The organism is Gordonia jinghuaiqii, assembly GCF_014041935.1.
GTDB classification, from domain to species: domain Bacteria; phylum Actinomycetota; class Actinomycetes; order Mycobacteriales; family Mycobacteriaceae; genus Gordonia; species Gordonia jinghuaiqii.
The window spans coordinates 1-57,671 of the sequence record NZ_CP059491.1 but is presented as its reverse complement, the minus strand read 5'-3'; the positions used below and the strand labels follow the sequence as shown (position 1 = coordinate 57,671).

47 protein-coding genes, 3 tRNA genes and 4 pseudogenes are annotated in these 57,671 nt (G+C 67.7%); 27 read left to right on the top strand and 27 right to left on the bottom strand.

From position 1 onward, the window contains the following. Positions 1-20 precede the first annotated feature (20 nt). The 4 genes and pseudogenes from H1R19_RS00275 to H1R19_RS00260 all read right to left on the bottom strand — a co-directional run bounded on the left by H1R19_RS00275 (position 21) and on the right by H1R19_RS00260 (position 3,905). Positions 21-1,784, bottom strand: a complete 1,764-nt coding sequence (locus tag H1R19_RS00275) for a CocE/NonD family hydrolase (RefSeq protein WP_244970817.1) — start codon at positions 1,782-1,784, stop codon at positions 21-23. A gap of 165 nt (positions 1,785-1,949) precedes the next feature. Then, entirely contained in the window at positions 1,950-2,393 is a 444-nt protein-coding gene (locus H1R19_RS00270; RefSeq protein ID WP_257865681.1) for an aldolase/citrate lyase family protein, read from the bottom strand. Between the two features lie 91 nt (positions 2,394-2,484). Continuing rightward, positions 2,485-2,754 (bottom strand): annotated as a pseudogene (locus H1R19_RS00265) (hypothetical protein); the annotation flags it as partial. 398 nt (positions 2,755-3,152) lie between these two features. After that, positions 3,153-3,905 (bottom strand): DUF72 domain-containing protein, encoded by a 753-nt coding sequence (locus H1R19_RS00260; protein WP_219850293.1) that lies wholly within the window; start codon positions 3,903-3,905, stop codon positions 3,153-3,155. 365 nt (positions 3,906-4,270) lie between these two features. On the opposite strand from H1R19_RS00260, the gene H1R19_RS00255 reads away from it, so the two are divergent. The 4 genes and pseudogenes from H1R19_RS00255 to H1R19_RS00240 all read left to right on the top strand — a co-directional run bounded on the left by H1R19_RS00255 (position 4,271) and on the right by H1R19_RS00240 (position 7,951). Continuing rightward, positions 4,271-4,708 carry a nitroreductase/quinone reductase family protein gene (locus H1R19_RS00255; RefSeq protein ID WP_219850292.1) on the top strand — a complete coding sequence of 146 codons (438 nt, stop codon included), beginning with the start codon at positions 4,271-4,273 and terminating at the stop codon, positions 4,706-4,708. Positions 4,709-4,811: 103 nt separating this feature from the next. Next, positions 4,812-5,359, top strand: a pseudogene (locus tag H1R19_RS00250) (dihydrofolate reductase family protein). A 335-nt stretch (positions 5,360-5,694) separates the two neighbouring features. Next, entirely contained in the window at positions 5,695-6,186 is a 492-nt protein-coding gene (locus tag H1R19_RS00245; protein ID WP_219850291.1) for an FBP domain-containing protein, read from the top strand. 175 nt (positions 6,187-6,361) lie between these two features. Further along, on the top strand, positions 6,362-7,951 hold the full coding sequence (locus tag H1R19_RS00240) for a serine/threonine-protein kinase (RefSeq protein WP_219850290.1): 1,590 nt from the start codon (positions 6,362-6,364) through the stop codon (positions 7,949-7,951). A gap of 90 nt (positions 7,952-8,041) precedes the next feature. On the opposite strand, the gene H1R19_RS00235 is transcribed toward H1R19_RS00240, so the two are convergent. Beyond that, positions 8,042-8,479 (bottom strand): DUF309 domain-containing protein, encoded by a 438-nt coding sequence (locus H1R19_RS00235; RefSeq protein WP_219850289.1) that lies wholly within the window; start codon positions 8,477-8,479, stop codon positions 8,042-8,044. Positions 8,480-8,611: 132 nt separating this feature from the next. Continuing rightward, positions 8,612-8,697, bottom strand: a tRNA-Leu gene (locus tag H1R19_RS00230). A gap of 276 nt (positions 8,698-8,973) precedes the next feature. Here H1R19_RS00230 and H1R19_RS00225 point away from each other — a divergent pair. From H1R19_RS00225 to pknB, 7 genes are all read left to right on the top strand, one after another. Beyond that, entirely contained in the window at positions 8,974-10,434 is a 1,461-nt protein-coding gene (locus tag H1R19_RS00225) for an FhaA domain-containing protein (RefSeq protein ID WP_244970815.1), read from the top strand. A 229-nt stretch (positions 10,435-10,663) separates the two neighbouring features. Further along, the gene (locus H1R19_RS00220; protein WP_188330640.1) at positions 10,664-11,128 is read left to right on the top strand and encodes an FHA domain-containing protein FhaB/FipA; all 465 of its coding nucleotides are present in this window, start codon (positions 10,664-10,666) and stop codon (positions 11,126-11,128) included. After that, positions 11,125-12,633 (top strand): PP2C family protein-serine/threonine phosphatase, encoded by a 1,509-nt coding sequence (locus H1R19_RS00215; protein WP_219850287.1) that lies wholly within the window; start codon positions 11,125-11,127, stop codon positions 12,631-12,633. Before H1R19_RS00220 ends, H1R19_RS00215 begins: the two co-directional genes overlap by 4 nt. Next, on the top strand, positions 12,630-14,063 hold the full coding sequence (locus tag H1R19_RS00210; RefSeq protein WP_188330638.1) for an FtsW/RodA/SpoVE family cell cycle protein: 1,434 nt from the start codon (positions 12,630-12,632) through the stop codon (positions 14,061-14,063). The genes H1R19_RS00215 and H1R19_RS00210 overlap by 4 nt, the downstream gene beginning before the upstream one ends. After that, the gene (locus tag H1R19_RS00205) at positions 14,060-15,559 is read left to right on the top strand and encodes a peptidoglycan D,D-transpeptidase FtsI family protein (RefSeq protein ID WP_188330637.1); all 1,500 of its coding nucleotides are present in this window, start codon (positions 14,060-14,062) and stop codon (positions 15,557-15,559) included. The genes H1R19_RS00210 and H1R19_RS00205 overlap by 4 nt, the downstream gene beginning before the upstream one ends. After that, entirely contained in the window at positions 15,556-16,941 is a 1,386-nt protein-coding gene (locus tag H1R19_RS00200; protein ID WP_219850286.1) for a protein kinase domain-containing protein, read from the top strand. Before H1R19_RS00205 ends, H1R19_RS00200 begins: the two co-directional genes overlap by 4 nt. A 126-nt stretch (positions 16,942-17,067) precedes the next feature. Then, the gene (gene pknB, locus H1R19_RS00195; protein WP_219850285.1) at positions 17,068-19,014 is read left to right on the top strand and encodes a Stk1 family PASTA domain-containing Ser/Thr kinase; all 1,947 of its coding nucleotides are present in this window, start codon (positions 17,068-17,070) and stop codon (positions 19,012-19,014) included. A 10-nt stretch (positions 19,015-19,024) separates the two neighbouring features. Here the strand turns inward: pknB and H1R19_RS00190 are convergent, their stop codons facing one another. Then, positions 19,025-19,684: an aminodeoxychorismate/anthranilate synthase component II gene (locus tag H1R19_RS00190; RefSeq protein WP_219850284.1), complete on the bottom strand. Its 660-nt coding sequence runs from the start codon at positions 19,682-19,684 to the stop codon at positions 19,025-19,027. Between the two features lie 150 nt (positions 19,685-19,834). On the opposite strand from H1R19_RS00190, the gene crgA reads away from it, so the two are divergent. Both crgA and H1R19_RS00180 read left to right on the top strand, forming a co-directional pair. Next, positions 19,835-20,125: a cell division protein CrgA gene (gene crgA / locus H1R19_RS00185; protein ID WP_188330633.1), complete on the top strand. Its 291-nt coding sequence runs from the start codon at positions 19,835-19,837 to the stop codon at positions 20,123-20,125. A gap of 120 nt (positions 20,126-20,245) precedes the next feature. After that, positions 20,246-20,746 carry a PH domain-containing protein gene (locus H1R19_RS00180; protein WP_219850283.1) on the top strand — a complete coding sequence of 167 codons (501 nt, stop codon included), beginning with the start codon at positions 20,246-20,248 and terminating at the stop codon, positions 20,744-20,746. Positions 20,747-20,764: 18 nt separating this feature from the next. Here the strand turns inward: H1R19_RS00180 and H1R19_RS00175 are convergent, their stop codons facing one another. Then, the gene (locus H1R19_RS00175) at positions 20,765-21,478 is read right to left on the bottom strand and encodes a rhomboid family intramembrane serine protease (RefSeq protein WP_188330631.1); all 714 of its coding nucleotides are present in this window, start codon (positions 21,476-21,478) and stop codon (positions 20,765-20,767) included. Positions 21,479-21,690: 212 nt separating this feature from the next. After that, positions 21,691-22,212 (bottom strand): peptidylprolyl isomerase, encoded by a 522-nt coding sequence (locus H1R19_RS00170; protein WP_188330630.1) that lies wholly within the window; start codon positions 22,210-22,212, stop codon positions 21,691-21,693. Positions 22,213-22,323: 111 nt separating this feature from the next. Between H1R19_RS00170 and H1R19_RS00165 the strand changes: the two genes are divergently transcribed. The 6 genes and pseudogenes from H1R19_RS00165 to H1R19_RS00135 all read left to right on the top strand — a co-directional run bounded on the left by H1R19_RS00165 (position 22,324) and on the right by H1R19_RS00135 (position 26,535). Then, positions 22,324-22,503, top strand: a complete 180-nt coding sequence (locus H1R19_RS00165) for a hypothetical protein (protein ID WP_188330629.1) — start codon at positions 22,324-22,326, stop codon at positions 22,501-22,503. Positions 22,504-23,121: 618 nt separating this feature from the next. After that, the gene (locus H1R19_RS23095) at positions 23,122-23,715 is read left to right on the top strand and encodes a DUF4190 domain-containing protein (RefSeq protein ID WP_223205450.1); all 594 of its coding nucleotides are present in this window, start codon (positions 23,122-23,124) and stop codon (positions 23,713-23,715) included. A gap of 499 nt (positions 23,716-24,214) precedes the next feature. After that, positions 24,215-24,484 (top strand): annotated as a pseudogene (locus H1R19_RS00150) (ABC transporter ATP-binding protein); the annotation flags it as partial. 69 nt (positions 24,485-24,553) lie between these two features. Next, the gene (locus H1R19_RS00145; RefSeq protein WP_219850282.1) at positions 24,554-24,793 is read left to right on the top strand and encodes a hypothetical protein; all 240 of its coding nucleotides are present in this window, start codon (positions 24,554-24,556) and stop codon (positions 24,791-24,793) included. A 64-nt stretch (positions 24,794-24,857) separates the two neighbouring features. Further along, complete coding sequence (locus H1R19_RS00140) at positions 24,858-25,691, top strand: SDR family NAD(P)-dependent oxidoreductase (protein WP_219850281.1); 834 nt, start codon at positions 24,858-24,860, stop codon at positions 25,689-25,691. Positions 25,692-25,830: 139 nt separating this feature from the next. Beyond that, on the top strand, positions 25,831-26,535 hold the full coding sequence (locus H1R19_RS00135; protein ID WP_219850280.1) for a type 1 glutamine amidotransferase domain-containing protein: 705 nt from the start codon (positions 25,831-25,833) through the stop codon (positions 26,533-26,535). A gap of 24 nt (positions 26,536-26,559) precedes the next feature. Here the strand turns inward: H1R19_RS00135 and H1R19_RS00130 are convergent, their stop codons facing one another. After that, entirely contained in the window at positions 26,560-27,129 is a 570-nt protein-coding gene (locus H1R19_RS00130; RefSeq protein WP_219850279.1) for a TetR/AcrR family transcriptional regulator, read from the bottom strand. Between the two features lie 74 nt (positions 27,130-27,203). Here H1R19_RS00130 and H1R19_RS00125 point away from each other — a divergent pair, with 74 nt between their 5' ends. Then, the gene (locus tag H1R19_RS00125; protein ID WP_219850278.1) at positions 27,204-27,770 is read left to right on the top strand and encodes a dihydrofolate reductase family protein; all 567 of its coding nucleotides are present in this window, start codon (positions 27,204-27,206) and stop codon (positions 27,768-27,770) included. Between the two features lie 70 nt (positions 27,771-27,840). Here the strand turns inward: H1R19_RS00125 and H1R19_RS00120 are convergent, their stop codons facing one another. After that, on the bottom strand, positions 27,841-28,272 hold the full coding sequence (locus H1R19_RS00120) for a universal stress protein (RefSeq protein WP_188330623.1): 432 nt from the start codon (positions 28,270-28,272) through the stop codon (positions 27,841-27,843). A gap of 119 nt (positions 28,273-28,391) precedes the next feature. Here H1R19_RS00120 and H1R19_RS00115 point away from each other — a divergent pair, with 119 nt between their 5' ends. The 4 genes from H1R19_RS00115 to H1R19_RS00100 all read left to right on the top strand — a co-directional run bounded on the left by H1R19_RS00115 (position 28,392) and on the right by H1R19_RS00100 (position 31,728). Further along, positions 28,392-29,180 carry an enoyl-CoA hydratase/isomerase family protein gene (locus H1R19_RS00115; RefSeq protein WP_219850277.1) on the top strand — a complete coding sequence of 263 codons (789 nt, stop codon included), beginning with the start codon at positions 28,392-28,394 and terminating at the stop codon, positions 29,178-29,180. Positions 29,181-29,268: 88 nt separating this feature from the next. Then, positions 29,269-30,009, top strand: coding sequence for a 3-oxoacyl-ACP reductase FabG (fabG, locus tag H1R19_RS00110; RefSeq protein WP_219850276.1), 741 nt, complete (start codon positions 29,269-29,271; stop codon positions 30,007-30,009). 40 nt (positions 30,010-30,049) lie between these two features. Further along, the gene (locus H1R19_RS00105) at positions 30,050-31,261 is read left to right on the top strand and encodes an acetyl-CoA C-acetyltransferase (RefSeq protein ID WP_188330620.1); all 1,212 of its coding nucleotides are present in this window, start codon (positions 30,050-30,052) and stop codon (positions 31,259-31,261) included. Next, the gene (locus H1R19_RS00100) at positions 31,258-31,728 is read left to right on the top strand and encodes a MaoC family dehydratase (RefSeq protein WP_223205418.1); all 471 of its coding nucleotides are present in this window, start codon (positions 31,258-31,260) and stop codon (positions 31,726-31,728) included. The genes H1R19_RS00105 and H1R19_RS00100 overlap by 4 nt, the downstream gene beginning before the upstream one ends. Before the next feature lie 83 nt (positions 31,729-31,811). On the opposite strand, the gene H1R19_RS00095 is transcribed toward H1R19_RS00100, so the two are convergent. The 7 genes from H1R19_RS00095 to H1R19_RS00065 all read right to left on the bottom strand — a co-directional run bounded on the left by H1R19_RS00095 (position 31,812) and on the right by H1R19_RS00065 (position 42,042). Next, entirely contained in the window at positions 31,812-32,957 is a 1,146-nt protein-coding gene (locus H1R19_RS00095) for an ABC transporter substrate-binding protein (protein WP_219850275.1), read from the bottom strand. 41 nt (positions 32,958-32,998) lie between these two features. Then, positions 32,999-34,753 (bottom strand): ABC transporter permease, encoded by a 1,755-nt coding sequence (locus H1R19_RS00090; RefSeq protein WP_244970813.1) that lies wholly within the window; start codon positions 34,751-34,753, stop codon positions 32,999-33,001. Position 34,754: 1 nt separating this feature from the next. Next, positions 34,755-35,873, bottom strand: a complete 1,119-nt coding sequence (locus tag H1R19_RS00085; RefSeq protein WP_188330617.1) for an ABC transporter ATP-binding protein — start codon at positions 35,871-35,873, stop codon at positions 34,755-34,757. Between the two features lie 93 nt (positions 35,874-35,966). Then, the gene (locus H1R19_RS00080; protein WP_219850274.1) at positions 35,967-38,108 is read right to left on the bottom strand and encodes an acetate--CoA ligase family protein; all 2,142 of its coding nucleotides are present in this window, start codon (positions 38,106-38,108) and stop codon (positions 35,967-35,969) included. After that, positions 38,105-39,517 (bottom strand): MmgE/PrpD family protein, encoded by a 1,413-nt coding sequence (locus H1R19_RS00075; protein ID WP_219850273.1) that lies wholly within the window; start codon positions 39,515-39,517, stop codon positions 38,105-38,107. The genes H1R19_RS00080 and H1R19_RS00075 overlap by 4 nt, the downstream gene beginning before the upstream one ends. Further along, entirely contained in the window at positions 39,514-40,665 is a 1,152-nt protein-coding gene (locus tag H1R19_RS00070) for an acyl-CoA dehydrogenase family protein (RefSeq protein ID WP_188330614.1), read from the bottom strand. The genes H1R19_RS00075 and H1R19_RS00070 overlap by 4 nt, the downstream gene beginning before the upstream one ends. A 45-nt stretch (positions 40,666-40,710) precedes the next feature. Next, entirely contained in the window at positions 40,711-42,042 is a 1,332-nt protein-coding gene (locus H1R19_RS00065; RefSeq protein ID WP_219850272.1) for an MmgE/PrpD family protein, read from the bottom strand. A gap of 220 nt (positions 42,043-42,262) precedes the next feature. Here H1R19_RS00065 and H1R19_RS00060 point away from each other — a divergent pair, with 220 nt between their 5' ends. The 3 genes from H1R19_RS00060 to H1R19_RS00050 are packed head-to-tail and all read left to right on the top strand — an operon-like array spanning position 42,263 to position 45,482. Continuing rightward, positions 42,263-43,024 (top strand): GntR family transcriptional regulator, encoded by a 762-nt coding sequence (locus tag H1R19_RS00060; protein WP_188330612.1) that lies wholly within the window; start codon positions 42,263-42,265, stop codon positions 43,022-43,024. Between the two features lie 7 nt (positions 43,025-43,031). After that, positions 43,032-44,222 carry an MFS transporter gene (locus H1R19_RS00055; protein ID WP_219851868.1) on the top strand — a complete coding sequence of 397 codons (1,191 nt, stop codon included), beginning with the start codon at positions 43,032-43,034 and terminating at the stop codon, positions 44,220-44,222. Positions 44,223-44,282: 60 nt separating this feature from the next. Next, positions 44,283-45,482, top strand: coding sequence for an acyl-CoA dehydrogenase family protein (locus tag H1R19_RS00050; RefSeq protein WP_188330611.1), 1,200 nt, complete (start codon positions 44,283-44,285; stop codon positions 45,480-45,482). Positions 45,483-45,552: 70 nt separating this feature from the next. Here H1R19_RS00050 and H1R19_RS00045 read toward each other — a convergent pair. From H1R19_RS00045 to dnaA, 9 genes and pseudogenes are all read right to left on the bottom strand, one after another. Further along, positions 45,553-45,628 (bottom strand) — tRNA-Ala (locus H1R19_RS00045). A gap of 61 nt (positions 45,629-45,689) precedes the next feature. Further along, a tRNA-Ile gene (locus tag H1R19_RS00040) sits at positions 45,690-45,763 on the bottom strand. Positions 45,764-45,830: 67 nt separating this feature from the next. After that, the gene (locus tag H1R19_RS00035) at positions 45,831-46,835 is read right to left on the bottom strand and encodes a DUF3566 domain-containing protein (RefSeq protein ID WP_219850271.1); all 1,005 of its coding nucleotides are present in this window, start codon (positions 46,833-46,835) and stop codon (positions 45,831-45,833) included. 103 nt (positions 46,836-46,938) lie between these two features. Further along, a complete protein-coding gene (gene gyrA / locus H1R19_RS00030; protein ID WP_188330609.1) occupies positions 46,939-49,428 on the bottom strand; it encodes a DNA gyrase subunit A in 2,490 nt (829 codons plus the stop codon). 35 nt (positions 49,429-49,463) lie between these two features. Further along, positions 49,464-51,530, bottom strand: coding sequence for a DNA topoisomerase (ATP-hydrolyzing) subunit B (gene gyrB / locus H1R19_RS00025; protein ID WP_188330608.1), 2,067 nt, complete (start codon positions 51,528-51,530; stop codon positions 49,464-49,466). Positions 51,531-51,873: 343 nt separating this feature from the next. Beyond that, a complete protein-coding gene (locus H1R19_RS00020) occupies positions 51,874-52,461 on the bottom strand; it encodes a DUF721 family protein (RefSeq protein WP_219850270.1) in 588 nt (195 codons plus the stop codon). A 181-nt stretch (positions 52,462-52,642) separates the two neighbouring features. Further along, positions 52,643-53,815: pseudogene (gene recF / locus H1R19_RS00015) on the bottom strand (DNA replication/repair protein RecF); the annotation flags it as partial. A 35-nt stretch (positions 53,816-53,850) separates the two neighbouring features. Next, on the bottom strand, positions 53,851-55,020 hold the full coding sequence (dnaN, locus tag H1R19_RS00010; RefSeq protein ID WP_188330606.1) for a DNA polymerase III subunit beta: 1,170 nt from the start codon (positions 55,018-55,020) through the stop codon (positions 53,851-53,853). 881 nt (positions 55,021-55,901) lie between these two features. Next, on the bottom strand, positions 55,902-57,422 hold the full coding sequence (gene dnaA / locus H1R19_RS00005) for a chromosomal replication initiator protein DnaA (protein WP_188330605.1): 1,521 nt from the start codon (positions 57,420-57,422) through the stop codon (positions 55,902-55,904). Between the last annotated feature and the right edge of the window lie 249 nt (positions 57,423-57,671).

Here is a 57,671-nt window from a genome sequence, read left to right as displayed (position 1 = left end):
TGCGTCGCGGTCGGGCCCGGTCAGGGTCGAGTACCGTCCCCCTCGCCGAGAACCGGGAGCCGCAACCGCGACGAGCTGCCGACGGTGTTGACGCTGGCCGCGCCGAACTGGCCGTGCCGGAACCCGAGGATGGTCGGCGCGTCGTCGATTCTGTCCGAACTCGTGAGCACCAGCCGTAGGCGGTGGCCCACACGCAGGCGACGGGCATTGGCGACCAGCGGGATTCGATAGGTGGTCGGTTCACCCGCGTGCACCAGTGTCGGTGTGGTCCTGGGCAGTACCGGGTGGCCCGGGGTACTCGACGACTCGTCGATCTCCCGTAGCGCTGCACGCAGCCAACCGCCGGTGATGGGTGTCCCGGTCCCATCGGGTGCGACGTCGTAGAGCACCGTGATCCATGCGGTGTCGGAGGTCGTGATCGTGGCGTCCAGAGCGAGTTCGAGGTGGCCGGCGAACTCGAGCGCCGACGAGAACGGCTCGGTCTCCCAGATCAGACGATCCGGGAGGTCCGGCGGGTTGGCGTTGGGCAGCGACTCCACGTATGGCGGCTGGAAGAGGTAGGCGCGCGTTCCCGGTTCTCCCTCCTCGCGGGCGAGGACACCGTCTGCCCGCAGCGCGTAGTCGACGATCGCACTCTCCGCGGGCGGCCATTCCGCGGCCGTGCGCCAGTCGTCGGCCCCGGGCAGGTGGTACCGGATGGGCGGGCCGTCGATGATCCCGGTGTCGCGGCCCTTGAGCCAGTGGTCATACCAGGCGAGAGCCTCGATGTGCATCGACTCCCACGGCCAGTTGAGTCCACCGGGCGGCAACAGCGTCATCCGCACATTCGGGTTGTGGCGCAACGCCTCCCAGGTTGAGAAGGTGCCGGGCAGATGCATGATCGAGTTGTCCCAGTCGCAGCCCAGATACACGGGGATCCGCACCTGCGCCAACGCCTTCGTGACATCACGATCGGCCCAGAAGTCGTCGTGGACCGGATGTTCGATGGTCGCCTGCCGCCACAACCGGCCGAACGGCTCTTGGGGATGGCGGGCTCTCATCACCGACTTGAGAGCACTCGCCATCGCTTCGCCGTTGAGATGCGCCAATCGGCGGTGCACCGGGGCGGCGGACAGGATGCCGGTGAGGATGCGGAGCGCACGACCGCGCCAGAAACCGTCGTCCTTGCTGCCGAGTCCACCGACGGCGGCGATCCACGGCCCGATGAACGACTCGCTGAGCAACCCGTTGTGCCAGACGACGTCGAAGACACTCTCGTTGGTGCCGAAGGGGAACACCGCTTTGAGAGCCCGTGGCGCGGTGACCGCCGCAGCCAGCTGCGCCATCGCGAAGTAGCTGATGCCGAGCATCCCGACCGCACCGGCGCACCATCGTTGCGCCGCGACCCATTCGATGGTGTCGTGGAGATCGTTCCGCTCGGTGCTGTCGAGCAGACTCCACGTTCCGCCGGAACCACCGGTCCCGCGGGCGTTGACGATCACATGGACGTACCCGCGCGGCACGAAGAAGTCGCTCGACCCGGCCTCCACGAAACCCAGTGGGGCCCGGGTGTTCTGGATCTGGCGGGGGTACGGGGAGAAGGACACCAGCGCAGGCGCCGCCCCCACTCCTTCCGGGCGGTAGATGTCGGCGAGCAGGGTCGTGCCGTCTCGCATCGGCACCTCGACGTTGATCGATGCCGCCATCTCGTACACCGGCTCGCTCAGATCACGGAACTCGCGGCCACTGGTCTGGATGCCGTTCAGGCGACGCTGCCCCTTGTCCACTCCGGACACTCGTGTCACCGGCACACCCCTCGTCAGCTCTCGGTTCCGTCGCCACCCGGTGGCGGGTCGCCTCGGACTTCACGTGTGTTGCCGATCTCGTGCACACGAACGAGCTGAAAGTAACACCGAACCAGAAGCCGAGTCGCCGGTCGCGACAAGTTCGGTACGAGGGTCAGCGACAGGTCACGCCGAAGCACCGGACAGACGCGTGAGGGTCCGGCGTGCGATCCGCGCGACCGCCTCGTCGATGAGCCGGCCCGCGCTGTCGGTCGCGGCGGCACCGCCCGCGGCGTCGAAGGCGGCCAGCACATCGCGTGCGGCGTCGACCTCGGCATTCGTCGGGGCCATCCCCTCGCGTGCCGGTGCGATCTGACGCGGATGAATGCAGGCCCGGCCGAAGAAGCCGAGGCCGGTCAGCTGCCGGGTCTTGACGGCGAAAGCCTTCGGAGCGTCTATCACCGGTGAGGCGGCCGCGAGCGGCGGCCGGATACGTGCGGCGGCGCAGGCGGCCACCACTTGCGCACGTGCCCAGAGCAATTCATTTCCGACGACGGGCGTCACACCCAGGTCGGCGGCCAGGTCGACCTCGCCGATCTGCACGAACTCCACCCGCGGACCCGCCGCGATCGCGGCGGCGCGACGATGTCGCCAGGGACGTCACCCGATCTCGCTGCTCCGATCGGGCCGGCGGTAACGTTGCGCGGTCATGCGGACGCGATCATGCCGACCGCCTGCGGAACGTTCGGCGGTCGGACTCGTCGGCCTCGTGGATGGCGATCCGCAGCAGTTCCGCGAAACGCTGCCAGAAGGCTTCTTCTTCTTCACAGAACCGGACGGCGGCCGGGTCACCCGCAGCAACCCGGACCTCCGCGGCGTTGCCGCGCCACTCACGCCACTGACGTTCACACACCTCGAGATACCGAGTGAGGGTGGCGACGTCGTAGTGACAGAGTTCGGCAATCCTGCTCGGCATCGGAGTCCCCTCGTGGTCACGATCAGCCCGGGCGGGCTGGGCGTCGGCGTCGAAATCGGCGGTCCGGAACGAAGCGGCGAGCCGCGCTCACCCTCCCCCACAGGCTATGGCACGGGTACGACAGGCGAGTCGTCCCGCTCGGCCTGTCGGCGGAATTCGATTGTGATATAGGATTTTTCGAGTTCATGCATCGTCCGACTGCAGTCCTGGGAGACTCTGAGATGTCGCCGACGATGGCAATCTCCCGGGACAACGCGACGAACGTATGTTCGAGTGTACCCGAGTCGGGGCCCTCGCATGCGCCGGACCCGAAATGATGTCGCGCGCGACCTCACTCCGCATGCGCGACCCCGATCGAAGTCTCTTCGCCGGATCGATGTCGGCTGCGACATCAATCCGGCGGCCGTCCCGGGTCACTCTCCGACGGTCTTCACCGACATTCCCAGCCTCTTCGCTCGACGAATCATGGTGAGCGCGTTGTCGATCGCCGCGCACCCGGGATCGTTGTTGAAGTACACGTAGACATCGCGCGAGTCGTCGTAGGCGTCGGCGAGGCAGCGCAGCCAGCTGTCGATGGCCCTGACCCCGTAACTCATCGGGCGCCGGGAAGTCCCGTCGTGCAGGCGCAGGTACCCGAAGTCGGCTGTCACCCACAGCGGGGTGAGTGCCCGGCTCTTCCGGTCAGCCCAGCACAGCGCCGCGTTGTTCTTCTCGAGTACCTCACGGACCTCGTCGGTCCACCACGAATCGTGGCGGGGTTCGACGGCGACCTGGACGCTGCTCGGGAAGAGTTGCAGCGTCTCCGCGAGTGCGTCGGGTTGAGCCTTGAGGTTTGGTGGCAGCTGGAGAAGCACCGGGCCCAGCCGCGCACCGAGGCCGGATGACCGGTCGAGGAAACGCTGGACCGGCTCGGCCGGCTCGTTGAGACGCTTGATGTGGGTCAGATACCTGCTCATCTTCGCCGCCATGCGGAAGTCCGGCGGCACTGCCTCGGCCCAGTGCTCGAACGCCGTCTTCTCGGGCAGCCGGTAGAAGGTGTTGTTCACCTCGGCGGTCGAGAACCGCTCCGCGTAGTGGTTGAGCCACAGCCGTTGCGGGAGCTTCTCGGGATAGAACGCTCCCCGCCAGTCCTTGTACTGCCAGCCGGAGGTGCCGATGTAGAGCACGGACCGCGCCTATCGGCCGTCGACGGGTGTCCCCGTCCGGTCCGGGCACCACGTCCGCAGCGGGTGTCCGCGCGTCGGGTCGTGTCGATTCACGACGGGCGGATACCCGGGCGCGGCACGCGCCAATCACCCGAAGACGGCATCATAACGCTCACGTCTTCCGTTCGCGCTCACCTTTTCCGCGTGAGCGCGAACGGATCGCGTGAGCGAACGACCCCGGGCTCGTGCGGGTCGGGCGCGCGCGGGTCAGGGCGGGAAGATCTTCTCGGCCTGGTACGCCTCGGATATCGCGGCAATGAACGGACACGCGTCGACGCGGAACCTTGCGCCGGTCTATTCGGTCGACCATCGGCGATAGTGGATCGATGACGTCGCTGTTCATCCGAACTCTCCAGACCCACCAATGGCTCTACGAACACTCCGGCGGTCTCATCGGACATCGGCTGCTGTTGGGCAACCCCACCCTACTGTTGCGCACGATCGGCCGGCGGACAGGTGAGGCGAGATGCAACGCACTCACCTACGCCCGCGACGGCGAGGCCTACCTGGTGGTTGCATCGAACGGCGGTTCGCCGCGGCCACCGGGATGGCTGGCGAACCTGAAGACGCAGCCGCACTGCGAGATCCAGGTCGGTCGCCACCGGATGCCGGTCACGGCCCGCGCGACCTACCCCGACGACCCGGACTACGCCCGACGATTGACACTCCTCGACGAGGTGAACAATGGCCGGTACGCCGGCTACCAGAAAAGGACGTCGCGTCCTCTCGCCATCGTGGAGCTGACGCCGCAACACCGCCCCTGATCGGCTGCCCCTCCCTGACCCGCTGCTCCCCGCCCCTGCTCCGATGACAAACGTCCGGCTCGTCGGTCGGTACCTGTGTGGCCCGACGAACCCGAGGAGAAGCATGCGGACGCTCGCGATCACCCAGAACGTGACGCTCGACGGCGCGATCGAGATGTTGACCGACTGGTTCGACCCGACCGTCGAGGCACCCGACCTGATCGAGGAATCACATCGGCAGGACGCCGACGCCGATGCACTGCTCGTAGGAAGACGGACTTTCGAGGATTTCCGCAGCTTCTGGCCGCACCAGATCGACGACGCCACCGGGGTCACCGACTATCTCAACAAGGTCGACAAGTATGTGGTGTCGCACACGATGACCGACCCGGGCTGGCAGCACTCCACTGTGCTCTCCGGTGACGTGGTCGACGAGGTGACCGCATTGAAGAACGCCGACGGCAAGGACATCGTCGTGACGGGCAGCATCAGCCTGTGTCACACGCTGATCGGCGCCGGACTCGTCGACGAGTACCGACTGTTCGTCTACCCGACCGTGCAGGGATCGGGCCGCGGATTGTTCCCGGCAGGCCTGGAGATCCGAGGCTCCGCCTGGTCGAGACCAAGAGCTTCGACATCGGTGTCTCGCTGCTGCGTTATCGGACCCGGTGACGTCGGCGTCAGTTCGCCGGGCACTCGCGCGTGAGCGCGGTCGACGCTCACAACATCCGTTCCCGCTCACGCATTTCTCGTGAGCGGGAACGGAACGAGTGAGCGTGACCGGCCACGACTCGCGGATATCGCGTTGACATACCGGCCATCGGGAACCACCATCGTTTCTCGTGTCCACATCGGTGTCGCCCTCCGGGCGTGAGGAGGTCGTCGGCGTCGTGCGCGCCGACGGTTGAGCACCCCGCCCCGATCGGTGCGTGTCCCCTGTGGTGAGGACCGCGCCGGTTGCCGTGTGCCTTCTCCGATTCCCTCCGACACCAGAGGTGTGGACACCCATGTATTCGTTGACCGAATCCCAGATCCGCTCGTCGTTCGTCAACGCGACCCTGCGCGAACGCAAGGCGCTGACATTGCCATCCGATTTCGCCGAATTCAACTGGGACAAACTGGATTTCGCCGGATGGCGTGATCCCGGACTGCCGATGGTCGGCTACCTCATCATTCCGGCGGATGACGACATCGTCGGAATCATGCTGCGGCTGGGTGGTCGTCAACCCCGGAACCGCCCGCTGTGCTCGTTCTGCGCCGATCTGCAACTGCCCAACGACGTCGCCTTCTTCAGTGCGAAACTCGCCGGACCCGCCGGACGCAAGGGCGACACCGTCGGGACGTTGATCTGCTCGAACTTCGAGTGCTCGGCGAACGTCCGCGCCAAGCCGTCCGCCATCTACTCCACCGACGATCCCGAAACCGTTCGGCAGATCCGGATCTCGACGCTGCGCACCCATCTCACCGGTTTTGCCCAGCGAGTGCGCAACGGCACCTGACGGTTCGACGGGAGCCGTCGCCCGCGATCGGCGATAGTGGACCGATGACGTCGTCGTTCATCCGTACTCTGCAGACCCATCAGTGGCAGACCCATCAGGGGCCGAACTGCGAGCTCCAGGTCGGACGGCGACGTCTACCGGTGACCGCCACACCCATCGTCGAACTCCTACCGCGATGAGAGGTCTGGTCCCCGGCGATGTGATCGCCGGCTACACGGTGGTCCGGGTTCTCGGGTCAGGTGGCATGGGCACCGTCTACCTCGCGCAGCATCCGCGGTTGCCCCGGCATCAGGCACTCAAGGTGCTGGCGTCGGCACTGGGCGCCGACCCCTCGTTTCGCGAACGGTTCCGGCGAGAAGCCGAACTGGCGTCACGGCTGGACCACCCGAACATCGTCTCGGTGCAGGATGCCGGTGTCGACGAGGACCTCATGTGGATCGCCATGCAGTACGTCGACGGCACCGACACCGCCGCGATGGTGCGCGATGCGCACGGTCCGCTGCACCCCGCACTGATCATCGACATCATCGGTCAGGTCGCGTCGGCCCTGGACTACGCGCACGCACAGGGCACGCTGCATCGGGACGTCAAACCCGCGAACATCCTGACCACTGCCGGGCATTCGCCGGGGACGCGGCGAGCGCTGATCGGCGACTTCGGAGTGGCGCGTCTCCTCAGCGAATCGACCGGCCTCACCGGTACCGGCACGATGATCGGAACCCTCGCCTACGCCGCGCCGGAACTGTTCAGCGGTGAACCACTGACCCCGGCCGTCGACGTCTACGCCCTCGGCTGCACCTTCTACGAATTACTCACCGGCGCCCCGGTCTTCCCACGGAGCGACCAGCTCGCGATGATGAGCGCCCACCTGCACGCCCCGGTGCCGCGACTGACCGACTCGCGGCCCGACCTGCCCAGCGCATTCGACGACGTCATCTACCGTGTCCTGGCCAAACGCCCGCAGGACCGGTTCGCCACGTGTGGGGAGCTCGCGGCCGCAGCTTCTGCGGCGTTGTACGAGAACCCTGCACGGACCGGGAGCGGACGGACGGTGGCCGGACCCACGGTGATGGCCCCGACTCCACAGCCGCCGCAACCGCATTCAATGCCGGACCATCAGCCGACGGTGTCCGCGCAGGCCTTCCCGAGGCGATCCGGGCGGCCGGCCACCGCCGCAGGTTCCACACCGGGGATCTCGGGACCCCACCCGGCACAGCTGAATCCTGTACCAGCCCGGCGCAGTGCCGTCGGATGGATCACCGCGGCGATCGTCGGAGTGGTGGTACTGGCGGTGGTCGCCATATCGGCAATCCTGCTGGTCGGCAAGGGCGACACCGCCACGCCGGTCGCCAGCCGGGCGTCGGAGACCCCGGTGGCCGAGCGCACTCCCGAACCCTCATCGTCGGATACCTCACCTTCGGCAGGCGCGTCACCGCCGACGACGCCGGCGAACCTGATCGGAACCTGGCGCGGCGCGGTCACCGGCGACCAGACGGGATTCGACGTCGTGGCCGACATCTCATCGGTGTATCCGGTGCGCGCGACGGTGAGCTATCCACAGATCGGTTGCAGCGGGACGTGGACAGAACAACTGCCACGGCGGGGCGGCATCATCGTGAACGAGAACATCACGCGCGGAACCTGTGTCACGTCGCAGATCTCGCTGACCCCGGGCTCCGACGGAACACTCCGGTACTCGTCGACCTACTTCTCCCGGTCCCAGAACCGGGACTTCGTCATCACGGCCACGTTGCGCAGGGGGTGACCGGCCCGACGAGCCGTCGGCCAACCGACGAGCGGCGTGGGCGAATCGACGCGGAGTCTCATCGATGTCGATGACACAGGGAGCGGCGCGTCACGGCGCACCGGACCCACGGATCTCCTCACGCGCCCGGTCGCGGATCGCCTGGAGGTCCATTCCGTACGTCACTCCCCCGGACTGCTCATAGTCGACGAGACGCGCTGCGGCACGGTCGTAGAGGCGCTGCGCGCCGACGACGTTGCCCCGACGGTGATGCGTCAGCCCGACGCAGAGTTGAGCGAGCCCCTGCCACAGGGGACGTTCCGCCGGCGGACACGATTTCCACCGTGTCTCGAACACCTCGTGCGCGGAGAAAGGCCTACCGTCTTCGAGCAGTCGCTCCGCCAGCGCGATCGTCTCGTCGGGAGGCAACGGCACCTCAGGCACCGGCTCGACACCCTGCGCGCCGTACGGCAACGGCCTGCCCAATTCATCACGCGGCCGGGCCTGGCGGGCGCGACCGTTCGGATCGCGGTCCCGGTCCTCTGGCACGGCATCACCTTCCCACCGGCACCCGGTCGGCCACAACAGTCGACGACGGGTACCCGACACGAGGCCGGAAACAAAAAGGTCAGGCTGCACATTGCAACCTGACCTTTGTGACCACTTCGAGCTGAACGCTCGTGGTGGGCGAAGGGGGACTTGAACCCCCACGTCCCGAAGGACACTGGCACCTGAAGCCAGCGCGTCTGCCATTCCGCCACTCGCCCGTGGCCGCCGGAAATCCGGCGGGCATGTCGTCGGACCGGGTTCGTCCTGCGACTGGACGACGATAACAGTACGCCACTCCCAGAACAAAACCGGATACGCGTCGGTGCATTGCCGCAGGATGGCGGGTGCATGGTCGGGGCTGGCCAGACCCCTGGGGCAGCTGTTACACACGGTGCACCAGTTGCCTTGATGGCACAGTTGCTTGTCGTTGTCGCTATCATCAAACAAGGCCAGATGCACGGCGACACGCTCAAATGCCGCGGAAGGAGGTCTCGGTGGGGATCCTGCAACGACTAGAACGCAAGCTCGAGGGCGCTGTTGACGACGGCTTTGCGAGAGTTTTCGGTGGCCAGGTGGCCCCCCAGGAGATCGAGAACGGGCTGCAGCGAGAGGCCGAGGAGTCGCTCGAGAACCTCGGCGACGGTACCGTCCTAGCGGCCAACAGCTATACGTTGCTGTTCAGCCCGACCGATCATCAACACATCGCCGGGGAATACGAGCTGAACCGCAAGACCTTCTCGAAGCATCTGGAAAACTTCATCAGAGACAACGGATGGCAGACCTACGGCAAGGTCGTCGTAGAGTTCGAGCAATCGCCGTCCTTGCACACCGGGATGTTCCGCGCACGCGGCACGGTCAACCCGGATGCGCGGCCCCGACCGGTTCCGGCGCGTCCGGAGAGGCCATCCGACGCGCAACCGAAGGCCCCCAACCCACCGGCCGGTCCCCCGGCCCCGACACCACTGGCCACGTTTCCTCCGCCGGCCCCGTTTCCGCCGGCCCCGTTCCCCAAGGCCACCGCCCCCGACCAAGGAGCCCCCAGAATGACTCAGAACCCCGGATACGACCAGCGCAGGGGCGCCGATCCCACCTACGATCAGCAGGGCTCCGAGCAGCAGGGTTACGACCAGTACGGTCAGGGCTCGGCACAGCAGGGCTCGGGACAGCAGGGCTACGGCCAGCAGGGATATGACCAGTACGGTCAGCAGCCCGCCTACGACCAGGGCTACGACCAGCAGGCCTACGGACAGCAGCCCGGCGGATACGATCCGGCCTCCTACGGACAGCCCGCGGGCTACGGCCAGCCGGGTTATGAACAGCAGGGCTACGCGCAGCAGCCCGGCGGATACGACCAGCAGAGCTACGGCCAGCCCGGTTACGAGCAACAGGGCTACGGCCAGCAGCCCGCCGGCTACGAGCAGCAGGGTTACGGCCAGCAGGGTTACAGCCAGCAGCCCGCCGGCTACGACCAGGGTTACGGCCAGCAGGGTTACAGCCAGCAGCCCGCCGGCTACGACCAGGGCTATGGCCAGCAGGGTTACGAGCAGCAGGGTTACGCCCAGCAGGGCTACGGCCAACAGGGTTACGGCCAGCAGCCCGCCGGCTACGACTACCAGGGCGGCTACGACCAGGGCTACGGCGCAGGACGTCCCGCGGCCGGCTACGCACCGTCGTCGATCACCCTCCTCCTCGAGGACGGCAGCAACCGCACCTTCCAGCTACACGAGGGTTCCAACGTGATCGGCCGCGGTCAGGACGCCCAGTTCCGCCTCCCCGACACCGGCGTCTCCCGCCGGCATGTGGAGATCCGCTGGGACGGTGCCACCGCGATGCTCACCGATCTCAACTCGACCAACGGCACCACCGTCAACGACCTGCAGGTCAACACCTGGGAGCTCGCCGACGGTGACCGCATTCGGGTCGGACACTCCGACATCACCGTCAGGTTCCAGTAGACCGCGCGCACACGTCGAGCCAACTGCCCCCCACGATGTGGGAGGCAGTTGATACTGTCCCGGACATCGGGGGCGGTTGATACTGAACTGTCATGTCCGAATGATCGAGTTCGACCATTCTGCCCATAGGATGCACTCGGGCCCGCCGGTCGCGATCGGCGGAACCGATGCTGCTCACCGGAGCGGTACGGCTGGACCCACCATGTGACGCGCTGGAGGTGTACACGACATGCAGGGCTTGGTGCTGCAGCTGACCCGTATCGGGTTCCTGTTGCTGCTCTGGCTTTTTGTCTTTGCCGTGATCCGCACACTGCGTGCAGACATCGCGTCGGCCGGTGGCGTGCGCATTCCGCGCTACTCGGGCGGCTCGGAGAAGCGTCGACGCAACAGCGGTGTGCGTGGTGCGGCCCGGTATCTCGTGGTCACGCACGGCGCGCTCGCGAACACCCGGATCAGCCTCGGCCAGCAGCCCGTCCTCCTCGGGCGCGCCGACGATTCGACCCTGGTGCTCACCGACGACTACGCCTCCGAACGGCACGCACGGCTCTCCAGACGCGGCGACGACTGGTACGTCGAAGACCTCGGCTCCACCAACGGCACCTACCTCGACCGGTCCAAGGTGACGACCGCGATCAAGGTCCCGCTGAACACCCCGATCCGCATCGGCAAGACCGTGATCGAGTTGCGCCCGTGACGCTTGTGTTGCGCTACATCGCGCGCAGCGACCGCGGTCTGGTCCGGTCCAACAACGAGGATTCGTTCTACGCCGGTCCCCGCCTGCTCGCACTCGCCGACGGCATGGGCGGCCACGCGGCAGGCGAGGTCGCCAGCCAGCTCGTCATCCGGGCACTCAGCACGCTCGACGACGACGAGCCCGGCGGTGATCTACTGGCCCACCTCGACAACGCCACCCGCGCTGGCAACGAGGCCATCGCGGCGCAGGTCCATGAGTCGCCCGAGCTCGACGGCATGGGTACCACCCTCACCGCGATCCTCTTCGCCGGCAACCGAATCGGCTTGTGCCACATCGGCGATTCGCGTGGATACATGTTCCGCGACGGCGTGCTCACCCAGATCACCCGGGACGACACCTTCGTCCAGACCCTCGTCGAAGAGGGCCGCATCACCGCCGAACAGGCCCACACCCATCCGCAGCGGTCGCTCATCATGCGCGCCCTGACCGGGACCGAGGTGGAGCCGACACTCACGATGCGCGAGGCCCGCGCCGGCGACCGATACATGCTCTGCAGCGATGGCCTGTCCGACGTCGTGACCGAGGAGACGCTCGCCGAGACCCTCGGCTCCATCGCCGACCCCAAGGAATGCGCCGACCGCCTCATCGAACTCGCTCTGCGCGGCGGCGGCCCCGACAACGTGACCGTCGTCCTCGCCGACGTCGTCGACACCGAATACGGCGATTCGCGGCCCATCGTCGGTGGGGCCGCCGGCGGCAACGAAGAGGTCTACACGCCCGACCCGGCGACTGCCGCGGGACGCGCGGCCGCGCTGCGCCCGCCACCCGCCGAACCGCAGCGACCGACGGTTCTCAACGATGCCGAGCCCCCGCCCGCGCCGAAGAGCAAGTGGCGTCGATGGATCGTCGCCGGCGTTGCGCTGGCCGTCGTGGCCGCGCTCGTCGTCGGAATCTTCGTGGTCCGTTCGATCGTGCGCAGCAACTACTACGTGGCCGCCGATGGCCAGGGGGACGTCCTGATCTATCAGGGGTCGCCCGAGAAGGTCTTCTTCCTGTCGATGAGCAACCCGGTGCAGCGTGTCTGCGTGGAGGGTCTCGACCAGGAGAAGCCCACCTACACGTTCGTCTCCTACGACGGCACGTGCGAAGTGCCGCTCAACGTCGACGATCTCGTTTCCGGGCCGGCCCAATCGGTCAAGAACGTGATGATCCGGAACAAGAACGAGCAGGACATCCAGGGCGTGGTGACCAGGGAACTCTCCTTCCGCTGCGACAATGCGCCGTCCTCACCCACTCCGGCCGCACCGCAGGCCTCGACGCCCGCGCCCACCGACCCGAGCGACGCCCCCACACCCCGCGCCACCGGCGCCCCGTCTGCGGGAATCCCGGAGCAGGGCGCGACCGAGTCGGTCGGCCCGCCTCCCGCGCCCGGGACCGCGGCACCACCGGCATCACCCGCACCCGATGAGGACGCCGTCACCAGCTGCCGGCAGCAGGTGAGATGACCCAAGCCGCGCCCGCACCGCACGCCCCGCCACGCCAACCCGCCACGAGCACCGGCCGAAACACCGAGCTGTTGCTCCTGGTGTTCGGTATCGGCCTGGTGACCGTTGCGCTGCTCATCGTGCAGGCCGCCCAGGGCCAGAACCTGACCTGGGACATCCTCAAGTACGTCGCCGCGTACACGGCGCTGTTCGGGGCTGCCCACCTGGTGGTCCGCCGCTACGCGCCGCACGCCGATCCGATCCTGCTGCCGGTGGTCGCGGTCCTCAACGGGCTGGGTCTGGTGATCATCCATCGCCTCGATCTGGGGTCGGGCAACACCGGCGAGTCGAGCAGCGCCACCGAGGCGACCAACAACGCCGACCAGCAGCTGCTGTGGGCGGTGCTCGGCATCCTCGCGTTCTCCGCGGTGCTGATCTTCATCCGCGACCACCGCACGTTGTCGCGCTACGCCTACACACTCGGTCTCGGCGGCCTGGTCTTCCTGATCATCCCGGCGATCCTGCCCGGCCGGTTCTCCGAGATCAACGGCTCCAAGAACTGGATCATCACGCCGTTCTTCTCGATCCAGCCGAGCGAGTTCTCCAAGATCCTCATCATCATCTTCGCCGCGGCGGTGCTGGTGTCCAAGCGTGACCTGTTCATCACCGCGGGACCGCACGTCCTCGGCGTCGACCTCCCGCGGGCCCGTGATCTCGGCCCGCTGATCGCCGCGTGGGCCATCGCGATCGCCGTGATGGTGGTCCAGAAGGACCTCGGCACGTCGCTGCTGATCTTCGCGACGATCCTGACGATGCTGTACGTGGCCACCTCACGCGTCGAGTGGCTGGTCCTGGGCATCGGACTGTTCGCCATCGGCGCGGTGTTCGCGTGGTCGATCTTCTCGCACCTGCAGACCCGTGTGTCGGTGTGGCTCAACCCGTTCGAGGACTTCGACGGCTCGGGCTACCAGATCGGCCAGAGCCTGTTCGGGCTCGCCACCGGCGGACTGTTCGGCACCGGACTCGGCTCCGGTCGCCCCAACATCGTGCCGTTCGCCAACACCGACTTCATCATCTCCACGATCGGCGAGGAACTCGGCCTGGCCGGGCTCACCGCGATCCTGCTGCTGTACATGATCTTCATCCACCGCGGACTGCGGACCGGCATCGCCGTGCGCGACAGCTTCGGCAAGCTCCTCGCCACCGGTTTGGCGTTCACCATCGCCATGCAGGTCTTCGTCGTCGTCGGCGGTGTCACCAAACTGATCCCGCTGACCGGCCTGACTACGCCGTTCCTGTCCTACGGCGGATCCTCGCTGCTGGCCAACTACATCCTCGTCGCGCTGCTGATCCGGATCTCCAACGCCGCGCGGGAACCGGACCCGGGCAAGAAGCGGCCCGCCCCCAAGCCTGTCGAGGCGCTGCCCACCCAGGTGGTGAAGCGCCGATGAACAAGCCCATCCGCAATGTGTCGGTCGCAGTGATCGTGATGATCATCGCGCTGCTCGCCAACGCCACCTACGTACAGGTGTTCAAGGCCGACGCCCTCAAGACCGACACCCGCAACAACCGGGTGCTGCTCGACGAGTACTCCCGCCAGCGCGGCCTGATCACCACGGCCGACGGCACCGTGATCGCCCTGTCGGTGCCGATCGAGAGTCGCCTCAAGTTCCTGCGGCAGTATCCGAAGGAGGGTGCCGAGGCGTTCGCCCCGGTGACCGGCTACTACTCGTTCCAGTACCTGGCCAGCCAGATCGAGCACTACGAGAACAGCATCCTCAACGGCTCCGACGACCGGCTCTTCGGTCAGCGGTTCATGGACATGTTCTCCGGTCGCGACCCCCGCGGCGGCAACGTCGTCACGACGATCAACCCGAAGGTCCAGCAGGCCGCCTACCGCGCGATGCTCAACGGCCCGTGCGACGGACCGTGCCGCGGCGCGGTGGTGGCGCTGCAGCCCAACACCGGCAAGATCCTCGCGATGGTCTCCACCCCGAGCTTCGACCCGAACCGGCTCGCCAGTCACGACCAGGAGGTCCGCGAGAGCAGCTGGGAGGCGTGGAACCGCCCCGGGGACACCGCCCAGCCGATGCTCAACCGCGCGATCAGCCAGTTGTACCCGCCCGGATCGACGTTCAAGGTCGTCACCTCGGCGGCCGCGCTGCGCGACAACATCACCCCCAACATCCGCCTCACCGCGGCGCCGAGCTTCCCGCTGCCGGGCACCAACGTGTCGCTGCCCAACTACGGCGGCGAGGCCTGCCCGGGATCGTCGGGCGGAACGGTGTCGCTGGAGACTGCGTTCAAGTACTCGTGCAACACCGCGTTCGCCGAACTCGTCACCGAGAAGATGTCCGACGCGATACCGAAGTTCACCGAAACCGCGGGCCTGTTCGGCCTCGACCAGCCGGGCCCGGACATCCCGATGCCCGTCGCCGACTCGACCGTCGGACAGATCCCGTCGCTCGACGTCCTCGCGCAGGCCTCGATCGGGCAGCGGGACGTGCGGCTCACGCCGCTGCAGAACGCGATGATCGCCGCGACCGTCGCCAATGGAGGGGTGCGAATGCAGCCGTACCTGGTGGATAAGCTTCAGGCCGCTGATCTGCGCGCCTTGCAGACCACACAGCCGACCACCGTCAACAAGCCCATCACGCCCGAACAGGCGGCCGAGCTGACCTCGATGATGATCGAGTCCGAACGGTCCACCTCGGGTGCCGGCGGGCCGGTGTCCATCGCGTCGAAGACCGGTACCGCCGAGAGCGGTTCGAGCACCGACACCCCGTTCTCCTGGTACATCGCGTTCGGGCCGTCGTCGAACGCGCAGATCGCGGTCGCCGTGGTCGTGGAGAATGGACAGTTCGGTGCGGACTCCGTCGGTGGGACCGTGGCCGCGCCGATCGGACGAGAAGTGATCAACTCACTGGTGGGAGGTGGCAGTCGATGACCCTGCAGAACGGCACCACCATCGGTGATCGGTACCGACTCATCCGCCTGATCGCGACCGGCGGCATGGGTCAGGTCTGGGAGGCGCTCGACACGCGCCTGAATCGCCGGGTCGCGGTGAAGGTCCTCAAGGCCGAGTACACCAACGACCCCGAGTTCATCGCACGGTTCCGCGCCGAGGCCCAGACCACCGCGAAACTCAACAACCCGGGCATCGCGAACGTCTTCGACTACGGCGAGACGCCCGACTACAACGGCGGCGACCCGCTCGCCTACCTGGTGATGGAACTCGTCGACGGTGAGCCGCTGAACTCGGTGATCTCACGTCTTGGACGGCTGTCGCTGGCCAACACGCTCGACATGCTCGAGCAGACGGGCCGCGCCCTGCAGGCCGCACACAGCCAGGGCCTCGTCCACCGCGACGTCAAGCCGGGCAACATCCTGATCACGCCGACGGGCCAGGTCAAGATCACCGACTTCGGCATCGCCAAGGCCGTCGACTCCGCACCGGTGACGAAGACCGGCATGGTCATGGGCACCGCCCAGTACATCTCGCCCGAGCAGGCCACCGGCGACGAGGCGACCGCGGCGTCGGACGTCTACTCGCTCGGCGTCGTCGGCTACGAGGCTCTCACCGGACGTCGCCCGTTCCTCGGCGACGGTGCGATCACCGTGGCGATGAAACACATCCGGGAGTCGCCGCCGCCGCTGCCGCCGAACCTGCCCTCCGGGGTGCGTGAGCTCATCGAGATCACCATGGCCAAGGACCCGCGACAGCGCTACGCCAACGGCGGCGAGTTCGCCGACGCGGTGGCCGCTGTGCGTGCCGGTCGTCGGCCCCCGCGGCCGGGTGCGATCGGTGCGGCCGCCGCCGGTGCCGCCGGTGCCGCCGGTGCCGGTGCCCTCGGCGCGGCGGCCGGCACCCGTGCCATGACGCCGCCGACAGGTGCTGCGTCACGGCCGGTGACCCCTCGCCCCACCTCGCGCACCGCGGTCTCACCGCCTCCGGACAACAGCTGGACGACGGGCCAGAAGGTCCTCGCCGGGGTGGCCGCGGCGCTGCTCGTCGGCGCCCTGGGCCTGATCGGGTTCTACCTCGTCAGCAGCGGTGACGGTGGCGCGCAGACGCCGGCACCGTCCTCGTCGTCGGCCGTCACCGAGACCTTCACGACGATCGTGCCGCCGGAGGAACCCGACGAGCCGACCACCACCCGGCGGTCGACACGTACCACCACCAGCGAAGAGACCACGACGAGCGAAGAGACCACGACGGAGACGACGACCCCGCGCGTGCCCACCCAGACGTCGGAGTCGCCACCGGATACCGGAGCCGCCACGGGAACACCCTGTTTCCCAGGCGTTCCGTTCTCGCCACTGTGCTGAATGACCGTTGTACTGAATGACCGTTGTACTGAATGACCGTTGTACTGAATGACCGAGTTGCCGAATGACCGAGTTGCTGACCACCTGTCCTGACCTGAGACCTCGAGGGGCGAACAACCAAGGCTGATGTCGACACCACACCACCTCTCAGACCGCTACGAGCTCGGCGAGACGCTGGGCTTCGGTGGCATGTCCGAGGTGCACTTCGCACGTGACGTGTTGCTGCACCGCGACGTCGCGGTCAAGGTGCTGCGTGCCGATCTCGCCCGCGACCCGTCGTTCTACCTCCGGTTCCGTCGTGAGGCGCAGAATGCGGCGAAGCTGAACCACCCGACCATCGTGCAGGTCTTCGACACCGGTGAGGCCGAGACCGAGGACGGCCCGTTGCCGTTCATCGTGATGGAGTACGTCGACGGCGACACGTTGCGGGACATTCTGCGCGCCAACGGTCCCATCGCTCCCCGTCAGGCGATGACCTGGATGGCCGACGTGGCGGCCGCGATGGATTTCTCCCACCGCAACGGCATCGTGCACCGGGACATGAAGCCGGCGAACGTGATGATCGACAAGTCCGGCGCGGTCAAGGTGATGGACTTCGGCATCGCGCGGGCGATGAGCGATTCGACGTCGACGATGACACAGACGTCGGCGGTGATGGGCACCGCGCAGTACCTCTCGCCCGAGCAGGCACGCGGCATCAAGGTCGACCCGCGCAGCGACATCTACTCGATGGGCTGCGTGCTGTTCGAACTGCTGACCGGCGAGCCGCCGTTCACCGGGGACTCACCGGTCGCGGTGGCCCACCAGCACGTCCACGAGGATCCGCCGTGGCCGTCGCATGTGCGTCCCGAGATCCCGCGCGAACTCGACTCCGTCGTCCTCAAGGCGATGAGCAAGAACAAGGAGAACCGCTACCAGTCGGCGGCGGATCTGCGCGCAGACCTGATCCGCGTGCTCGCCGGTGGCAAGCCGTCGGCGCCGATGCTGTTGTCCGACGAGGAGCGCACCGAATTCATCGACACCGGGCCGCGGCGAGCGGCCCGCGCGGAGACCGGCGGACCGCGACGCGCCGTCCCCGCCCGCCCCGAGAACGGTGCCGGGGGCAACCACCGGCGCGGCCAGGATGACGACGAGACCCCGCGGCATCGGTCCCGCTGGTTGATGGCCGGCGCGATCGCCGCCGTGGTGCTGCTGGTCGGCACGCTGTTCCTGTGGGCGCCCTGGAGTTCGGGTTCGGACCCGGAGGTGTCGGTGCCCGCCGTGTCGGGGCTGAGCTCCGACGACGCGCGGGCATCGCTGGATCGAGCCGGATTCAGGGTGCGGGTGCTCGAGGAACCGAGCCTCGACGTGGAGGCGGGGTTCGCCACGCGGTCGACGCCGGGCGAAGGTGTGCTCGCGGCCAAGGGCTCCGAGGTGGCCCTCTACATCTCGTCGGGTCCCCAGCGAGTCCGCCTACCGTCGGACCTGGTCGGCAAGTCGCCGGCCGAGGCCCTCGACGCACTCAAGGTCCTCGGATTCACCAATGTCAGGTCCGAACGCGTCGACTCGGCGATCGACATGAAGGACAGGGTCGTCTCGACCGCCCCGAAGATCGGCACGGAGGTGCCGGTGAACGGCGCGGTTGTCCTCAACGTGGGCAACGGGCCCAAGGAGGTCACCGTCCGGGACGTGGTCGGCATGCCCGACGACCGTGCCCGTGCGATCCTCGAAGACCTCGGCATGGACGTGGTGTCGGTGGCCGCCGACTCCGACCGGCCTGCCGGTGAGGTCATCAGCACCTCGCCGGGCCCCGGATCGACGACCCAACAGGGCAGCACCGTGCAGATCACGGTGTCGCGCGGCAACCTGTTCACGGTCCCCAATCTGCGGGGCAAGACCCCGGCGGAGGCTCAGGGCGAGCTGGCGCGGGCCGGCTGGGAGCGGTCGACGCTGACGCGTCAGACCCGCAACGTGCCGCTGGGGAGCCCCGACGACGGTCGCGTCATCGGGCAGGAACCGAACCCGGGATCGAAGGCGCGCAAGAGCGGGTCGATCACCATCGTCGTCGGCCAGGCCAGCCTGCTGCCGAACTGAGCGCCGGCGATCAACCGATCGCGGTCGCCATCTCCGCCTCGAGCGCGGCGACCCGGGTCTCGTCGATCTCGATTCCGCAGACCTTGAGCCAGTTCGCGAGCATCCGATGCCCGCCCTGGGTGAGGACACTCTCCGGATGGAATTGCACACCGTGGATCGGCAGCTCGCGGTGGGACATCGCCATGACGATGCCCGACTCGGTGCGCCCGGTGACGACGAGTTCGTCGGGGATGGTCTCGGGGAGGACCGTCAGCGAGTGGTAGCGGGTCGCGGTGAACGGATCCGGCAGGCCCTCGAGGACGCCCTTGTCGTCGTGGAAGACCAGTGAGGTCTTGCCGTGCAGGAGTTCGGGGGCGCGGTCGACGGTGCCGCCGAACGCCGCGCCGATCGCCTGATGTCCCAGGCAGACCCCGAGCAGCGGGAGTTCTTCGGCTGCGGCTGCGGAGACCATCGGCATCGTGGCGCCGGCGCGCTGCGGGGTCCCGGGGCCGGGACTGAGGAGGACACCGTCGAAACCGGCGACCGCCTCGCGGAGGTGTTCGGTGTCGAAGGGGGACAGTCGCGGGTCGTCGTTGCGCCAGACGACCGCCTCGACACCGAGCTGACCCAGGTACTGGACCAGGTTGTAGACGAAGCTGTCGTAGTTGTCGACTACCAGGATGCGACTCACGTTCAAGAGGCTACCGCTGAAAGTGGGTGCTCCCGTCGGCGACCTGGTGAGATACCGTAGAACTCGAGTGTTTTCCAACCGTGGGGGGACGTGTGTCCGCCTCCCGCTCGCGTACGACCGCTCCGGCGGTGCAGCACAACAGAGGAAGTCATGCCCAAGTCAAAAGTCCGGAAGAAGACCGATTACACGATCAACCCGGCGAGCAGGACGCCGATCAAGGTCAAGACCGGTCCTTCCAGCACCATCTATGTGGGTGCGATGCTCGGTCTGATGCTGCTCGGGCTCGCCTGGCTCGTCGTCTATTACCTGGCCGCCACGCCCACCGCCTACGGCTCCGAGGGTCAGGTTCTCCACTGGATGGCCGAACTCAATTCGTGGAATTTCCTCATCGGTTTCTCCCTGATGGTGGCAGGCCTGTTGATGACAATGCGGTGGCGCTGACGTCCACAGCCCGGTCCTTCACCTAGTGAAAGCATCTGACCTGCGAAATCACATCGATGTAAGTTATCCACAGTGTGGAAATAACATGTGTGTAAGTTCTCCCCACTGTGAGTAACTCCTGTGGATAACTCTGCTGAGCTCTACACACAGGCGTGGGCGACGCCCCGCGCGGCCGGCATCGCGGGCTGCGTCGGCGGCGTGATCCTGCTGGCCGCCGCCGTCGTCGTCTCCGCCGATCCGGCCGGGTCGGTGCTGATGGGTGTCGCCGGGGTGCTGCTGGCGGCCCTCGGGGCCTACACGTTGCTCGTCCGGCCCCGGCTGGCGATCTCCGACGGGGTCCCGCCGACCCTGATGATCCGCACGTTGGGCGGGCGACGTACGTACACGCCGGACCGCGTCGAACGCATCCGGATGTTGTCGTTGCGCAGGGTCGGGCGCCGCGTCGGCCAGCTGGAGATCGACGTCCTCGCCGACGACGCGCCGTCGATACCGCCCGCACCGGGCGGTGCCCCACGCGAGGACACCCGTCTCGTGGTGTTCAGCCGGTGGGATCTCGGGGCCGACCTGTTCTCCGTGGTCGACGCATTGCGCGCCGCCGGGTTCGTCGTCGACGACGAGTAGCGGTCCGGGCCCGAGGGCTCAGCGGATGTAGGTCAGCCCGTCGTAGGAGAGGCCGGCACCGATACCGAGGCCCAACGCGACGACGAGAAGCGCTGCGAGCGCGATCCATCCGACCCGGCTCGCGGCCTGTGGGGTTCGGCGACGCGCCGGTAGCACGAGGCCGGGTAGGTACACGATGGCTGCGGTGGCGGCCGCGCCGAAGGTGAGCCCGCCGAGGTGGCCGAGTACCGAGATTCCCGGTAGCGAGAACGAGAGCACCACGTTGAATCCGATGATCAGGAGCACCGGGACCGGGGACACGCGGGATTTGAGGATGATGACGAGCATCGCGCCCATGAGGCCGTAGATGGCTCCCGAGGCACCGGCGGTGAGCGCGGCGTCGTTCTCGAAGAGCATGACCGCGGCACTGCCGCCGAAGAGGGCGATGAAGTACACCGCGAGATAGCGGGCGACGCCGAGTGCGGGTTCGACGGCGCGACCGAGAATGTAGAGCGACAGCATGTTGACCGCCACGTGCGTGACGCTGAAGTGCAGGAATCCCGAGGTCAGCAGGCGCCAGTACTCGCCGGCGGCCACGTCGCTCTTGAGGAGGTCGCCGTTGGCGAACAGCGCGGCTCTCCCAGGATCACCGACCCCTGCCTGCGCGATACACAGCGCGTAGACGACGAAGTTGACGGCGATGAGGGCGTAGGTCGCGTACGGCCGGTCGGCGACCAGGCGGGTGGGCGTCATCGACCCGACGCCCCGGCCTTGCGGGCCGCCGAAGGCCGGTGCCTGCTGGACGCCGTCGTTGCGGAGGCACTCGAGGCAGTGCTGGCCGACCGCGGCCGGACGCAGGCACTCAGGACACGCCGGCCGCCCGCACCGGGTGCAGGACAGGCCGGTGGGACGGTCGGGGTGCCGGTAGCACACCGCCCGATGCGGGGCGGTGTGCTCCGGGAAAGTCAGATGACCTCGATCTTCTCGATGACGACCGCGTCGAGCGGGCGATCCTGACGATCGGTCGACGTGGTCGCGATCGCGTCGACGACCTGCTGCGACGCCGGATCGGTGACCTCACCGAAGATGGTGTGGCGACGGTTGAGGTGCGGGGTCGGGCCCACGGTGATGAAGAACTGCGAGCCGTTGGTGCCCGGACCGGCGTTGGCCATCGCCAGCAGGTACGGACGATCGAACTGCAGCTCGGGGTGGAACTCGTCGCCGAACTGGTAGCCCGGTCCGCCCATGCCGGTTCCGGTCGGGTCGCCGCCCTGGATCATGAAGCCGGGGATGACCCGGTGGAAGACAGAGCCGTCGTAGAACGGGCCGGAGTTTCCGCCGGACGCGTTCGGTTTGCTGTATTCCTTGGTGCCCTCGGCGAGGCCGACGAAGTTCTCGACCGTCTTCGGCGCGTGGTTCGGGAACAGGTCGACCTTGATGTCGCCGCGGTTGGTGTGGATGACTGCGGAGGTTTTCTGTGTAGTCACCCCTCCATCCAACCACTTGTCGTGTAGCGGAGGTTCGGAGATGCCCTCGAGGTGCGGAAACGCGCCGGGCCGAGGTGGCATCGACGGTTCCCGACTGGCACTCTGGTCCCCATGCCCAAGAACTATCTTCTCGCAGCACTGGGTGTGCTGGCGGCGTCGCTCACGGCCGGGATCGGCGTCGTCGTCCTGCGTCGCGCGCGGCAGGATCCGCCCCCCGTCGCCCCGACCGTTCCCCGCGTCGAGGAGATCCGCAAGGCGCTCGCCGAGAGCACGGAGTCGCAGGCGTCGTGACACCCCGGTTGCTGCCTCCCACCGACCCCGGCACGACACACAGGTAAATTTGGACACGTGACCTCTGACGACGAGCGCTCTCCGAACCCGCCCACCGACTCAGGTGGTGCGGCCCAGCGGGCCCGCGAATCGTGGTCGACGCCCGACGAGACGTCTCCGTCGAGCAGCCCGGCCCCCTGGGAACGGGTGCCCAGCGCGCCGATCAGTGCACCCGGATCCCCCGGTCCCGACCGGACCGACGCCGATAGTGCTGATCGAAGCGGGCCGCGGGCGGCGTTCACTCCCCCGCCCGGCGCCTCGACCCGTCCCGGTCCTCCCCTTGGTGGGCCGCGACCGTCGCAGCCGCAACGCCCGGCCGGACCGCCCCCCACTGCGGGGCCCGGCGCGCCGTTCGGCGCCTACACCAGCGGTGCTCACACGAGCGGTTCGCACAGCAGCGGTTCGCACGCCAGCGGGCCGGTCCCCCGCCCGAACGTTCCGGGTGGGCCCCGCCCAGGTGGTCCCGGACCGGGTGGTCCCGGACAGCGGCCTCCTGCCCCCACCGGCGGGCCCTCCACCAATGGACCTGCGGGGCACCGGCCGCCCCCGGGGCCTCGCCCCGCGCCGGGTGGCCCGCCGATGGGGAACAACCATCCGCTGCAGGGCAATCGACCGTTCCGGCCCACCGACAACACGGGCCCCACGGGTCCCCCATCGGGCCGTCCGGGACCGGTCATCACCCCTCCGGGTGAACGCTCGGATCCGTTCTTCGACACACCTCGGGGCGTCGGGCCCTCCGAGTCCCGGCCGGCCGGCCCCGACTCTCCGCGCACGGCCGGCGTCTCCGGCGGACTCCCCGACAAGGCCGGTCACGCCGACGACAAGACCCGTGATGAGGACGACGCCGCGGAGAGTACGGCCACGTTTTCACCGGTGTCCCAGGCATATTCAGCAATCGAACCCACCCATCAGGAACCGGAGGACAATGTGGTTCCGCAATCCGGCACCGGTCCACGCCTCAATCGAACGGCGTTGTGGGCGTTGGCGTTCTCGCTGCTGGGAATCACCTTCGTCGTGGGTCTCGTCCTGGGTTACCGCGCGCGGTCACAGATCCTTCGGAGCCGCGAGACGGGGCTGCCCTACGCCACCGCCGCGATCTGGCTGGGCTGGGCCTACCTCGGGGTACTGGTGTTCGGCCTGATCGTCTACGGCTGGATCCTGTTCGCCGCCTGAGCCGATCGTCCGGGACACAGGCGGACTCAGAAGTAGCCGTTGCCCGGCAGTGCGGTCCCGCGTCGGGCGAGTGCGTTCGCCGTCTCCACGTGCCGGGCCGGACAGGACCGCATCCCGCGCCACGTGCGCCGCCGCGTCGATCTCCCCGATCCGTTCCAGCAGGATCGGGTCGAGGCGCGGGTCCGGCGACGGTGCGTGCTCGAACGTGCGCGTCCGGGAGGTGAGCAGCGCGACCGCGTCGTCGGACACCGACTGCAGGATGCCCGCGATCAGCGCCTGGAGGAACAGCTGCAGCAGTGGGCCGTCATTCGCGGTCGGCGGGCCGTCCTCGTCGAGGTCGATGTACTCGAGGATGTCCTCGGCGGTGACCCGCACCTTCCGGAGATGCGTTGTGCCGGTTCCTGTCCGATGCTGGCCGATGCCGTCCCAGTCGTCCACCACGCTGACCCCGGCGCGGTCGATCGGGAGAACCACCTTCACCAGGCGCGGTCTCAGGGCCATCGTCTGCGACGAGCCGGTCTCGGCCCTCGACGTGTCCATCCAGGCCCGCATCCTGGATCTTCTCGCGCGTCTGCAAACCGAAACCGGTGTGGCGCTGGTGTTCATCTCCCACGACCTGGGTGTGATCCACCATGTCAGCGACGACATCGCGGTCATGCGCGCAGGCGAGGTGGTGGAGTACGGCACGGCCGACGCGGTCTTCGACGACCCGCAACATCCCTACACCCGCGAGCTGCTCGCGGCCGTTCCGCGGATCGAGGTCGGCTGAGTCCCGATCGCGGCGCCGTTCGGATCGCGAGGTCGTTTGGATAGCGGGGGCCTCGGGCATGGTGGAGAGATGCCTGACAACGACGACCCCACCTGGACATCGACCGACGCCGCACTCGAGGAGGACCCCGACATGCCCGCCGATCAGCACAAACCGCGGACAATCTTCCCCGGCGAAGACGACACTCCTATCGGTGAGACCGAGCGCATCGCGGAGGAGAAGGGTGCCTACGACGCCGCTCCTGCCGCCGATCATTCGGATCAGGGACATGCGCTCGGCGGTTCGGAAGGCACCGCCGAGGGCCAGTGACAGCGGGGAAGAGTGACAGCGGGGAAGAGTGACAGCGGGGAAACCCGCCGATGGGAGAGGTGTGATGGGTGATGTCACCCGAACGATCGTGCTCACCGGGGCCAGCGACGGCATCGGGGCAATAGCCGCCCGGACGCTGGCCGGTCCGGGGACCGACCTCGTGGTCGTCGGCCGTTCGGCCCGGAAGCTGGCCCCGATCGCCGCCGAGACGGGCGCGACCCAGTTCACCGCGGATTTCGCCCGGCTCGACGAGGTGCGCGATCTGGCCGCCGAGATCAACTCGTCCGTGGGCGCCATCGACGTCCTGATGAACAACGCGGGCGGCACCTTCAACCCCTCCGACCGGACGGCCGACGGACACGAGCCGAACTTCCAGATCAACCATCTGGCGCCGTTCCTGCTGACCAACCTGGTGCGGGACCGTCTGGCCGCCGCCGACGCCTCACTGGTGCTCAACACGTCCAGCGTCGGCAATCTCTTCGGGCATGTCGATCTCGACGACCTCGACTTCGAGAAGCGACGCGCACTGGGCCTGCGGACCTACGGCACGGCCAAGCTCATGAACATCCTGTTCACCCGAGGGATCGCCCAGCGCTGGACAGCTGACAGGATCTATTCTGCCGCAGTGCATCCCGGCCCGGCGGCGACCAGCTTCGGTCGCGACTCACGGTTCGTCGGACTCGCCTACCGGTCACCGTTGACCCGACTGGTGACGATCACCCCGGAGCAGGGCGCTGCACCACTGATCGCCCTCGCCGAGCGCGGCGCCGACCCCTCGGTCAACGGTGTGTACTTCAGCCGTCACCGGGCCAACGGCCGGGAGAACCGTCAGGCGCACGACCGGTCACTCATCGACGGACTGTGGCAGCGCAGCGCCGAACTCACCGGCCTGGCCTGACCGCGGAGCGTTGCCGCCGGCGGCCTGACCTGCGTCGTGGCCGGGGCCGCGAGCGGCGTCTACGTTGGCGGGCGGGGCACTGACGCACGCGACGCATCGGTCCGGACGGATCGACGTCCCACGACGAAGGAGGCTCGAGATGGCCCGACAGATTCTCTTCATCATGACCGGCGCCGACCACTGGACGCTGAACGACGGCTCGAGTCACAAGACCGGGTTCTGGGCCGAGGAGGCCGTCGCGCCCCTCGAGGTCTTCCGCGCAGCCGGGTACGAGGTCACCGTCGCGACGCCCGGCGGGGTCCGTCCACCGGTCGACGAGAACAGCCTGAGTGTGGACAGCATCGGATCCGCCGACCGTGCGGCCGAGATCCGGCACGTCGTCGAGACGGCACCGGAACTGCAGAAACCGATCTCCCTGTCCGACGTCACCATCGCCGATTACGACGCGGTGTTCGTCCCCGGCGGCCACGGACCGATGGAGGATCTGGCGGTCGACGCCGACGCCGGCGCGCTTCTGGTCGACGCGGATCGAGCCGAGCTCCCCATCGGGGTGGTGTGCCACGGACCCGCGATCCTGCTCGCCGCGACCGACGGCGACGGGGTCAACGCCTTCGCCGGCCGGACCGTCACCGGGTTCAGCAACGCCGAGGAGCAGCAGGCCGGCCTCGCCGACAAGGCACCATGGCTGCTCGAGGACCGTCTCACCCAGGCGGGTGTCAAGGTCACCACCGGCGACCCGTGGGCGGTTCACCTCGAGAGCGACGGCAACCTGCTGACCGGCCAGAACCCGGCGTCGTCGGAGTCGCTCGCGCGCGCCGTGGTCGACCGCCTGGAGAACGCCTGACTCACCGGTCCAGTAGCGGACCGATCAGTCCGGCAACAACCCGTCGACGAGGGCCGCGACGATGCCGTCGATCGGTTCGTCGGGCAGAAGTGGGCCGGTCAACTGGTCCAGGAGCAGCCCATCGGTCGCGTAATGGAACAGCGCGATGTGTCGTGCGTCGCCCGGTAGTCCCGCCTGCTCGTTGAAGGCGACGTCGCCGGCGAAACCCGCACGACGCCATTCGACGATGATCTCGGCGACCTCGGGTCGTCGGATCCCTTCGAGCCGGAGTTCGAGCAGGGCGATGGTGACCTCCCGGTTCGCCAGCAGCCGGTCGACGATGTCGCGCAGATACTCGGCGAAGAGTTCACGAGTCGGCGTCAGTCCGGCACGCTCGGCGACGAACTCCGCGCTGGGCGCGAGCCGCTCACCGATGCGTTCGACCAGTCCCGTCAGGAGGTCGGCCCGGCTGCGGAAGTAGTTGGTCGTCGTGCCGACCGGCACCCCGGCCTGCCGGTCGACCGCCCGATGGGTCAGGCCACGAGCACCGGCTCCGGCGAGCACCTGGATTCCGGCGTCGGCGAGCGCGCGACGGCGGTCGTCGTTTCGGACCATGCGGAAAACACTAGCCCAACCACTACACCTGGTGTAGTTTTCCAACCACTACATCTGAAGTGATTGGAGCTCTCATGCGAGAACTCGTGTACTACGTGGCCGTCAGCCTCGACGGATACATCGCCGGCCCGGAGGGGCAGTTCGACGCGTTCCTCATCGAGGGCGACCACATGGCCGGCGTCAACGAGCGCTACGCCGACACCATCCCGACCCACATCGCCGAGGCGCTGGGGATCGACCAGCGCGGCGGCAGCTTCGGTGCGGTGCTGATGGGTGCCGAGACCTACGCGGTGGGCCTGCCCGATGCACCGAGCCCGTACCGCCATCTGGACCAGTACGTCGTCACCCATCGCCGGCATGATCCCGCCGGCGGCGTGACGTTCACCGATCGTGATCCGGTCGAGCTGGTCCGGGAGCTGAAAGCGCAGGAGGGACGGGACATCTGGCTCTGCGGGGGCGGCAACCTCGCGACGCAGCTGATCGACGAGATCGACCGTCTGGTGCTCAAGCGTCAGCCGCTGCTCTTCGGGAACGGTATCCCGCTGTTCGCCCCCGGCACCTACCTGCCGAGACTCCTCGAACGCATCGCGTGCCGGGACTTCGCCTCCGGGGTCTCGATGGTCGAGTACGCGGTGCGGTGAGTGCTCTGTGCGGTGAGTGCTCTGTGCGGTGGGTGCTCTGTGCGGTGGGTGCTCTGTGCGGCTCGCGGACTCAGCGCTCGTGGGTGTGGGCCACGAAGACGTCGCAGTGCGCCCGGCTCGCCACATCCCGCGCGATGCTGCCGAGCACCCTGGCAAGCCCCTGGACCCGCTTGTTACCGACGACGATGATGTCGGCGTCGTGCTCCTCGGCGACTCGCACCAGTACCTCACCGGGCTTTCCCTCGACCGCGTACGGCGCCAGCACGAGGGTCTGATGCCGGGCCTGTAACTCCTTGGCCACCCCGACGGCCTTCTCCTCGGCGTCGGCCTCGGTCGAGCGGACGAGTACCTCGCTGCCCTGCCGGAGCCGCTCGACCTCGAGATGCTCGTAGGCGCAGACCACATGGAGCTCCGCGCCCAACCCGTGCGCGAGTTCGGCCGCGCGTTCGGCCGCGCGCGTGGCCTCCGGACTCCCGTCCACGCCGACAACGATCCTCTTCATCGCGATCCCCTCTCTGTTCACCGCCGGCAGGGCCGCCGAAGACCGAGGGTTGTGGCCCTCGGTTCGGTCCCGACGTGTTTCTCGACAAGACCCGTTCGATACTCTACTTTCTATAGACTATGACATCCGAGAGATTCGCCGTTCCGGTATGCCACGAACACCCCTCCCCACGGGTCACGCTCCTCCGGATCGACCGGCCGCACCGGCGCAACGCCCTCGACGCGGAGACGATCAAGCTGCTGAAAGCCGGGCTCGAGGAATCCGCGCGACGCAGAGACGCGGCCGTGGTGATCACCGGAGGTGACGAGTTCTTCTCCTCGGGCGGCGACGTGGCCTCGATGCCCGGACCGGAGGACGGCGTCTTCGGTCCCGCCGCGCGGCTGTCCCTCATCCATGACCTGGTGACATCGATGGTCCACGCCGACCAGCTGATCATCGGGGCGGTGGAGCGCTACGCCCTCGGTGCCGCGTGGGGCATCGTGCTGGCCTGCGATCTCGTGGTCGCCGCAGACAACGCCTACTTCAAGGCCCCGTTCGCCGCTCGTGGCATGACCGCCGACGCCGGGACCGCCTACCACCTCCCCCGCCGGCTGGGTCAGCAGCGCGCGGCGGCCCATCTCTACCTCGGCGAGCCGCTCACCGCCGCCGATGCCCGCACCGCCGGTCTCGTCACCGAGACCGTGGAGGCCGGGCACGCCACCGCGCGAGCCGTCGAACTCGCAGCCGCCCTCGCCGCCGGGCCGATTCAGTCGAACGCCATCACCAAATCGCTTCTCGCCCAGGATCGGGCCGACCTCGCCGGGTTCCTCGCCAACGAACGAACCGCGATGTCCCTCGCCGGCCACGGCGCCGACGCCCGCGAGGGCCAGACCGCGTTCCTCGAGCGCCGGGAGCCGAACTTCTTGTGACACAACAGATCACCGGCTACCCGCCGATCGACCGACCGATTTTCCCGAACGATCTGTCCGACAACCGACCCCGACCGGAAGGCCTTCCATGACCGAACTCCTGAACGACAAGACCGCAGTCATCACCGGCGGCGCCCAGGGTCTCGGCCTGGCGATCGCCCGGCTGTTTCTCGAGCACGGCGCGCGTGTCGTCCTCGGCGACCTGAACTCCGACGCCGCGCGGGCAGCTGCCGAGGAACTGGGCAGCGACCGGGCCCGCGGCGTGCGGTGCGACGTCGTCGACGCCGCTCAGGTGCAGAGCCTGATCGACACGGCGACAACCGAATTCGGTTCGCTCGACGTCTTCGTCAACAATGCCGGGATCACCCGTGACGCCACGATGCGCACGATGACCGAAGAGGATTTCGATCTGGTGATCTCGGTGCACCTCAAGGGCACCTGGAACGGCACCCGGCTCGCCGCGGCGAAGATGCGCGAACAGAAGTCGGGCGCCATCGTCAACATCTCGTCGCTGTCGGGCAAGGTCGGCATGGTCGGGCAGACCAACTACTCCGCCGCCAAGGCAGGCATCGTCGGCATGACCAAGGCCGCGGCCAAGGAGATGGCCCACCACGGTGTGCGCGTCAACGCCATCCAACCCGGCCTGATCCGGTCGGCGATGACCGAGGCCATGCCGCAGAAGGCCTGGGATCAGAAGATGGCCGAGATCCCGATGCAGCGAGCCGGGGAACCGCACGAGGTCGCGGGGGCCGCATTGTTCTACGCGTCGTCGCTGTCGTCGTACATGACCGGGACGGTGGCCGAGGTGACCGGCGGCCGGTTCATGTGACCGCACCCCACCCGCAAGAGAACAGCAATCGAGGAGATCCATGAACGACGCCGTCATCTGTGAACCGTTGCGCACCCCGATCGGCGGATACGGCGGTGTGTTCCGCCCGTTGACCGCGGTCGACCTGGGGGTCTCGGTGCTGCGCGAACTCATCGCCCGGGGGTTGCCCGCCGATGCCGTCGACGACGTGATCCTGGGACACTGCAACCCCAACAGCGAGGCTCCGGCGATCGGGCGCGTGGTCGCACTCACCGCCGGGCTCGGAGTCGAGGTGCCGGGCCAGCAGATCGACCGCCGATGCGGTTCGGGCCTTCAGGCCGTACTCAACGCGGCGATGATGGTGCAGACCGGTGCGGCGCGCGTCGTGGTCGCCGGCGGCACCGAGAGCATGAGCAACGTGCCGTTCTACACCACCGACGCCCGGTGGGGTGCCGCCCGGACCGGGATGACCATGCACGACGCCCTGGCACGCGCCCGCACCACGGCGGGCGGACCCGACTACCCCGTGCCCGGCGGGATGATCGAGACCGCCGAGAACGTCCGGCGCGACCACGGCATCACGCGTGAGGAACAGGACCTGCTGGCGGTGGAATCCCACCGCCGCGCGGTGAGTGCCCAGGCCTCCGGCGCGTTCGCCGAGGAGATCGTGCCGGTCACGGTGCCCTCCCGGCGCGGCGACACCGTCGTCGACACCGATGAGCACCCGCGTGCCGACGCGAGCCTCGAGTCGCTGGCCGCCCTCCGGCCGATCATGGGTCGTTCCCTCGACGACGCCACGGTCACCGCCGGGAATGCCAGCGGCCAGAACGACGCCGCGGCCATGTGCGTGGTCACCACGCCGGAACAAGCGGCGGCACTGGGTCTCCGCCCGCTGGTCCGGGTGGTCTCCTGGGCCGTGGCAGGCGTCCCCCCACGCACGATGGGCATGGGCCCGGTACCGGCGACCGCGGCCGCACTCGAACGTGCGGGGCTCACGTTGGCCGACATGGATCTGATCGAGCTCAACGAGGCGTTCGCCGCACAAGCCCTCTCCGTGATGCAGGAGTGGGGGTTCGGGGAACGCGATCGTGAGCGGGTGAACGTGCACGGTTCCGGCATCTCGCTTGGCCATCCGGTCGGCGCCACCGGAGCTCGCCTCATCGGCACCCTGGCCCGCCAGCTCACCCGCACCGGCGGCCGCTACGGATTGGCCACCCTGTGCATCGGCGGCGGTCAGGGACTGGCGGCGGTCGTGGAAAAGGTGAGCGCTTGACCACATCCGGTCCGGTCGTCGTGCGCACCCGGGAAGAGCTCGACGCCCTCGTGGGGGTCGAGCTCGGACCGGGACCGTGGTGCATGGTCGACCAGGAACGCATCGACCGGTTCGCCCTCGCCACCGGTGACGACCAGTGGATTCACGTCGACCCCGAACGTGCCGCCGACGGTCCGTACGGCTCGACCATCGCGCACGGTTATCTGACGTTGTCGCTGATGTCCTCGCTGGCCACGGACCTCTACCGGTTCGACCTCGGAAAGGCCCGCCTCAACTACGGCCTGGACCGGGTGCGGTTCCCCGCCCCGGTCCCGGTGGACAGCCGGGTTCGGTTGCGCTGCACCATCGCCGGTGTGGCGCCGCGGGACGACGCCCTCCTGGTGCCGATCGACTTCACCGTCGACCTCGAGGGCAGCGAACGACCTGCGTGCGTGGCCCGCAAGATGTCGCTGGTCCTGCTCGCCTGACGCACCACCGACGACAAGAAGGGCCGACCAGGTGGTCGGCCCTTCTCGTTGTTGTCGGTGAACGCCTGTCCGAGGCGGTCGTGTCAGCCGCTGAAGGCGAAGGCCTTGTTCCAGCGGGTCACGATGTCCTGACCGCGCGTCTTGGCGTCCTCCGGGGTGTAGACCACGAACTTCGGGTCATCGGCCCTGGGGAGCTGGTACTGGCCGGTCGCGATCTGCTTGATGTCGGTGCGCGAACTGACGAAACCCTGTGCGGCAGCGAACTCCTGGGCCGACTGGGACATGGTCCAGTTCATGAACAGCTGAGCAGCCGGGTTGTCGGCGCCCGCCTTCGTCAGTCCCTGCATGTTGAAGGTGCCCGACACACCGGACGCCGGGACGACGAGCTCGACGGGGGCTCCGGCCTTCTCCGAACCGTAGGTGCTGTTGAAGCCCAATGTCGCAGCCTCGATCTCGCCGCGGGCCAGTGCTTCGAGCTGCACCGAGGTGGTGTCGAAGAACCGCGGGTTCTGGGCGGCCAGACCGGCCCAGTAGTCTCCGCCGAGCACGCGGTCCTGGAAGTCGGCCAGGCCCTGCACGGTGCCGCCGGCGCCCGCGTTCACCACACCCAGCTTGCCCTTCCACTTCGGGTCGAGCAGATCATCCCAGTCGGCGGGTGCGTCTTCCTTCTTCACCGCCATGTCGTTGTAACCGAACGCATATGCCGAGTAGTAGGCGGTGTAGTACTCGCCGTCCTCCCAGACCACGTCCTTCATCTCGGCCAGCCGGTCGTAGTTCGCCGTCCGGTACGGGGTGAAGACGCCGGCTTCGGCGAAGCCCTCGGCGAGAACCGGATCGGTGATGGTGACGACACCCGCACCGAGCCGGCCCGCGCCGTGCTCACTCAGCACCCGCTCGTTGAGCTTGCCCGAGGGCAGACGGGTGACATTGATGTCGACGCCGGTCTCGGCCTTGAACCGGGCGGCGGTGAGCTCGGCGCTCTCCTTGCCCGACCCGGTGTACCAGGTGACCGACTGCGCGCGGGCGGCCTCGAGCAGTCCGGCGTCGGCGATCACCTCGTCGTGGATGACCAGGCCGTCGGAGTCGTCGACGGTGGGCATCGGGAGCATCTCCTCGGTGAGGGCGATCTCCTTGGAGTTCTCCGCGCCGCCGTCGCTGCCGCCGCAGGCGACCAGCGAGACGCTGAGGGCCAGGGCGGCCGCTGCGGCGCCCCATCGGGTGAGTTTCATTGTCTGGCTCCTTCTTCGAGCTGGGTCTCGGGGTTGAGGGATCACTGCCGGGCGAGTCGGCGAGGGATGTAGGACAGGACGAACATGAAGGCGGTGTAGATCACGCTCATCGCGGCTGCCTGCCGCAGAGCACCGCCGTTCTCGAAGGCGTCGTAGATCGCGATCGAGAGGATCTCGGTGTCACTGGTGTAGAGGAACAGCGGCACGGTCAGCTCCCGCATGCTGAGCATGAGCAGCAGCAGGAACGTCGAGAGCAGGCCGACCTTCATCAGCGGGACGGTGATCCGGGTGACCGCCGCGGTGCGTCCCGCACCGAGCATCACCGCGCTGTCCTCGAGGTCCCGGTCGGTGGCCATGATGGAGGAGGCCACCCCGCGGAATCCCTGGGGAGACTGGACCGCGATGAACGCGACCACCAGGACCGCCAGAGTGCCGTACAGCGGGACCGGCAGGACCAGCCACGTCCACAGCAGACCCATACCGAGAACCACCGCGGGGATGGCGAGCGGCATCATCGAGACCGTCTCCACCAGGGTGCGCCCGGACGCCTTCGAGCGGTACACCACGTATCCGCAGAGGAAGGCCAGGACTGTGCCCGCGGTGGCCGCGAAGAGGCTGACCACGGTGCTGTTGAGTGCGGCCTCGCGGAACCCCGACGACCCGAGCACCTCGCCGAAGGAGCTGAAGTCCAGACCCCCGGGCTCGGTGAGCTGGCTGATCGACGTCATGTAGGGCGAGGTCTGGCCTGCGGCGACCACCAGCGCGAGGATCGGCAACACAATGGACAGGCAGAAGAACACCAGGGTCAGCAGAAAGACCGGGATACGGGCCTTGCCCAAGGCGAACTTCTTGGCGCGCACCCCCTTTCCGGTGACGGTGGTGAAGGAGCGTTTCTTGAGCGCCCGGTTCTGCAGCCACGTCACGAGGACGACGATCGCCACCAGCACCACCGCGATCGCGGCGCTCTCGTTACCGCGCGACGGTGTCGCGTTGAGGAGCCGGAAGATGTAGGTGGGCAGCGTGTCGACGCCGCCGGGGGTACCCAGCACCTGCGCGACGGGGAAGTTCTCGAAGATCAGCGTGAAGGTGAGAATCGCCGACCCGATGATCGCCGGCAGGGCCAGCGGGAAGGAGATCCGGCCCAGCATGCGCCGCGGGGTGGCGCCGTGGATACGGGCCGCCTCCTCGAGGTCGGGGCTCATCAGCGACATCGCGCCGTGGACCAGCAAGAAGGTGTACGGCGAGTAGTAGATGGCGAAGACGAACATCATCCCGGGCAGGGAGTAGACGTCGAGCGGCACCGACAATCCGAGGTCACGCTGCGCGATGTTGAGCAGTCCCGCGGTCGGGCTCCCCAGGATCGACCAGGCCAGAGCTCCCACGTACGACGGCAGGAACAGCGGCATCAGTCCGATCATGTAGACGAACTTCGGCACCGGGATGTCCGAGCGGGCGGCCAGGAAGGCCAGGCCGCCACCGATCGCGCAGGCGAGCAGTGTCGCGCCCACCGCCAGCACCATCGAGTTGGCGAAGGCACCCTGGACCTCGGGGCCGGAGAAGATCCGGAAGTTGTCCAGGGTCAGGTCGAAGCTGATGTTGCCGGGCCGCGGCACACCGTTGCTGAACGCGGCCAACAGAACCAGCGCCGCGGGTATCAGGATCAGCACCGCGAGGATCACCAGCAGCGTGCCCGAGGCCAGCCACCGCTTGCGCCACGGCAGGGTGGACCGCCCGGCGGACGTCGGTTCCGGCGCGGCAGGCGTCTGCGTCTGCGGCTCCGGGGTCATGAGGGCCATGTCAGGAGTCCTTTCCCGGAACGGGAACCTCGCCGGGGAGCACCCGGACGTGCTTGGGGTCCACCTCGACGACGACGCGGTCGTCCTTGTGGAGCAGACCGGCCGCCTCCTCGTGGCTCTGGACCTCGATCACCGGGCCGGCGTCGAGGCGCACCGAGCAGCGCGCGAAGGATCCCTGGAAGACACTGACCTCGACCCGGCCGGGCCACGTGTTGGGCCGGTCGGACACGCCGCCGTCGTCCAGCGACCGCAGACGCACGTGTTCGGGACGGACACACACGCTCAGATCGCTTGTGTCACTCGGGAGTTCGGTACCGAATGCCATCTCAAGGTCATGTTCTCGGAGCCGGAGCCGGTCCACCCCGCCCTCGGGCGGCCGGACCGAGAAGATGTTGGACACACCGAGGAACGCCGCGATCGATGCCGACGCCGGCGCGCGGTAGGTCTCCCAGGGATCCGCCAGCTGCGAGATCCGGCCGCCCTGCATGATCGCGATCCGGTCTGCCAGCGCCAGCGCCTCGCCCTGGTCGTGGGTGACGTAGATACAGGTGAGTCCCAGCTCCAGCTGCAGCCTGCGCAGTTCGACCCGAAGATCCTCTCGCAGACGGGCATCCAGGTTCGACAGGGGCTCGTCGAGGAGCATCACCGCGGGTTCCATCGCGAGGCTGCGCGCCAGGGCGACGCGCTGCATCTGTCCGCCGGACAGCATGCTCGCGCCGCGCGACGCCAGATGCGCCAGTCCGACCAGTTCGAGGGTCTCGATCGCCTTCGTCTTCGCCTCGGCCTTCGGCCGCTTCTTCATCTTGAGCGGGAACATCACGTTTTCCAGCACCGTCATGTGCGGCCACACCGCATAGGACTGGAACACCAGGCCGACGTTGCGCTTGTTGGGCGCCAGGTTGACCTTGCGTCCGGCGTCGAAAACCGTTGTGCCGCCGATTGTTATCGAGCCGCCGTTGGGATCCTCCAGGCCTGCCACGCACCTCATCGTGCTGGTCTTGCCGCATCCCGACTGCCCGAGCAGTACGAGTGATTCACCGTCCTCGATGTCGAGGTTCAGGCTCTTGACGGCGGTGAAGTCACCGAAGGTGAGCGTGAGATTGTCGATGCACACATCCATGAATTCACTGCCTCCTGCGAGGATAGGGACTTGAGTTGAGTCGTTGTCCGACCGGAGGCCGGGGGTGGGCCGGGGGCTGGGTCATGGTCATGGTTAGCACCCCTGCCCGGACAGCCGGACAAGGGCGTCGAGCGCGACCGCGCCCCCGTCATGTGCTTGCACCGCGATCGGGTTGACCTCGGCCTCGATCACGTCGGGGCGGGTCCGCGCGAGTTGCGAGATCAGCACCACCGACTCGACGAGGGCGTCGAGGTCGCCGTGCGGTCCGCCGCGGAATCCCCGTGCGATCGCCGTCGCCTTGACCTCCTCGACCATCTCCCGCGCCTGGGCCTCGGTGACCGGGGCCAGCCGCAGCGACGAGTCCTCGTAGAGCTCGGTGTAGACCCCGCCCGCGGCGAGCAGCACCAGCGGTCCGACGGTCGGGCTGACCCGGTATCCGACCAGCGCCTCGAGCACCGTCTCCTCGATCATCTCCTGAACCAGGAACCGGTCGAGAGTCACTGTGGCGTCGTATTTTTCGACGTTCGCCACGATGGTGTCGATGGCCTCGCGCAGACCGGCGAGGTCCCTGACACCCAGGACCACCGCCCCGGCGTCGGACTTGTGCGGCAACCGGTCCGACAAGGCCTTGACCACCACGGGGAATCGCGGTTCGATCGCCGGCACGCCGTCGAGGCCGCAGGTGGTCGTCACCGGGAACCGGATGCCTTGCGATGCGAGCACCTCCGCCGACGACGCCTCGTCGAGGGCGCGGCCGCCGCCCGCGGGTCCGCCGCGTCGATCTCGGAAGATCTCCGGATCCACCGGGCGACGTGCCAGGGTCGCGGCGACGGCCTGCGCGCACGCCTCCGCGGTCCGGAAGGCGGGGACTCCCGCCTCGTGGAGACGGCGGACCGATTCCAGCGCATCCGGTAGAGCCCAGGCGGCGACCGGGACCGGGCCGTCGTTGTGTTCGGCGATCGCCGACACCGCCAGTTCCGGATTCAGCCGGGCCGACGAACCGATGACGAAGAGCACGAGATCGAATTCGCCGCACGACCGCAGCACCCGCAGAGCGCCGTGGACCAGGTCGTGCCGCGTTCCGGCCAGCGTCAGGTCGATGATCAGGTTGTCAGCCACGTCCAGGCCGAGCTCCGCGAGCTGATCGAACACGGCGCGACTGGGCCGGGTCACCGCGACGCCGAGGGGTTCGAGCTGGTCGACCAGGATCGCTGCGCCGCCGCCGGTCGAGGTGATCACCGCGACCCGGCCGGTGCCGTGGGCGGTGGGCGGACCGATCCGGCGCTGGAAGGCCTCGGTCTCGATGAGGGCCTCGAAGTTGTCGACCCTGGCGAATCCGCACGCCCGGAAGAAGGCGTCGGCCTCGTCGTCCTCGCCGGAGAGGGCACCGGTGTGCGAGACCGTGAGTGCGGCGGCCGCGTCACTGCGACCGAGCTTGTAGACGGTGACGGGCTTGTGCCGGGCTGCGGCCTCCACCGCGAACGCGCCCACATCTGCCGCGTTCTCCAGCGACTCCATGAACAGGGTGTATGAGCCGACCTCGGGATCGTCGAGGGTCGCCGAGCAGATCTCACCCAGCGTCAGATCCACCTCGGAGCCGGTGGAGACGAATCCGGAGAAGCCCAGTCCGCGCGCCTTGGCGCGCGTCATCAGCGCACCGATCACGCTTCCCGACTGGGAGGCGACGAACGACGAGCCGGCCGGGATGCCGTCCTCGGCGAACGCCGCGTTGGCGGTGAGCATCAAACCGTTGCGGGGGTTGACGACGCCGATGCTGTTGGGGCCCACGATGCGGACGCCGTATTCGGCGGCCACCGCCAGCAACTCGCGCAGGCGGTCGGCACCTTCGGCGGTCTCGCTGAAGCCACCCGAGAGCACTGTGACGAGCGGGACGCCCACCTGCCCGCACTCCCGGACGGCCTGGACGACGAATTTCGTGTCGGCCACGATGAACACATGGTCCGGCACCTCCGGGAGGGAGGCGATGTCGGGCCACGCCTTCTCACCCAGAACCGTGTCCCGGCGCGGGTTGACCGGGTAGACGGTACCGGCGAAGCCCGCCCGGCGAAGGAACCGCAGGGGTCGCGCGGTGGTCTTGGTGGGATCGTCGGATGCGCCGATGATCGCCACCGAGCGGGGCGCCATCAGCGCCCTGCCCAGTGCTGCCCGGTCCTGATCTGCCCGTTCCAGATCTGGGACAGACACCTCGACGTCTGTGTCGGCCAACTGCGTCATGACTGTTTCCTCACGCTCAGGTCGATGCGGGCGATGACGTCGAGGGACTCGAACGCCCACAGGTCTTTCGCCAGTTCACGTGCTTCGTCGGCGCCCAGGACCGGTGCGGCCAGACGGACGAACTTGGCCGTCATCTCCTCGTCGGAGACCGGGTTGCCGGGCTCGCCGTACGGCAGCTCCACCCGGTGGGAGACGACTCGGCCGTCGTGGAGCCGCAGCTCCACCGACGCCGGACGCAGCCTCGGGTACTCGCTGTCGGACTGTGCGTCGGCGACGACCTCGACGTGGGTCGCCAGCTCACGGATCCGCGGGTCCTGCCGCGCCGGGCCGTCGAATTCGGTGAGTCCGACCTCGTCGTGGGCGAGGGCGGTGGCGAGCGCGAACGGAATGCTCATCTGCGCGTCGAGCAGGGAGTCGACGACGGGCGCCGCGTGGTGTGAGGCGACGGTGTAGGTACGCACCGCCGCGCTCGCGACGTCGTCGATCCCGATACCGTGCTCGGCCCGCAGCGCCAGGACGGCGTCGATCGGTCCGTGCAGGTGCCGGCAGGAGGGATAGGGCTTGACGTAGGAGTTCAGGACCGCCCAGTCGCGGCCCAGTCCGTCGAGCAGCACACCTGCGTCGAACCCGCCGTCGGCGAAGGCGTCGACGTAACCGTGCGGCGTCTCCAGGATCGAACGCGGACCGGTGACCCCGGCGACAGCGAGCTCGACACTGGCGATGGCATCGCGTGCGGCCTTGCCCGGGTGCACCCGCTTGACCTCGGCGGACTTGCCGAGGAAGGCGAAGAGTCCGCCGGCGTGCGACGCGGCGACGCCGAGTGCGTCGTGAAGGCGGTCGGCGTCGAGGCCGTGGAGGACCGCGACACCGCAGGTGGCGCCGATGACCCCGGCCAGGGGCGTGTTGTGGAAGTGGTTGCGCCACGTCGTCGGATGGCCGGCGGCGGCCAGGCGCGAGGTGACCTCGAGGGCCACGGCCAGGCCACGGGTCGTCGTGGTGGTGTCGCTGCCCAGCACCTCCGCCGCGGCCAGCACCGCGGGGAAGCTGACGCTGCTGGGGTGCACCGATCCCGGTGTGTAGCCGTCGTCGACTTCGAGGCTGTGACAGCTGGTTCCGTTGAGCAGCGCGGCGCCCGGTGCGGAAACACGGCCGAGGCCGACCGCGGTGGCCCCGTTGCCGCCGTAGGTCGCCGCGACGTGCCCGGCGACGGCGCGGGCGACGTCGGTCGTCGAACCCGGCACCACCGCCGCCATGTAGTCGACGAGGAGGCGGCGGACGTGGTGGTCGACCGCGGCCGGCAGCTCGGTGGTGGTGGCCTCGACCACCCAGGCGACGAGCGCGTCGGTGGCGCCGTCGAGGGAGGTCGTCGTCGAGGTGGCCACCGGAGTGCTGGTGTCGGTGATGCTCATCGGGCGACCGCCCCGGCACGCTGGTCGAAGCGGCGGCCGAACACCGACTGGGCGATGGTGTTCTTGAGAACCTCGACCGAGCCACCGGCGATCATCCAGCCGCGGGTGCGCCGCACGATGTACTCCAGCGGGAACTCCTGGGAGTAGCCGCTCGCGCCGAAGACCTGCATCGCGTCGTTGGCGACGGAGAAGGCGGTGCGGTTGGCGTGCAGTTTCGCGATTGCGGCCTCGGTCGAGTCCGGGGTGCCGGCATCGGCATTGGCCACCGCGCGCAGCAGCAGCATCTTGGCGGCGTCGAGTTCGACCTTCATGTCGGCGAACTTCCACTGCAGACCTTGGAATTCGCACAGGTTCTTGCCGAACTGGGTACGCGTCGACGCATGTTCGACGGCCATGTCGTATGCCTTCTCCGCGATCGCGAGGGCCCGCGAGGCGTTGCCCATCCGCTCGACGCCGAAGATCGAGAGCATCTTCTTCAGTGCCCCGCTGTCGGCCAGGACGTACTCCTTGGGCACCTTGCACTCGTCGAAGAACAACTGGCAGTGCGATTCGCCGGACATGTGGTATTCGCGCTTGCCCCTGGTGAATCCGGGCGAGTCGAACGGGACCAGCACCGCGCCGATGTCGCGGGCGCTGGGGCCGAAGCGGCACCAGACCACCGAGTGGGTGGCGTCCGGTCCGTGGGAGTTCCAGCACTTCTGGCCGTTGAGCACGACATGATCGCCCTCGATCCGCGCGGTGGTGCGCAGATCGGTCAGCGCGCTGCCGGCCTCGGGCTCGCTCATGCCTGCGGTCACCAGCGCGTCGCCGGAGAGGAACAACGGGAGCACCTCGGCCTTGACGTGGTCCGACCCGAAGTTGGCGACCTGACGGATGGCACCGAAGTTGCTGGCCTGCAATGCGTCTGCGCTGTGCGGGCACACCTTGGTGATCGCCATCATGACGAGGACCGCGTCGAGCAGGCTGGCACCCTGACCGCCGACCTCGACCGGGAGCGTGAGACCGGTGAGCTCGTTGTCGGCGAGGACCTTGAGGCTGTCCCACGCGAATTCTGTTCTGGTGAAAGCACGTTCGCCGAATTCACGCTCGGCGAGTTTGGTGACGGAATCGACGAGGGCAGTCTGTTCCGGGGTGAGGCTGAAGTCCATTGGGCGGGGAGTCCTGTTCGTCTCGTTGGATGGATGAGGCTCGGGTCACGGAAGGAGTGACACGGTGCAGCGGTCCAGAGCGGCTGCAAGGGAGGGTGCGTCGAGCTCGGGTAGCCCGGCGGCGAGTTGTTCGAGATCCGCGACCGCGCCGGCGTGGTCGGGGTGGGCGGCGACCCGCAGGCACGACTCGACCTTGCGGGCCAGTGCCTGCCGGCTGGTGCCGTCGGCGCCGGGCATGGGTGCCTCGGCGACGCTGTGCGATCCGTCGGTCGCGCGGACCTCGACGCGGGCCCCGGTCATCACCGCGCTCTCGGGTAGATCCTGTTCGACGACGACCCGGGCGGCCGCGGCGGCGATGGCCGGGTCTCGCAGGTCGTCGCCCGACAGGGTGGTCAGGTCGTAGCGGCCGGTGACCCAGAGGGCGGCCAGTTGCCACGGGATGGAGAACTGTGCGTCCACCAGCGGGGCGCCGCGGTCCTCATACGGCCGGGAGACCAGGGAGTACGCCGGCCCCTCCGGGACATGCACGCGCACCTGCGCGACGGCGTCCCACCGGGGGTGCCGGACATGCAGGGCTTCGGCGGCCGCGAGTGCCGCGTGGGTGTACCGGCAGGCGGGGTAGGGCTTCAGTGCGACCCACCGGCCTTCGAAGTCCCCGGTGAAGAGATCGTCGATGGTCAGGTCGGAACCCGGCGCGAGGCCGAACTCGCCGGACAGCCACCCGCTCGGGCCCTCGACCCCTTGCGCGGCCAGGGCAGCGGCGGTGAAGCCGAACTGTGCGGCGAGGCCGGGCTGAAGCCGCTTGGCGACCGACCCGTCGACCACTGCCTGCCGCGTGCCCGGGGCCAGCGCCGCACCCAGGGAGAGGGCCATCGCGTGCTCGATCCGTTCGTCGGGCACACCCCAGACGGTGGCGGCAGCGGCTGCCGCGGCGAGGGATCCGAGCCCTGCGGTCCGGATGACGCCCGTACGCGGGCCGGTCAGGCGGGCCAGACGCGAGAGAACCTGGACCCCGGTGGCCAGACCGTCGACGACGCTCTTCCCGTCGGCCTTGCCGATGGAAGCCGCGGCCAGCACGGTCGGCACCACCACGCTCGCGGTGTGAACCACTGCTTCGTCGTGGGTGTCGTCGAAGTCCCAGGCGTGGATGAGGGTCGACATCGCCGCGACCGCCGCGGGCGCGGCCAGGTGCAGGTCTGTCCACGGAACCCGCACGTCGCCACCGCCGACCGTGCGAAGGCCGGCGAGGACGGCTCGGGCGTCCTCCGACGCCGTTCCCGCGGCGGCGAGGGCGAGGGCGTCCACGAGCAGCGATCGAAGCTGCTCGCGATCGCGGTCTTCCAGCGCTGCCCAACGCCGGTTGTGAAGTCTGGTCACCGTTTCTCCTGGTGGGTCGGCGGGTGATTTGTCGGCTCTGGCGTGAGGTCCATCACGTGAGCCGGGTCATACCCTGACAGAGAAGACCGGCAATAGTCAATAGTTTATAGAATCTTTTGTCTCGCCTATAGAATGTTCCCTGCTATGCTTACTGCTCAGTAGCCCGGGAGATCCCGGCATTCTGTCTGCGAAACCCCAGCCCGATCAGGAGCCGACCGCAGTGACCCAGATCAACGCACCCCTACCCCAGAGCCGTACGGCCTACGTGCTCGAACGTCTGCGGGCCGACATCGAGTCGGGCGTCATCAACCCCGGCGACCAGATCCGGCAGACCGCCATCGCGAAGCGGTACGGCGTGAGTCCGACCCCGGTCCGCGAGGCCCTGCGGATCCTGGCCGGCGACGGCGCCATCGAATACACGAGTCACCGGGGGGCCACCGTGCGTGACTTCACCCCCCAGATGGCCCAGGACCTCTATCGGATGCGCGCCGAACTCGAAGGACTGGCCTGCGAGATCGCCGTCGAGCGCATGACCGACGAGGGTTACGAGGAGATCGTCCGGGCCAACGACGCCCTGGTGTCGGCGACTGCGGCCGGCGATGATCCGGCCCGGCTCTCACTCCTCAACCAGCAGTTGCACTTCGCGATCTACGCCAATGCCTCGACGGTGGTCGCCGACTCGGTCCGCCACCTGTGGGAGCGGTTCAGCCCCTCGATCACGCTGTGGCGCGTCAAGTCCTTCTCCGCCGCCTTGGACAAGGACCACGACGAGATCCTCGCGGCCATCGGACGCCGCGATGCCGCTGCCGCGCGCACCGCCATGCGCGACCACGTCCTGCACGCCTGGGAGCTACGCCAGACCAACACCGACCTGCGAGCCGAGGGACCCGACCACGCTCAGGGATCCGGGAACGCGGGACCGACCGGCAACACGGAGGCATCCGCGGGCACCGCCCCGGCCGTCGCCGAGCCCGGACGCTGACGCCGTCTTGCGGCGGCCCAGTTGGTTCGTTTCCGTCGCGGTCGCCACGCTGCTGTCACATGCCGTTCTCAGTGGCGTCCGCACCCTCATCTCCTACCGCGTCCTGGCACTGGGCGGTGACGGCGTCGACGTCGGTGTCATCACCGCGGTGTTCGCGATCCTCCCCCTGGTCGTCGCCCTCCGGATCGGGCGCGCCGTCGACCGCGGATTGGCCGTTCCGGCACTGAGATTGGGCCTCGGGCTCACCGTTGTCGCCGTACTCCTCGCCGCGATGAGCTCGAATCTCGCCATCCTCGGTGTCGCGAGCGCCACCCTGGGTCTGGCCCAGATGCTGCACACGGTCGCATGCCAGAGCATGGTCGCGCTGTGGTCGCCCCCCGACCGGATGGACGGCCGCTTCGGCCACCTCACCCTCAGTGTGTCGGCCGGACAGCTACTCGGCTTCCCCATCGCTGGACTCGTCGCGACACTGACCACCCATGGTTCCGGTGTCGTCAGCACCGGCCCGGCACTGTTCGTCATGGGTGCGATCGCGGCCGCCGCCGTCCCACTCGCGTTCGTCTTCGCACCCGGCGACACCAAACGGGTCAGCCAGTCCGACGCCGTCGACGGTCAGCAGTCGACGTTCCGGCTCCTCGCGACTCCCGGGATGAAGCCGGCGATGTACTCCAGCCTGACCGTCCTCACAGCCATGGATCTGCTGATGGCCTACCTTCCCGTCCTCGGGCAGACGATGGGGTTGAGCGTCGCGACCGTCACCGCGCTGCTCACCGGCCGCACCGTCACGTCGGTCATCTCCCGGGCGGCGATGCCGATACTGTTACGACGTATACCGCGACGATGGCTGCTGGTGTCCGCCACGCTCGTCTCGGGTGTTCCGATGGCGTTGATCCCGTTCACCTCGGCCGTCGTCCCGCTGATGCTCGCGATGCTGCTGATGGGCTTCTTCTGGGGAGTCGGCCAACCGCTCACCATGTCGTGGGTGACGCTGATCGCCGACTCGCGCAACCGGGCCGCCGCGCTGTCGGTCAGGCTCGCCGGCAACCGCATCGGTCAGGTCACGGTTCCGATCGCAGCGGGCGCCCTGTCGGGTCTGATCGGCGTCGGCGCGATCTTCCACGCCAGCGGCCTGCTCCTGATCTCCTCGGGGCTGCTCACCTTGACGGCCACGGTGAACATGCGGCCCGACTCGGGGTGAGGTCCCTCCCCCTGATCCCCCACCCACCGACACCCAAACACCCAACAAAGGAGAACTCCAATGGGCCAGCTGTGCACCACCGACGGACTGACCGAGGAACAGACCGAGATCATCAGGGCGGTCCGTTCCTTCGTCGAAAAGAAGATCCTGCCGGTGGCGACGGAGCTCGAGCACGCCGACGAATACCCCCAGGAGATCGTCGACGGTCTCAAGGAGCTGGGCGTCTTCGGGTTGATGATCCCCGAGGAGTACGGGGGACTCGGCGAGTCCCTGTTGACCTACGCCCTGTGCGTGGAAGAGATCGCCCGCGGCTGGATGAGCGTCTCCGGCGTGATCAACACCCACTTCATCCTGGCCTACATGCTCATGCGACACGGGACCGACGAGCAGAAGCAGCGGTACCTGCCCAGGATGGCCACCGGAGAGGTCCGGGGCTCGTTCTCGATGTCCGAACCGGGCCTGGGCTCCGATGTCTCAGCCATCCGGACGCGAGCCGCCAGAGGCGACGACGGCTGGTACACGATCGACGGCCAGAAGATGTGGCTCACCAACGGCGGCACGTCGAACCTCATCGCCGTGCTGTGCAAGACCGATGAGGGAGCCGACAGCGTCTACAAGAACATGACCACCATGCTCGTCGAGAAGGAGGTTGGCTTCGGCGAGACCGCTCCGGGCCTGACCATCCCCGGCAAGATCGACAAGATGGGCTACAAGGGCGTCGACACGACCGAGGCCGTCTTCGAGGGCCACCGGGTCTCGCCGGACCAGGTCCTCGGCGGGACACCGGGTAAGGGCTTCTACCAGATGATGGACGGCGTCGAGGTCGGGCGCGTCAACGTCGCGGCCCGTGCCTGCGGCATCGCGCTACGGGCCTTCGAGCTCGCGATCGCCTATGCACAGCAACGCGAGACCTTCGGCAAGCGGATCGCCGATCACCAGGCGATCCTGTTCCGCCTCGCAGAGATGGCCACCAAGGTCGAGGCCGCCCACGCGATGATGGTCAGGGCGGCCCGTCTCAAGGACACCGGTGCACGCAACGACGTCGGCGCCGGTATGGCCAAGATGCTCGCCGCCGAGTACTGCAACGAGGTCGTGCAGGACTCGTTCCGCATCCACGGCGGATACGGCTACTCCAAGGAATACGAGATCGAGCGGCTCTACCGCGAAGCCGCGTTCATGCTGATCGGTGAGGGCACCTCCGACATCCAGAAGATGATCATCGGCCGCGCGCTGCTGAAGGACTACAAACTGAAGGTCTAGACAGCCCGACCCCACTACGCAGAAACGCACCACCGGTCCAGACCGGTGGTGCGTTTCTCTTCGTGCGAAGTGGTGGAGCCTAGGAGATTCGAACTCCTGACATCTGCCTTGCAAAGGCAGCGCTCTACCAACTGAGCTAAGGCCCCGTACCGACCGAGAACCGGTTGGAAGGGATGCGAATGCGGTGTCGGAAACACCGTGTCGCAGTGGGCCTAGGAGGACTTGAACCTCCGACCTCTTCGTTATCAGCGAAGCGCTCTAACCGCCTGAGCTATAGGCCCTTGAACCGAGACCGAAGATTACCCGACCGATGCCCGAACCAACAAAACGGCTGGTCAGGAGCTCGCCTCAGTCGAGGTCTGCGAGTGTCACCTCGGCGCCACCGACAAGGTCGGCACAGATGTTGTAGATGTAGCTGCCGATGGTCGCGAGGGCCGTCAGCAGGATGGCGTTGACGGCCCCCAGGAGCGCCGCTGCGCCGAAAACGGTGCCGGCCCCGATGACGTCTCCCCCGACGCTCGATTCGTCGGCCACGAGCGTTCCGAAGCTGTTGTTCACCTGATCCCACACGCCCATGCCGTCGAGGATCAGATACAGCACGGCCACCGAGATCATCCAGATGAAGAACCCGACCACCGACAGCACGGCGGCGATCTTGAACGTCGCCCAGGGGTCGATCCGGCGGACCTGCACCGCTGCCCTCAGTGCGGTGCCGGCGGCGGGCACCTGACGGGGCGCGGACCGCAACGCGGTCGTGGTCCGAGCGGTCGTGGTCCGAGCGGCCGCGGGCGCCGCCTCCGGCGCACGCTTGAGATCCGCGGTGTGGTGGATCTGATCGAGATCGGGCAGATCGTGATCGAGCAGATGGCCTCGGTCGATCGTGCTGGTCGGTGATTCGACGAATCCCGGCTCCTCGGTCGCCGTGGCCGTCCCGGACCGCCGCGGGTTGTCGAGCTTGGTGACCGGCGCCTGCTGGCCGCTCATGCTCGCCGCGGCGGTACCGCTGTTGGTCACGATGCCGCGCGGCGGCGGGCCGCCCCGGTGATCCTGCGGCGGGCCGCCCCGGTGATCCTGCGGCGGGCCGCCCCGGTGATCCTGCGGCGGACCACCGCGGGGGTCCTGGGCCGGACCACCGCGGAGTTCCGCCGGCAGGCCGCCGGAACTGTCCTGAGGAGGTCCGCCTCGAGCGTCGTCGCGACCGAACGTCTCGGTCGGCGCGGTGGTCGAGTCGTCCGCCGGGCCCCGCTGCCACGGCGGCACCAGTCCCCCGGTCGGGGTACCCGTTCCGGGACCTGCGGGACCCCCGGTGGGGTGCCCGTTCTGGTCCTGATGCGGCTCGTTCGGTGTGCTCACAGGCGTTCCCTCACTCAGGCGTCACTGACTTTGCCTCGATCGGCGTCGGGTCATGTCTCACCGTCACCGACTGGTCGAGAAACAGTGATGTTCACCCTAACGCCTACGACGACACCTCGGCCTCGTCCGGCTCGTCGGCGTTGCGGGCGATCGCGATGACCGTGGTGCCCTCCTCGATGTTCATCAGACGCACACCCTTGGTCTGGCGGCCGGCCTTGCGGACCGACTTGGCGGTCGTGCGGATGACTCCGCCGCCGGAGGTGATCGCGTAGAGCTCCGAGTCGTCGTCGACGATGAGCGCACCGATGAGTTCGCCGCGTTTACGGTCGTGCGCGATGGTCAGCACACCCTTGCCGCCGCGGCCCTGGACGGGGTAGTCGTCCATGCCGGTGCGCTTGGCGTATCCGCCCGAGGTGGCAACCAGCAGGTAGGTGCCCTCGCTGACGACGTTGAGCGACAGCAGCGTGTCGTCGGCGTTGAACCGCATGCCCTGCACACCCGAGGTCTGGCGACCCATGGGCCGCAGTGCCTCGTCGTCGGCGTGGAACCGGATCGACTGCCCCTTCTGCGACACCAGGAGCAGATCGTCGTCGGCGCTGCACAGCTGTGCACCGACGAGCTCGTCCTCACCACGCAGGTTGATCGCGGCGATGCCACCGGAGCGGTTGGAGTCGAAGTCCACCAGTCTGGACTTCTTGACCAGACCGTTGCGGGTGGCGAGCACCAGGTAGGGCGCGTCCTCGTAGGTCTTGAGCTGGATGACCTGGGCGATCCGCTCCTCCGGCTGGAAGGCCAGGAGGTTGGCGACGTGCTGGCCGCGTGCGGTGCGGTTGGCCTCGGGGAGCTCGTAGGCCTTGGCTCGGTAGACCCGGCCCTTGGTGGTGAAGAACAGGATCCAGTCGTGGGTGGAGCAGACGAAGAAGTGTTTGACGATGTCGTCCTGCTTGAGACCCGCACCCTGCACTCCCTTACCGCCGCGCCGCTGGCTGCGGTAGAGGTCGGTCTTGGTGCGCTTGGCGTATCCGGTCTCGGTGATCGTGACGACCACGTCCTCGCGGGCGATCAGATCCTCGTCGCTGACGTCACCGTCGGCGGCGATGATCCGGGTCCGGCGCTCGTCGCCGAACTTGTCGACGACCTCCTTGAGCTCGTCGCGCACGATTGCGCGCTGGCGCTCGGGCTTGGCGAGGATGTCCTTGTACTCGGCGATCTCGAGTTCGATCTCGGCGAGCTCGTCGACGATCTTCTGGCGTTCCAGGGCGGACAGGCGACGAAGCTGCATCGCGAGGATGGCGTCGGACTGGATCTCGTCGATGTCGAGCAGGTCCATCAACCCGGTGCGGGCGGTCTCGGTGTTGGCCGAGCGACGGATAAGCGCGATCACTTCGTCAAGTGCGTCAAGGGCTTTCACCAGACCGCGCAGGATGTGGGCGCGTTCCTCGGCCTTGCGCAACCGGTATCGGGTGCGGCGCACGATGACGTCGATCTGATGCGCGACGTAGTAGCGGATCATCTGGTCGAGGCGCAGCGTCCGGGGCACGCCGTCGACGATGGACAGCATGTTGGCACCGAAGCTGGTCTGCAGCTGACTGTGCTTGTACAGGTTGTTCAGCACGACCTTGGCCACCGCGTCGCGACGCAGGGTCACCACGATGCGCATACCGACGCGGTCCGAGGACTGGTCCTCGATCCGGCTGATGCCCTTGAGCTTTCCCTCGTTGACCTGTTCGGCGATCGACTGGATCAGGTTGTCCGGGTTGACCTGGTAGGGCAACTCGGTGACCACCAGTGTGGTGGTGCCCTTGTTCTCCTCGATGTCGACGACACTGCGCATGCGGATGCTGCCGCGACCGGTCATGTAGGCATCCTTGATGCCCTGGCTGCCGACGATCAGTCCGGCCGTGGGGAAGTCGGGTCCCTTGATGCAGTCCATGCACGCCGCGAGAGTGGTCTCGTCGTCGGCGTCGTGGTTCTCCAGCGCCCAGAACACGGCGTCGGCAACCTCGTTGAGGTTGTGCGGCGGCATGTTGGTGGCCATGCCGACGGCGATACCGCCCGAACCGTTGATCAGCAGGTTCGGGATGCGTGCGGGCAGAACCGTCGGCTCGGTGGTCTTGCCGTCGTAGTTGGGCGTGAAATCGACTGTGTCCTCGCCGATGTCACGCAACATCTCCATGGCGAGCGGGGTGAGTCGGGCCTCGGTGTAACGCATGGCGGCGGCGCCGTCGTTGCCGCGCGAGCCGAAGTTGCCCTGGCCGTCGATGAGCGGGTACCGCATCGACCACGGCTGCGCGAGGCGCACGAGTGCGTCGTAGATCGCGGTGTCGCCGTGGGGATGGTAGTTACCCATCGTCTCCGCAACGGGTTTCGCCGATTTCACGTAGCTGCGGTCCGGACGGAAACCTGCGTCGAACGATGCGTACAGCAGACGGCGGTGCACCGGTTTGAGGCCGTCGCGCACCTCGGGCAGCGCGCGACCGACGATCACGCTCATCGCGTAATCGATGTAGCTCTTCTGCATCTCCTGTCCGAGATCGACAGGTTCGATGCGATCGCCTTCGCCGTCGGCGGGCGGCAGGGTGGTGTCAGTCATGGTGTGTTCTTTCTGCCGGCGAGGCCTGGTGACGATCAGACATCAAGGAAGCGGACATCTTTCGCGTTCCGCGCGATGAAGCTGCGGCGCGCGGCGACATCCTCACCCATCAGGATGGAGAACAGTTCGTCGGCGGCTGCGGCGTCGTCGAGCGTCACCTGGCGCAGAACCCGCACGGCCGGGTCCATGGTGGTCTCCCACAGTTCCTTGGCGTTCATCTCGCCGAGGCCCTTGTAACGCTGGATGCCGTCCTCGGTGTTGATCTTGCGGCCCGCGGCGCGGCCGGCCTCGAGCAGACCGTCGCGCTCGCGATCGGAGTAGGCGAACTCCGGTGCCGACTTCTGCCACTTCAGCTTGTACAGCGGCGGCTGCGCGAGGAACACGTGGCCGTGCTCGATGAGCGGACGCATGAAGCGGAACAGCAGGGTGAGCAGCAGCGTCGAGATGTGCTGACCGTCGACGTCGGCGTCGGCCATCAGGACGATCTTGTGATAGCGCAGCTTGCTGAGGTCGAACTCATCGTGGATGCCGGTGCCGAAGGCGGTGATGATCGACTGGACCTCGGCGTTCTTCAGCACGCGATCGATCCGTGCCTTCTCGACGTTGATGATCTTGCCGCGCAGCGGCAGGATCGCCTGGTACATCGAGTCGCGGCCGGACTTGGCGCTGCCACCGGCCGAGTCGCCCTCGACGATGTAGACCTCACACTTGGTGGGATCGTTGCTGCGGCAGTCGGCGAGCTTGCCGGGAAGACCACCGATGTCGGTGGCGGTCTTGCGCCGCACCATCTCTCGGGCACGACGCGCCGCCATGCGCGCCTGCGAGGAGTCGACAGCCTTCTTGATGATGATCTTGGCCTCGGCCGGATTCGCCTCGAACCAGTGCCCGAGATGCTCGTTGCAGGTGCGCTGGACGAAGCCCTTGATCTCGGTGTTGCCGAGCTTGGTCTTGGTCTGGCCCTCGAACTGCGGGTCGGCGACCTTGACCGAGATGACCGCGGCGAGACCCTCACGGATGTCGTCGCCGGTGAGCTTGCCGTCCTTCTCCTTGAGCAGCTTCTTGTCGAGCGCGTACTTGTTGACCGTGCTGGTCAGCGCGGCGCGGAAGCCCTCTTCGTGGGTGCCGCCCTCGTGGGTGTTGATGGTGTTCGCGAAGGTGTGGACCGACTCGGAGTATCCCGCGTTCCACTGCATGGCGATCTCGACCTCGTGACCGTCGCCCTTGGCGCTGAAACCGATGACGGTGTTGTGGATCGACTGCTTGGTGCGGTTGAGGTGCTTGATGTAGTCGACGAGGCCGTCGGGGTAGTGATAGGTGCGCGTCTTCGGCTTCGCCGCCGCCACAGCCTTTTCGGTCTCCGACTTCACAGCCTCGGCGACGTCGGATGACGCGGCTTCCTCGTCGCCGTCGGCCTCCCCCGGTGCTTCGACCGCCTGGGGACGCTTGTCGGTCAGGCTGATGGTCAGACCCTTGTTGAGGAAGGCCATCTCCTGCAGACGACGTGCCACCGTCTCGGCATTGAACCGGGTGGTCTCGGTGAAGATCTCGGGATCCGGCCAGAACCGCACGGTTGTGCCGGTCTTCCGCGAGGCACTCCCCTGCACGAGCTCACCCGGCTTGGCGTAGGTGTAGGTCTGCGACCACTCGTAGCCGTCGCGCGCGATCTCCAGTTCGACCGTGGTCGACAGGGCGTTGACGACGGAGATACCGACGCCGTGGAGACCACCGGAGACCGCGTAGGAGTCGGAATCGAACTTGCCACCGGCGTGCAGCTGGGTCATGACGACCTCGACGGTGGGGACACCGGTGCGGTGCATCTCCACCGGGATGCCGCGGCCGTCGTCGACGACCTGGACGCCGCCGTCTTCGAGGAGTGTGACGTCGACGCGACTCGCGAAGCCCGCCATCGCCTCGTCGACCGAGTTGTCGACGACCTCCCAGATCAGGTGGTGCAGACCGCGCTCACCGGTGGAACCGATGTACATGCCGGGCCGTTTGCGGACGGCTTCCAGACCTTCGAGGATGTTGATCGAGTCCGCGCCGTAATCTGCCGGCTTCTTCGGCTTACGGCTCTTGGATCCGGTGTCGTTGGTGTCGGCCACGAGGTGCGTCCGCTCCTGTTCTGCTCACCGACGGTTCCGGGAGTCGGAGATCCGTCGTCGATCTTTCTCGACCAGGGGCACGCAGCCGATTCGCACACAGCGATACCCGGACTTTCATCCGGGTAGCCTGAGGACGACAGTTGGCCTGTCGCTGTTCACCCCTGTCGGGACAACTCTCCCCAGTGTACTGCCTGACTCGCCCAGGGACGTGCATCCGGGGCCGCTAACAGGCCCTCAGATCGATTTTTCGGGAACAAACCCGGTCCGGTTGTGGCCTGGGGAGGAAAATCGGCTCACGGGCCGCAGCAACTAGTATTGTCCCGGCGAGTCTGCTAGGCGCCGCTCAACCGTAGGTGTCACGCGGACCACGACCCCGCACGTGTCGCTCGCCTTTTCGCCACGACGGTCCCTTCGGTCCGCTGATGCGCAACGACTTCACCTGGCCGTCACCGATCGCCGCGGCGATCTTCGCCAGGATCTGCGCCTGCACGTACCGCAGCTGCGTGGCCCAGGCCGTCGACTCGGCCTGAACGTGAAGTATGTTCTCGCGCAACGCAATCGGCTGGGCATGTGCGGCGATGTCGGAACCCACGATCTGCTCCCACATCCCGAACAGCGTGCCCTCGCCGATCTTCTCCTGCCAGCCCCGGTCCTTCGCCAGACCGCCGACGAGCCTCCCGAACGGTTGCGGATCGCGCGCGTCGGGTCCCGACCCGGACCAGCGTCGACGTCCCTGTGCGCCCCGGGGAGCCCGGCGTACCGGCGATGCCCGGCCCCGACCGACCGACTTTCCCGACGCCCTGGCCTGCGCCCGCGCCTCCTCGAGTGCCTTGCGCGCACGCTCGTACCCGCCGAGTTCACCCGGCGGCGTCGCGCGCGCCGCAGATGATCCCGAGCCGTCGGGCACGCCGGCGTGTGGTTCCTCACCCATCCGATTCCCCCTCGGATCCCTCGACGGCCGGTGCCCCGGCAGCGGATTGCCCGACACCGGATTCGTCACCTGACCCGTGCGCACCGGCTGGTTGCCCGGCACCCGATGTGATCATGCCCGGCACCACCGACAATGCGGGACCCGAAGACTCCGAATCAGACGACACGGCACCAGAAGATTCGGCACCAGAAGATTCGGGACCTGCCACCAGAAACGAGCGCCGGCCGGCGTCGTCGTCGAGCACGTCGACCGCGATCCGGCGTCCCCCGATCTCCCCCGGGATGTCCTCGGCCACTGCCGCGGTGATCAGCAATTGCTCGGCGCCGGCGGTGAATTCGACCAGTTTGGCGCGCCGTTTGGCGTCGAGTTCGGCGAACACGTCGTCGAGCATGATGACCGGTTCGATGCCCTCGGCGCGCGTCAACTCGACGGATCCGAGGCGCAACGCCAGCGCCAGCGACCACGATTCACCGTGTGAGGCAAAGCCTTTCGCGACGTCGGTACCGAGAACGATGTCGATGTCGTCGCGGTGCGGACCCACCAGGCACATCCCCCGTTCGATCTCCTTGTCCCGCAGCGCGGACAGCCGTGCGGCAAGGACCTCGGTGATGGCCTCCGAGGTCACCTCGACGATCTCGGCACCGCCGGCCGGGCGATAGCGCAGGGTCGCGGGTCTCGAGTGGGGTGCGATCGACGCGTAGGAACCGGTGAAATGGGGTTCGAGTTCGGCGAGCACACCCAGCCGGGCGGCGGTCACCTGACCACCGAGGTCGGCGAGCTGTTCATCCCACACGTCGAGGGTGCTGATGACCGAATCCGCCTGGTCCCCGCCGCGCCGCAGTGCCGCGGCCGCGGTCTTGAGCAGCGCCGAGCGCTGGCGGAGTACACGGTCGTAGTCGGCGCGAGCCGCCACCCATCGGGGTCCGCGCTGGGCGACCAGCTCATCGATGAAACGGCGCCGATCGCTGGGATCCCCGCGGACCAGGGACAAATCCTCCGGCGCGAACAGCACCGTGCGCAGGATCCCGAGCAGGTCGCGGGGTCGTCGTGCCGGACTGCGATTGATCGACGCCTTGTTCGCGCCCTCGGCGTTGATCCGCAGTTCGGCGGTCAGTTCGCGTCCGTCGTTCTCGACGGTCGCCGTGACCAGCGCCGACGCGGATCCGCTGTGCACGAGAGGGGCGTCGGAACTCACCCGGTGACTCCGCAGGGTGGCGATGTAGAACATCGCCTCGAGCAGATTGGTCTTGCCGAAGCCGTTGCGACCGGTGAACACCGTCGGGCCGGGTGTCAGATCGAGGTCGACGGCCTGCCACGATCGGAAATCCCTCAGATGCAGCTCACGGACGAACATGAGGCGGCCCGGTGATCAGCGGTGACGGATGCGGATCAGCCCGGGAGACGGACCGGCATCAGCAGGTAGCTGAATGCGCTCTCGGGTGCGACGAAGGCCCCGGACTCGTCGGCGACGGCGTCCTCACCGCTCGCCGGACGCAGCACGGCCGGACGGCTCGGGGTGGTGAACCCGAAGTCCACCGAGTCGGCGTTGATCGCCGACAACCCGTCCTGCAGGTAGCCCGGGTTGAACGCGATGGTCAGCGGCTCACCCTGGAACGACACGGGCAGCTCTTCCTCGGCCTTGCCTGCCTCGTCGCCACCGGCGGTGAGCAGCACGGATCCCTCGGTGAATTCCATCCGGACCTGCGCACCGCGTTCGGCGACGAGCGCCACGCGGCGGATCGCCTCGATGAGCGGCGCGCTGTCGATGGTGGCGACCGCGGTGTGGCTGGCCGGCAGCAGCTGGCGGAACTTCGGGAACTCCGCGTCGAGCAGCCGGGTGGTGGTCTTCTTGGTCTCGCCGAGGATGCCGAGGATCCCGTCGGATCCGATGGCGGCGCCGCCGCCGAAAGCCAGCGACACCACACCGGTGCCCTCCGCACCTGCGGTCTTCGCGCTCTCCGACAGCGTCTTGGCCGGGACCAGAACTGCGCCCTTGGTATCGGGATCTGAAGGCTCCCACTGCAATTCGCGAACCGCAAGGCGGAAACGGTCGGTCGCGGCGAGGACGACGGAGTTGCCCTCGATCTCCACGCGCACACCGGTCAGCATCGGCAGGGTGTCGTCCTTGCCCGCCGCCACGGCGACCTGCGAGATGGCCTCGGCGAAGAGCTGCGAGGGAATCGTGCCGGTGATCGCCGGGATGTCGGGCAGCTGCGGGTAGTCCTCGACCGGCATCGTCGGCAGCGAGAACTTCGCGCTGCCGCAGGTGATCGTGACACGAGAACCGTCGAGGGTCACATCGACCGGCTTGTGCGGGAGGGCCTTGGTGATGTCGGCCAGCAGACGGCCCGAGACCAGTACCTGGCCCGGCTCGGCGACCTCGGCACCCAGGGTCTCCTGGGCGGAGACCTCGTAGTCGAAACCCGACACGGTGAGTCCGGTTTCGCCGACGTTGAGGACCACACAGCCCAGAACCGGGACCGGCGGACGAGAGGGGAGGCTGCGAGCGACCCAGGCGACGGAATCAGCGAACTCGTCACGCGCGACACGAAACTTCATGCTGGGAGGTTGCCCTTCTCTCTCGTTGGGATCCGCAGACGTTGGGATCCGACGCTGGGATCGATCCAACTCGGGGATCACCGCGGGTCGGCGTCATCGGTCGGAAGGTCCCACTTCCAGGAATCCCACTGTAGAACGCCACCACCGTAGCCGGGATGGTTGGGGCCAACTCGACGCCTCGTCGACGAGTTGTCGTTCATCGGCCGTGCGGGGCCACCTGTGCACACACCTTCTTACAAAAGATTCTCTTTAGAGAGGGATCCATCTAAGTAATAGGAGCTGTGGAATCTGTGCACAACTCCGACATCGGGCCAGTCCGGGCGTGTACGGGCATGTGCATGACCGGTGGACTGACACTGAGCCGAATCGGCCCCGCCTGTGGAGTATTCATGTTGTTCGCGCTGCGTCCACCGACGGTGCACACATCGACCCCGGTTATCCCAGGGCTCATCCACAGGCTGTGACGGACCGAAATCACCCCGATTCGCGTCGGATCCGGTGCCCGGTGATCGGGTTTCGACACTCCGGACCCTCGACCCGAGGAACAGAGTTGTTCTTTCCGGATGCCGTCGACGGACCGAATCGGGCACTCCCCTGCCCCGGCGACGCTCGTGGCTCGCGGGCCGGATCCCCTCATCTGCCGGCCCCACATCGACGCGCGGTCGTCCTGCACTCCCTGTGCCCTTAATGGCGCCCGGCGACAGGCGCCGGACCCCACGTGTAGGGCGGAACCCCAGGGGGCGACGAGCGCGCCCGGAGAGGGCCGAGGGGTGCCCCGACGACGACCGCACCTCCCGAGCGTGGGCTCGGGAGGTGCGGTGTCGGGAGATATGGAAGAAGCGACGGAGTGGGACGCCGGGCGCGCTACAGGAGTCCCGGGTTCAGCCGACGGCGCGTTGTTTGATGCGCGCGGTCAGCTCCTGGACGTGGTCGTACACACGACGACGCTCGGCCATCTCCTTGCGGATCTTGCGTTCGGCGTACATGACCGTGGTGTGGTCACGGTCGAACGTCTCGCCGATCTTGGGAAGCGACAGATCGGTGAGCTCGCGACACAGGTACATCGAGATCTGACGTGCCTGCGCGATCGAGCGGGTCTTGCCGGGGCCACACAGCTCCTCGATGGAGATGTCGAAGTACTCGGCGGTGATGGCCAGGATGCTGGCGGCACTGACCTCGAGCGTGCCCGAGTTCGGCAGCAGCGCCTGCAGGACGACGTCGGCCAGCGACTTGTCGAGAGCGGCGTCGTTGAGCGAGGCGAAGGCGGTCACCCGGATCAACGCACCTTCGAGCTCACGGATGTTGCGCTCGATCTTCGACGCGATCAACTCGAGCACGTCGTCGGGCACCGCGATGTTGTCCATCTGCGCCTTCTTGCGCAGGATGGCGATGCGGGTTTCCAGGTCGGGCGGCTGAACATCGGTGATCAGGCCCCACTCGAAGCGAGTCCGGAGCCGATCTTCAAGTGTTGCAAGCTGTTTGGGCGGCCGATCCGAGGAGATGACGATCTGCTTGCTCGCATTGTGCAGGGTGTTGAAGGTGTGGAAGAACTCTTCCTGGATACCTTCTTTGCCGACGAGGAACTGGATGTCGTCGACGAGCAGTACGTCCACATCGCGGTAACGGCGTTTGAAGGCGACCCGACGGTCGTCGCGCAGTGAGTTGATGAAGTCGTTGGTGAACTCTTCGGTCGAGACGTACTTCACGCGCATCCCCGGGAAGAGACGCTGCGCGTAGTGGCCCGCCGCGTGCAACAGGTGGGTCTTGCCCAGTCCGGATTCACCCCAGATGAACAGCGGGTTGTAGGCGCGTGCCGGTGCCTCGGCCACCGCGACCGCCGATGCATGCGCGAAACGGTTCGACGCACCGATGACGAAAGTGTCAAAGGTGTACTTGGGGTTGAGATTTGCGCCCGTGGCCGGCGGCGTGGTGGTCGGCCGCTCGGCGAAGTAGGACGCCCAGTCCCCGGATGGACGCTGAGCCTCGGGAGCCGGAGCTGCCGGTGCGAATCCTGCGCCGACCGGCGCGGCCGGGTAATTGGACCCGCCTGCGATCGATGCGGTGCCGTTGACGACGCGGGGATCGGACGCCGACGTGTCGCCGACCGCTTCGTCGTTGCGGGGCGTCGCGATGCGGACACCGAGATCGACCGGCTCGTCGAGATGACGGCTCAGCACCGATCGGATGGTCTCGCGGAGATTGCGTTCGATCTGCTCCTGGACCAGCGCGGTGGGCACGGTCAGCAGGGCGAATCCCTCGGTGAGAGTGAGTGGACGAACCAACGACAGCCAAGCTTTTTGCTGGCGTGTGAGTGGTTCGTGGTCGCGTGCGGCTTCGTCGTCGTTGAGTTCACCGACGACCTGTTTCCACACCTCACCGAATGTGTCGCGGTCTGATGTCACGGGGCTGGCCTCCTGGTCCGGAAAACTACCAGCGTTGACGAGGACGGTGGCATCTGTGCTGTCGCATCAGTCTCTCCACAGAGTTATCCACACCTGTGTACAACACTGATGACGAACTGGGGACCTTGGTCTGGACCAGGAACCTGGAGCGATTCTCCGGGGAGGGCGGCCGACGCTTTGAGCAACGTAACAGAGGTCCAGGCGGGGTACAAAGCGATCTGGACGATTGACTCGCGTCGGCTGATAATC

Coding starts and splice junctions, on each gene's coding strand:
- H1R19_RS23095 (WP_223205450.1), top strand. CDS start 23,122: ATGGGGAACAACCATCCGCTGCAGGGCAATCGACCGTTCCGGCCCACC.
- H1R19_RS00130 (WP_219850279.1), bottom strand. CDS start 27,129: ATGGTCCGAAACGACGACCGCCGTCGCGCGCTCGCCGACGCCGGAATC.
- pknB (WP_219850285.1), top strand. CDS start 17,068: ATGTCGACACCACACCACCTCTCAGACCGCTACGAGCTCGGCGAGACG.
- H1R19_RS00105 (WP_188330620.1), top strand. CDS start 30,050: ATGAACGACGCCGTCATCTGTGAACCGTTGCGCACCCCGATCGGCGGA.
- H1R19_RS00255 (WP_219850292.1), top strand. CDS start 4,271: ATGACGTCGCTGTTCATCCGAACTCTCCAGACCCACCAATGGCTCTAC.
- H1R19_RS00050 (WP_188330611.1), top strand. CDS start 44,283: ATGGGCCAGCTGTGCACCACCGACGGACTGACCGAGGAACAGACCGAG.
- H1R19_RS00165 (WP_188330629.1), top strand. CDS start 22,324: ATGCCCAAGAACTATCTTCTCGCAGCACTGGGTGTGCTGGCGGCGTCG.
- H1R19_RS00120 (WP_188330623.1), bottom strand. CDS start 28,272: ATGAAGAGGATCGTTGTCGGCGTGGACGGGAGTCCGGAGGCCACGCGC.
- H1R19_RS00125 (WP_219850278.1), top strand. CDS start 27,204: ATGCGAGAACTCGTGTACTACGTGGCCGTCAGCCTCGACGGATACATC.
- H1R19_RS00075 (WP_219850273.1), bottom strand. CDS start 39,517: ATGAGCATCACCGACACCAGCACTCCGGTGGCCACCTCGACGACGACC.
- H1R19_RS00115 (WP_219850277.1), top strand. CDS start 28,392: ATGACATCCGAGAGATTCGCCGTTCCGGTATGCCACGAACACCCCTCC.
- H1R19_RS00145 (WP_219850282.1), top strand. CDS start 24,554: ATGCCTGACAACGACGACCCCACCTGGACATCGACCGACGCCGCACTC.
- H1R19_RS00070 (WP_188330614.1), bottom strand. CDS start 40,665: ATGGACTTCAGCCTCACCCCGGAACAGACTGCCCTCGTCGATTCCGTC.
- crgA (WP_188330633.1), top strand. CDS start 19,835: ATGCCCAAGTCAAAAGTCCGGAAGAAGACCGATTACACGATCAACCCG.
- fabG (WP_219850276.1), top strand. CDS start 29,269: ATGACCGAACTCCTGAACGACAAGACCGCAGTCATCACCGGCGGCGCC.
- H1R19_RS00095 (WP_219850275.1), bottom strand. CDS start 32,957: ATGAAACTCACCCGATGGGGCGCCGCAGCGGCCGCCCTGGCCCTCAGC.
- H1R19_RS00210 (WP_188330638.1), top strand. CDS start 12,630: ATGACCCAAGCCGCGCCCGCACCGCACGCCCCGCCACGCCAACCCGCC.
- H1R19_RS00200 (WP_219850286.1), top strand. CDS start 15,556: ATGACCCTGCAGAACGGCACCACCATCGGTGATCGGTACCGACTCATC.
- H1R19_RS00140 (WP_219850281.1), top strand. CDS start 24,858: ATGGGTGATGTCACCCGAACGATCGTGCTCACCGGGGCCAGCGACGGC.
- gyrA (WP_188330609.1), bottom strand. CDS start 49,428: ATGACTGACACCACCCTGCCGCCCGCCGACGGCGAAGGCGATCGCATC.
- H1R19_RS00085 (WP_188330617.1), bottom strand. CDS start 35,873: ATGGATGTGTGCATCGACAATCTCACGCTCACCTTCGGTGACTTCACC.
- H1R19_RS00135 (WP_219850280.1), top strand. CDS start 25,831: ATGGCCCGACAGATTCTCTTCATCATGACCGGCGCCGACCACTGGACG.
- H1R19_RS00245 (WP_219850291.1), top strand. CDS start 5,695: ATGTATTCGTTGACCGAATCCCAGATCCGCTCGTCGTTCGTCAACGCG.
- H1R19_RS00090 (WP_244970813.1), bottom strand. CDS start 34,753: ATGGCCCTCATGACCCCGGAGCCGCAGACGCAGACGCCTGCCGCGCCG.
- H1R19_RS00220 (WP_188330640.1), top strand. CDS start 10,664: ATGCAGGGCTTGGTGCTGCAGCTGACCCGTATCGGGTTCCTGTTGCTG.
- H1R19_RS00080 (WP_219850274.1), bottom strand. CDS start 38,108: ATGACGCAGTTGGCCGACACAGACGTCGAGGTGTCTGTCCCAGATCTG.
- H1R19_RS00240 (WP_219850290.1), top strand. CDS start 6,362: ATGAGAGGTCTGGTCCCCGGCGATGTGATCGCCGGCTACACGGTGGTC.
- H1R19_RS00205 (WP_188330637.1), top strand. CDS start 14,060: ATGAACAAGCCCATCCGCAATGTGTCGGTCGCAGTGATCGTGATGATC.
- H1R19_RS00175 (WP_188330631.1), bottom strand. CDS start 21,478: ATGACGCCCACCCGCCTGGTCGCCGACCGGCCGTACGCGACCTACGCC.
- dnaN (WP_188330606.1), bottom strand. CDS start 55,020: ATGAAGTTTCGTGTCGCGCGTGACGAGTTCGCTGATTCCGTCGCCTGG.
- H1R19_RS00020 (WP_219850270.1), bottom strand. CDS start 52,461: ATGGGTGAGGAACCACACGCCGGCGTGCCCGACGGCTCGGGATCATCT.